This is a genomic window from Clostridium sp. AF32-7AC (assembly GCF_003477925.1).
GTDB classification, from domain to species: domain Bacteria; phylum Bacillota; class Clostridia; order Lachnospirales; family Lachnospiraceae; genus Otoolea; species Otoolea fessa.
The window spans coordinates 835,605-893,005 of record NZ_QUEG01000001.1; the positions used below are offsets into that span (position 1 = coordinate 835,605).

The 57,401-nt window shown below is 44.7% G+C and carries 61 protein-coding genes (2 of these 61 cut by a window edge); 17 read left to right on the top strand and 44 right to left on the bottom strand.

Annotated features, from left to right (window positions below; genetic code table 11):
* From DWZ45_RS03760 to DWZ45_RS03805, 10 genes are all read left to right on the top strand, one after another.
* On the top strand, positions 1-32 hold the final stretch of the coding sequence (locus DWZ45_RS03760) for a YggS family pyridoxal phosphate-dependent enzyme (RefSeq protein WP_106999861.1). It extends 667 nt beyond the left edge of the window; the window shows 32 of its 699 coding nt (coding positions 668-699); its start codon lies beyond the left edge, outside the window; the stop codon is at positions 30-32.
* A gap of 4 nt (positions 33-36) precedes the next feature.
* Complete coding sequence (locus tag DWZ45_RS03765) at positions 37-546, top strand: cell division protein SepF (protein WP_022358650.1); 510 nt, start codon at positions 37-39, stop codon at positions 544-546.
* Between the two features lie 149 nt (positions 547-695).
* The gene (locus DWZ45_RS03770; RefSeq protein WP_227589505.1) at positions 696-1,454 is read left to right on the top strand and encodes a YlmH/Sll1252 family protein; all 759 of its coding nucleotides are present in this window, start codon (positions 696-698) and stop codon (positions 1,452-1,454) included.
* Between the two features lie 21 nt (positions 1,455-1,475).
* A complete protein-coding gene (gene aroB / locus DWZ45_RS03775; RefSeq protein WP_117795370.1) occupies positions 1,476-2,585 on the top strand; it encodes a 3-dehydroquinate synthase in 1,110 nt (369 codons plus the stop codon).
* Between the two features lie 22 nt (positions 2,586-2,607).
* Complete coding sequence (lspA, locus tag DWZ45_RS03780) at positions 2,608-3,132, top strand: signal peptidase II (protein ID WP_106999863.1); 525 nt, start codon at positions 2,608-2,610, stop codon at positions 3,130-3,132.
* On the top strand, positions 3,129-4,052 hold the full coding sequence (locus tag DWZ45_RS03785; protein ID WP_118467668.1) for an RluA family pseudouridine synthase: 924 nt from the start codon (positions 3,129-3,131) through the stop codon (positions 4,050-4,052). Before lspA ends, DWZ45_RS03785 begins: the two co-directional genes overlap by 4 nt.
* Positions 4,053-4,213: 161 nt before the next feature.
* Positions 4,214-4,861 (top strand): cytidylate kinase-like family protein, encoded by a 648-nt coding sequence (locus DWZ45_RS03790; protein WP_022358645.1) that lies wholly within the window; start codon positions 4,214-4,216, stop codon positions 4,859-4,861.
* Between the two features lie 144 nt (positions 4,862-5,005).
* A complete protein-coding gene (locus DWZ45_RS03795; protein ID WP_118467670.1) occupies positions 5,006-6,862 on the top strand; it encodes an NlpC/P60 family protein in 1,857 nt (618 codons plus the stop codon).
* 333 nt (positions 6,863-7,195) lie between these two features.
* On the top strand, positions 7,196-8,035 hold the full coding sequence (locus DWZ45_RS03800; protein ID WP_117795381.1) for a tRNA 2-thiocytidine biosynthesis TtcA family protein: 840 nt from the start codon (positions 7,196-7,198) through the stop codon (positions 8,033-8,035).
* 1 nt (position 8,036) lies between these two features.
* On the top strand, positions 8,037-9,092 hold the full coding sequence (locus tag DWZ45_RS03805) for a tyrosine-type recombinase/integrase (RefSeq protein ID WP_118467672.1): 1,056 nt from the start codon (positions 8,037-8,039) through the stop codon (positions 9,090-9,092).
* Positions 9,093-9,353: 261 nt separating this feature from the next.
* On the opposite strand, the gene DWZ45_RS03810 is transcribed toward DWZ45_RS03805, so the two are convergent.
* The 6 genes from DWZ45_RS03810 to DWZ45_RS14485 form a co-directional block, all read right to left on the bottom strand.
* Entirely contained in the window at positions 9,354-9,716 is a 363-nt protein-coding gene (locus DWZ45_RS03810; RefSeq protein WP_118467674.1) for a helix-turn-helix transcriptional regulator, read from the bottom strand.
* A 277-nt stretch (positions 9,717-9,993) separates the two neighbouring features.
* Positions 9,994-10,284 carry a DUF4491 family protein gene (locus DWZ45_RS03815; RefSeq protein ID WP_333491337.1) on the bottom strand — a complete coding sequence of 97 codons (291 nt, stop codon included), beginning with the start codon at positions 10,282-10,284 and terminating at the stop codon, positions 9,994-9,996.
* Positions 10,285-10,456: 172 nt separating this feature from the next.
* Entirely contained in the window at positions 10,457-10,732 is a 276-nt protein-coding gene (locus DWZ45_RS03820; RefSeq protein ID WP_233430145.1) for an Ada metal-binding domain-containing protein, read from the bottom strand.
* A 548-nt stretch (positions 10,733-11,280) separates the two neighbouring features.
* A complete protein-coding gene (locus DWZ45_RS03830) occupies positions 11,281-11,562 on the bottom strand; it encodes a DUF2500 domain-containing protein (RefSeq protein ID WP_118467676.1) in 282 nt (93 codons plus the stop codon).
* Positions 11,563-11,850: 288 nt separating this feature from the next.
* A complete protein-coding gene (locus DWZ45_RS03840) occupies positions 11,851-12,453 on the bottom strand; it encodes a Type 1 glutamine amidotransferase-like domain-containing protein (protein WP_007888235.1) in 603 nt (200 codons plus the stop codon).
* 270 nt (positions 12,454-12,723) lie between these two features.
* Positions 12,724-12,861, bottom strand: coding sequence for a hypothetical protein (locus DWZ45_RS14485; protein ID WP_181357141.1), 138 nt, complete (start codon positions 12,859-12,861; stop codon positions 12,724-12,726).
* Positions 12,862-12,877: 16 nt separating this feature from the next.
* Between DWZ45_RS14485 and DWZ45_RS03845 the strand changes: the two genes are divergently transcribed.
* Complete coding sequence (locus DWZ45_RS03845; RefSeq protein WP_338126553.1) at positions 12,878-13,054, top strand: helix-turn-helix domain-containing protein; 177 nt, start codon at positions 12,878-12,880, stop codon at positions 13,052-13,054.
* A 361-nt stretch (positions 13,055-13,415) separates the two neighbouring features.
* Here the strand turns inward: DWZ45_RS03845 and DWZ45_RS03850 are convergent, their stop codons facing one another.
* The 6 genes from DWZ45_RS03850 to DWZ45_RS03875 form a co-directional block, all read right to left on the bottom strand.
* Positions 13,416-14,819, bottom strand: a complete 1,404-nt coding sequence (locus DWZ45_RS03850; RefSeq protein ID WP_118467678.1) for a glycosyltransferase — start codon at positions 14,817-14,819, stop codon at positions 13,416-13,418.
* Positions 14,816-15,394 (bottom strand): HEAT repeat domain-containing protein, encoded by a 579-nt coding sequence (locus DWZ45_RS14430; protein ID WP_147353096.1) that lies wholly within the window; start codon positions 15,392-15,394, stop codon positions 14,816-14,818. Before DWZ45_RS14430 ends, DWZ45_RS03850 begins: the two co-directional genes overlap by 4 nt.
* Before the next feature lie 509 nt (positions 15,395-15,903).
* Entirely contained in the window at positions 15,904-18,078 is a 2,175-nt protein-coding gene (locus DWZ45_RS03860; RefSeq protein ID WP_118467682.1) for a hypothetical protein, read from the bottom strand.
* Positions 18,079-18,081: 3 nt separating this feature from the next.
* Complete coding sequence (locus DWZ45_RS03865) at positions 18,082-19,563, bottom strand: CotH kinase family protein (protein ID WP_182426625.1); 1,482 nt, start codon at positions 19,561-19,563, stop codon at positions 18,082-18,084.
* A 1-nt stretch (position 19,564) separates the two neighbouring features.
* Positions 19,565-20,242 carry a DUF4956 domain-containing protein gene (locus tag DWZ45_RS03870; protein WP_118467686.1) on the bottom strand — a complete coding sequence of 226 codons (678 nt, stop codon included), beginning with the start codon at positions 20,240-20,242 and terminating at the stop codon, positions 19,565-19,567.
* An 11-nt stretch (positions 20,243-20,253) separates the two neighbouring features.
* A complete protein-coding gene (locus DWZ45_RS03875; RefSeq protein WP_118467688.1) occupies positions 20,254-20,949 on the bottom strand; it encodes a polyphosphate polymerase domain-containing protein in 696 nt (231 codons plus the stop codon).
* Between the two features lie 577 nt (positions 20,950-21,526).
* Here DWZ45_RS03875 and cobI point away from each other — a divergent pair.
* The 4 genes from cobI to DWZ45_RS03895 are packed head-to-tail and all read left to right on the top strand — an operon-like array spanning position 21,527 to position 24,368.
* Entirely contained in the window at positions 21,527-22,222 is a 696-nt protein-coding gene (gene cobI, locus DWZ45_RS03880; RefSeq protein ID WP_265104113.1) for a precorrin-2 C(20)-methyltransferase, read from the top strand.
* The gene (locus DWZ45_RS03885) at positions 22,215-23,057 is read left to right on the top strand and encodes an ABC transporter ATP-binding protein (protein WP_118467689.1); all 843 of its coding nucleotides are present in this window, start codon (positions 22,215-22,217) and stop codon (positions 23,055-23,057) included. Before cobI ends, DWZ45_RS03885 begins: the two co-directional genes overlap by 8 nt.
* Entirely contained in the window at positions 23,048-23,791 is a 744-nt protein-coding gene (locus tag DWZ45_RS03890; RefSeq protein ID WP_243015183.1) for an ABC transporter permease, read from the top strand. The genes DWZ45_RS03885 and DWZ45_RS03890 overlap by 10 nt, the downstream gene beginning before the upstream one ends.
* Before the next feature lie 25 nt (positions 23,792-23,816).
* A complete protein-coding gene (locus DWZ45_RS03895; RefSeq protein WP_118467691.1) occupies positions 23,817-24,368 on the top strand; it encodes a hypothetical protein in 552 nt (183 codons plus the stop codon).
* A 209-nt stretch (positions 24,369-24,577) separates the two neighbouring features.
* On the opposite strand, the gene DWZ45_RS03900 is transcribed toward DWZ45_RS03895, so the two are convergent.
* Complete coding sequence (locus tag DWZ45_RS03900) at positions 24,578-26,827, bottom strand: alpha-galactosidase (RefSeq protein WP_118467693.1); 2,250 nt, start codon at positions 26,825-26,827, stop codon at positions 24,578-24,580.
* A 183-nt stretch (positions 26,828-27,010) separates the two neighbouring features.
* Positions 27,011-27,313, bottom strand: a complete 303-nt coding sequence (locus DWZ45_RS03905) for a LysM peptidoglycan-binding domain-containing protein (protein WP_022359414.1) — start codon at positions 27,311-27,313, stop codon at positions 27,011-27,013.
* Positions 27,314-28,290: 977 nt separating this feature from the next.
* Here DWZ45_RS03905 and DWZ45_RS03910 point away from each other — a divergent pair.
* Positions 28,291-29,205 (top strand): hypothetical protein, encoded by a 915-nt coding sequence (locus tag DWZ45_RS03910; protein ID WP_118467695.1) that lies wholly within the window; start codon positions 28,291-28,293, stop codon positions 29,203-29,205.
* 182 nt (positions 29,206-29,387) lie between these two features.
* Positions 29,388-30,005 carry a transcriptional repressor LexA gene (gene lexA, locus DWZ45_RS03915; RefSeq protein ID WP_022359416.1) on the top strand — a complete coding sequence of 206 codons (618 nt, stop codon included), beginning with the start codon at positions 29,388-29,390 and terminating at the stop codon, positions 30,003-30,005.
* Between the two features lie 180 nt (positions 30,006-30,185).
* Here the strand turns inward: lexA and fliB are convergent, their stop codons facing one another.
* The 30 genes from fliB to DWZ45_RS04070 form a co-directional block, all read right to left on the bottom strand.
* Entirely contained in the window at positions 30,186-31,340 is a 1,155-nt protein-coding gene (gene fliB / locus DWZ45_RS03920; protein WP_118467697.1) for a flagellin lysine-N-methylase, read from the bottom strand.
* The gene (locus DWZ45_RS03925; RefSeq protein WP_118467698.1) at positions 31,328-32,023 is read right to left on the bottom strand and encodes a TMEM165/GDT1 family protein; all 696 of its coding nucleotides are present in this window, start codon (positions 32,021-32,023) and stop codon (positions 31,328-31,330) included. The genes fliB and DWZ45_RS03925 overlap by 13 nt, the downstream gene beginning before the upstream one ends.
* Before the next feature lie 314 nt (positions 32,024-32,337).
* Positions 32,338-33,612, bottom strand: coding sequence for an amidohydrolase (locus DWZ45_RS03930; RefSeq protein WP_118467700.1), 1,275 nt, complete (start codon positions 33,610-33,612; stop codon positions 32,338-32,340).
* Between the two features lie 3 nt (positions 33,613-33,615).
* The gene (locus DWZ45_RS03935) at positions 33,616-34,575 is read right to left on the bottom strand and encodes an ABC transporter permease (RefSeq protein WP_106999892.1); all 960 of its coding nucleotides are present in this window, start codon (positions 34,573-34,575) and stop codon (positions 33,616-33,618) included.
* Positions 34,575-35,723, bottom strand: a complete 1,149-nt coding sequence (locus DWZ45_RS03940; RefSeq protein ID WP_117795411.1) for an ABC transporter permease — start codon at positions 35,721-35,723, stop codon at positions 34,575-34,577. Before DWZ45_RS03940 ends, DWZ45_RS03935 begins: the two co-directional genes overlap by 1 nt.
* Positions 35,710-37,251, bottom strand: a complete 1,542-nt coding sequence (locus tag DWZ45_RS03945) for an ABC transporter ATP-binding protein (RefSeq protein WP_117795413.1) — start codon at positions 37,249-37,251, stop codon at positions 35,710-35,712. Before DWZ45_RS03945 ends, DWZ45_RS03940 begins: the two co-directional genes overlap by 14 nt.
* A gap of 32 nt (positions 37,252-37,283) precedes the next feature.
* Positions 37,284-38,456 carry a BMP family ABC transporter substrate-binding protein gene (locus DWZ45_RS03950; protein WP_117795415.1) on the bottom strand — a complete coding sequence of 391 codons (1,173 nt, stop codon included), beginning with the start codon at positions 38,454-38,456 and terminating at the stop codon, positions 37,284-37,286.
* A 13-nt stretch (positions 38,457-38,469) separates the two neighbouring features.
* The gene (mtnA, locus tag DWZ45_RS03955) at positions 38,470-39,543 is read right to left on the bottom strand and encodes an S-methyl-5-thioribose-1-phosphate isomerase (RefSeq protein ID WP_227589507.1); all 1,074 of its coding nucleotides are present in this window, start codon (positions 39,541-39,543) and stop codon (positions 38,470-38,472) included.
* Positions 39,544-39,574: 31 nt separating this feature from the next.
* Entirely contained in the window at positions 39,575-40,408 is an 834-nt protein-coding gene (locus DWZ45_RS03960; protein WP_118467702.1) for a purine-nucleoside phosphorylase, read from the bottom strand.
* Position 40,409: 1 nt separating this feature from the next.
* Entirely contained in the window at positions 40,410-41,021 is a 612-nt protein-coding gene (locus tag DWZ45_RS03965) for a class II aldolase/adducin family protein (RefSeq protein WP_118467704.1), read from the bottom strand.
* 4 nt (positions 41,022-41,025) lie between these two features.
* Positions 41,026-41,838 carry a DeoR/GlpR family DNA-binding transcription regulator gene (locus tag DWZ45_RS03970; protein ID WP_106999897.1) on the bottom strand — a complete coding sequence of 271 codons (813 nt, stop codon included), beginning with the start codon at positions 41,836-41,838 and terminating at the stop codon, positions 41,026-41,028.
* A 1-nt stretch (position 41,839) separates the two neighbouring features.
* On the bottom strand, positions 41,840-43,153 hold the full coding sequence (locus tag DWZ45_RS03975; protein ID WP_117795417.1) for a hypothetical protein: 1,314 nt from the start codon (positions 43,151-43,153) through the stop codon (positions 41,840-41,842).
* Between the two features lie 382 nt (positions 43,154-43,535).
* A complete protein-coding gene (locus DWZ45_RS03980; RefSeq protein ID WP_117795419.1) occupies positions 43,536-43,787 on the bottom strand; it encodes a hypothetical protein in 252 nt (83 codons plus the stop codon).
* Positions 43,788-44,318: 531 nt separating this feature from the next.
* Entirely contained in the window at positions 44,319-44,834 is a 516-nt protein-coding gene (locus DWZ45_RS03985) for a hypothetical protein (RefSeq protein WP_106999899.1), read from the bottom strand.
* Positions 44,835-44,881: 47 nt separating this feature from the next.
* Positions 44,882-45,535 carry a hypothetical protein gene (locus DWZ45_RS03990; protein ID WP_118467706.1) on the bottom strand — a complete coding sequence of 218 codons (654 nt, stop codon included), beginning with the start codon at positions 45,533-45,535 and terminating at the stop codon, positions 44,882-44,884.
* A gap of 21 nt (positions 45,536-45,556) precedes the next feature.
* Positions 45,557-45,874, bottom strand: coding sequence for a helix-turn-helix transcriptional regulator (locus DWZ45_RS03995; RefSeq protein ID WP_106999901.1), 318 nt, complete (start codon positions 45,872-45,874; stop codon positions 45,557-45,559).
* A gap of 449 nt (positions 45,875-46,323) precedes the next feature.
* Entirely contained in the window at positions 46,324-46,692 is a 369-nt protein-coding gene (gene rsfS, locus DWZ45_RS04005) for a ribosome silencing factor (RefSeq protein WP_106999903.1), read from the bottom strand.
* Between the two features lie 27 nt (positions 46,693-46,719).
* Positions 46,720-47,301 carry a bis(5'-nucleosyl)-tetraphosphatase (symmetrical) YqeK gene (yqeK, locus tag DWZ45_RS04010; protein ID WP_022359429.1) on the bottom strand — a complete coding sequence of 194 codons (582 nt, stop codon included), beginning with the start codon at positions 47,299-47,301 and terminating at the stop codon, positions 46,720-46,722.
* Positions 47,301-47,927 (bottom strand): nicotinate-nucleotide adenylyltransferase, encoded by a 627-nt coding sequence (nadD, locus tag DWZ45_RS04015; RefSeq protein ID WP_117795776.1) that lies wholly within the window; start codon positions 47,925-47,927, stop codon positions 47,301-47,303. Before nadD ends, yqeK begins: the two co-directional genes overlap by 1 nt.
* Before the next feature lie 50 nt (positions 47,928-47,977).
* Complete coding sequence (yhbY, locus tag DWZ45_RS04020; RefSeq protein ID WP_022359431.1) at positions 47,978-48,274, bottom strand: ribosome assembly RNA-binding protein YhbY; 297 nt, start codon at positions 48,272-48,274, stop codon at positions 47,978-47,980.
* A gap of 215 nt (positions 48,275-48,489) precedes the next feature.
* Complete coding sequence (gene obgE / locus DWZ45_RS04025) at positions 48,490-49,782, bottom strand: GTPase ObgE (RefSeq protein ID WP_118467791.1); 1,293 nt, start codon at positions 49,780-49,782, stop codon at positions 48,490-48,492.
* A 59-nt stretch (positions 49,783-49,841) separates the two neighbouring features.
* On the bottom strand, positions 49,842-50,132 hold the full coding sequence (gene rpmA / locus DWZ45_RS04030) for a 50S ribosomal protein L27 (RefSeq protein WP_022359433.1): 291 nt from the start codon (positions 50,130-50,132) through the stop codon (positions 49,842-49,844).
* Positions 50,133-50,135: 3 nt separating this feature from the next.
* A complete protein-coding gene (locus DWZ45_RS04035; RefSeq protein WP_022359434.1) occupies positions 50,136-50,465 on the bottom strand; it encodes a ribosomal-processing cysteine protease Prp in 330 nt (109 codons plus the stop codon).
* A 5-nt stretch (positions 50,466-50,470) separates the two neighbouring features.
* Positions 50,471-50,779 carry a 50S ribosomal protein L21 gene (gene rplU / locus DWZ45_RS04040; RefSeq protein ID WP_106999905.1) on the bottom strand — a complete coding sequence of 103 codons (309 nt, stop codon included), beginning with the start codon at positions 50,777-50,779 and terminating at the stop codon, positions 50,471-50,473.
* Positions 50,780-51,091: 312 nt separating this feature from the next.
* Complete coding sequence (gene pepT, locus DWZ45_RS04045) at positions 51,092-52,402, bottom strand: peptidase T (RefSeq protein ID WP_118467708.1); 1,311 nt, start codon at positions 52,400-52,402, stop codon at positions 51,092-51,094.
* Positions 52,399-52,944 carry a Holliday junction resolvase RecU gene (locus DWZ45_RS04050; protein WP_022358599.1) on the bottom strand — a complete coding sequence of 182 codons (546 nt, stop codon included), beginning with the start codon at positions 52,942-52,944 and terminating at the stop codon, positions 52,399-52,401. The genes pepT and DWZ45_RS04050 overlap by 4 nt, the downstream gene beginning before the upstream one ends.
* A gap of 48 nt (positions 52,945-52,992) precedes the next feature.
* Positions 52,993-53,991 (bottom strand): RluA family pseudouridine synthase, encoded by a 999-nt coding sequence (locus DWZ45_RS04055; RefSeq protein ID WP_118467709.1) that lies wholly within the window; start codon positions 53,989-53,991, stop codon positions 52,993-52,995.
* Between the two features lie 18 nt (positions 53,992-54,009).
* The gene (locus DWZ45_RS04060) at positions 54,010-54,579 is read right to left on the bottom strand and encodes a hypothetical protein (protein WP_022358597.1); all 570 of its coding nucleotides are present in this window, start codon (positions 54,577-54,579) and stop codon (positions 54,010-54,012) included.
* A 57-nt stretch (positions 54,580-54,636) separates the two neighbouring features.
* Positions 54,637-55,401: an SDR family NAD(P)-dependent oxidoreductase gene (locus tag DWZ45_RS04065; RefSeq protein WP_106999908.1), complete on the bottom strand. Its 765-nt coding sequence runs from the start codon at positions 55,399-55,401 to the stop codon at positions 54,637-54,639.
* A gap of 67 nt (positions 55,402-55,468) precedes the next feature.
* Positions 55,469-57,401, bottom strand: partial view of a YgiQ family radical SAM protein gene (locus tag DWZ45_RS04070; RefSeq protein ID WP_227589510.1) — the 3' portion only. Its footprint extends 110 nt past the window's final position; only the last 1,933 of its 2,043 coding nucleotides appear in the window; the start codon falls outside the window, past its right edge — the gene reads right to left on this strand; its stop codon occupies positions 55,469-55,471.

The following is a 57,401-nucleotide window of genomic DNA, read 5'->3' on the forward strand; positions in this document are numbered from 1 at the left end:
TTGGAACCAGGGCAAAGATAGGAGAGAAATAGGGTTATGAGTATTCTGAACAAATTAATGGATACAATGCGTCTCACAGAGAATGATGACGATTACTTCGATGAGGAAGATTACGAAGAAGAAAAACCGGTGATTAAGAAGCGTTCTTTCGGCAAGAGGGACGAAGAGATGGATGATTACCGCCACGAGGAGGAATCTAAGCCGCGTTTTCTGCCACGTTCCTCTAACAATAAGGTAGTGCAGATGCGCCGCAGCATGGAAGTATCTCTGATCAAACCTACTTCCATGGAGGATACGAGAGAGATTTGCGATTACCTGCTGGCTGGAAAAGCTGTTGTTTTAAATATGGAAGGAATCCACATGGAGGTTGCACAGCGTATCATTGATTTTACCTGTGGCGCGACCTATTCGATGGATGGAAATCTCCAGAAGATTTCCAATTACATTTTTATTGCGACACCGTCATCGGTTGAGCTGTCCGGCGACTTTCCCGAACTCTTAGCAGACGGTTCCATGAATGTTTCCGGGATGAATCTCCACTTCTGATACTGATATACTCCCAGGTTCGCTATATATCTGAACCTGGGAGTATTTATTATACAATCGGAAATTTGTGTGATTTCTGATTGTATACAGGCTCTCTGGGCAGGAGCACACTTTATATAAGCACTTTCGAACAGGAGTAGAAACACGCGATGCTGCAGGAAAAAGAAGAACAGCTTTTAAAAAAGAGAATGATAGAACTGGCCGGACTCTGTTATCAGCGCGATATACAGACAAGTACCGGCTTTTTGTCGTTAAATGAACAGGCGATCTTTCACTCGATCGAGAAGACGCTGCCGCCGGTGCGGACTTGCCTGACGGGCGGCTTTGAGGGCGCAGAGCGCAAACTTCTTTGTTTTCTGGCTTCGTATGACGATGAGGAGTTTGGACTTCCGATCGCCGTGTTGGAGGTCATTCCGGCAAACCTGCGCTACAGTGAGGCGCTGACGCACCGGGATTATCTCGGGGCGCTCATGAACCTGGGGATTGAGCGCAGCTGCATCGGGGATATTCTGATGAAGGAAAATGGCTGCTGCGTCTTCTGTCAGGAAAAGATGGCGGATTATCTCTGCCAGGAACTCACGATGGTGCGCCACACCTCCGTGATCTGCCGCAGGGCGGACGCGACGGAGCCGATCACACCGAAGATGGAGCGCGTGAGTGGAAGCGTTGCATCACCGCGTCTTGACAGTGTGATCGCGATGGTATTTTCATCCTCCCGCACGAAGATACTGCCGCTCATTGAGGGCGAAAAGGTATTTATTGACGGGAAACAGGTGACTTCCCCGGCGGTGCAGCTTAAAGAGGGCGAGATTGTATCTGTGCGCGGCATGGGAAAATTCCGCTTTGCCGGGAGCGGGGGATTGTCGAAAAAGGGACGTCTGTATGTTTATGCGGATAAATATGTGTAAAAAAGAAAGGACTGAAAACAAATGACAGAAGTAAAGAATGAGAAAATGAATCGCGTAACCGTTCACCTGGACGAGAAGCCGATCTATGATATTGTGATGACCGAAGATTTTTCGGCACTTCCGGGTGAAATCGAAAAACTCTCCATTTCAAACCGCCGTCTCTGCATCGTGACGGATTCGAACGTAGAAAAATTATATCTGAATGAGGTAAAAGAACTTCTGGCGCCGTGCTGCAAGACGGTAATTTCGTTCGTATTTCCGGCGGGCGAGGAGCACAAAAACCTCGACACCGTCCGGGATTTATATGAGACCTTGATTTTGAACCATTTTGACCGCAACGATATGCTGGCAGCACTCGGCGGCGGAGTTGTGGGCGATCTCTGCGGATTCGCGGCGGCGACCTATCTGCGCGGCGTTGCCTTCATGCAGATTCCGACGACGCTTCTTTCCCAGGTGGACAGCAGCATTGGCGGCAAGACGGGCGTTGATTTTGACGCGTACAAAAATATGGTTGGCGCGTTTCATATGCCGAAGCTGGTATTTACCAATATCAATACGCTTCAGACGCTTCCGGACAACCAGTTTTCCGCCGGTATGGGCGAGGTTATCAAACATGGTCTGATCAAGGATGCGGCATATTATGAGTGGCTGCTTGAAAATGCGGCAGATATCTGGGCGAGAAAGCCGGAGGCACTCCGCAAGACAGTGACCTGGAGCAATGAGATCAAGCGTGCTGTGGTAGAGAAGGATCCGACCGAAAAAGGCGACCGTATGCTCTTAAACTTTGGTCATACGCTGGGACACGCGATCGAGAAGCTGAAAAACTTTGAACTTCTGCACGGTGAATGCGTGGCACTCGGCGCGCTGGCAGCGATGAAGCTGTCGGAAAACCGCGGCATGATCAAACCGGAGGAAACAAACCGCTTCAAAGAAGCACTGGGAGAATTCCATATCGGTACGCAGGTATCCGGGCTTGAGAAAGATGCGATTGTGGCAGCGTCCAAGAACGACAAGAAGATGGATTCCGGCATCATCAAATTTATTCTTATTCATTCCATCGGCGACGCCTACGTGGATCGTACAGTAACCGAGGACGAGATGAAACAGGCACTCGATCAGGTGCTGGTATAATAGCAGGAAAGGAATCAGGTGCATGAACACGAAATTACGACAGTTCTTTATCTTTTTTATCGGGCTGGGAGTCAGCATCGGACTGGATCAGTTTACAAAACATCTGGCAGTTGTCCATCTGAAAGGGCAGAAGCCATTTGTGCTCATTAAGGGTGTGTTTGAATTTTATTATTCTGAAAACCGCGGCGCTGCTTTTGGAATGCTGCAGGGACGGCAGGGATTCTTCTTCCTGATTGCAGCGGCAGTCATTCTGGCAGTGTTGTGGGCGGTTTACCGGATGCCGGCAGGGAAACGGTATCTGCCGCTGATGTGCAGCTTGTTTCTGCTCGTATCAGGCGCAGTTGGCAATATGATCGACCGTCTGACACAGAAATATGTGGTGGATTTCCTGTATTTTAAGCTGATTGATTTCCCGATTTTTAATGTGGCAGACTGCTATGTGGTGATCGCGACTTTCTCGCTGATTCTTCTGTTTTTCTTCTTCTATTCGGATGAGGAACTGGAATTTCTTTCTTTTAAAGGTGCGAAAAAGGAGTCGGGGCGATGATGCAGGAATATCTGGTTCCAGAAGAGGCGGCTGGAACCCGCATCGATAAATTTCTGGCGGACGCCTGCCCGGATCTGTCCCGTTCCTTTTTGCAGAAACTTCTGAAAGAGAGCAGCGTGACAGCAGATGGAAAAGCGGTTAAAAGTAGTTTCAAGGTAAATGGCGGGGAAACTATCGCCTTTGAAGTTCCAAAACCGCAGGAGGCGGCGATCGAGGCGGAAAATATCCCGTTGGACATTTTGTATGAAGATTCGGATATAATTTTAGTCAATAAGCCGAAGGGGATGGTTGTCCATCCGGCGGCAGGGCATTATACGGGGACTCTGGTCAATGCGCTGATGTACCATTGCAAGGATCAGCTCTCCGGCATCAACGGAGTCATGCGCCCTGGGATCGTCCATCGGATCGATATGAACACGACCGGTGTGCTGGTGGTGTGCAAGAATGATTTCGCCCACAATTCACTTGCAGAACAGCTCAAGGTGCATTCGATTACCCGCGTGTATTATGCCATCGTATTTGGCAATCTGCGCGAGGATGAGGGCACTGTCCATGCACCGATCGGGCGTCATCCGACGGATCGCAAGAAAATGAGCATCCACTCCAAACAGGGGCGCGATGCGATCACGCATTACCGCGTACTGGAACGCTTCGGGGCGTATACATTTATCGAGTGCCGCCTGGAGACGGGACGCACACACCAGATCCGCGTCCATATGGCAAGCATCGGTCATCCGCTTCTGGGCGATGAGGTGTACGGTCCGGCGCGGCAGCCATTTTCACTGGAAGGGCAGACCCTGCATGCGGGAGTCTTAGGCTTTATCCATCCGCGGACTGGGGAGTATGTGGAGTTTTCTGCGCCGCTGCCAGCGTATTTTGAAGAACTGCTGGAGAAGCTGCGGAAAAAAGCTGGAAAGTAAAAGTAACGTGAATAGTAAGATCGTTCTAATTCGTATACACATTCTTTTCAGATAGTTTATTTCTGTGTCGCTAAGAAATACCTTTTATTCCGAAAAAATGATGACTTTTCAGATAGCTTGTGTTATAATAAAGGCAGAACTTGAAAGGAGTTGAGGGAGACATGAAAAAAAATTTAGTAATTACAATCGGTCGCGAATGCGGCAGCTCCGGAAGAGCGATTGGACGAAAACTGGCGGAATCATTGGGAATCAAGTGCTATGATAAAGAGCTTCTTGCACTGGCAGCGAAGAACAGCGGTCTCTGTGAAGAGCTTTTTAAGACGCATGATGAGAAACCAACCAACAGCTTCTTATATTCACTGGTAATGGACACCTATTCGATGGGTTATAATACATCGGCTTATATGGATATGCCGATCAACCACAAGATTTTCCTGGCACAGTTTGACACGATCAAGAAACTGGCAGATGAAGAATCCTGTGTCATTGTAGGACGGTGTGCGGACTATGCGCTGGCAGATTATCCGAACGTAGTGTCTGTTTTCATCTGTGCAGATGAGGAAGTGAAGATTCAGGAATTGATGAAACGTCACAATATTACCCGCGATAAGGCAAAAGATGTGATGATCAAGACCGATAAGCAGCGTTCTGGTTATTATAACTATTATTCCAGCAAACGCTGGGGCAGCTCCAAGAGCTATAACCTCTGCATCAACAGCAGTGTCGTAGGCATCGACGGTGCCGTAGAAATTATTAAGGAATTCGCCAAAAAGAAACAAGAATTTCTTAAGATAAACGAGAACGCATAAAAGTATAATTAAAACCGGTGTGTTTGAATTTCTGGTGAAGAATCAGAAAGGACGCATCGGTTTTTTGCGCCTGGATGTTTTGAAGATGAGATTGCGTTGGGGTATAAAAACAAAATAGTTACTTAAGATTTTGAATGTAGATACATGAAGAAAATGATGATGAAAGAAAGACATTCTTATATAATCCGAACGGCGCTCATGGCGGCATCGGGTATTTTATTGTGCGGGATTGCCGAAGCAGTGCGCCCGGAGGTGGATTTATCAGTCGATGTGCCTGCTGATAAAGTTGTGATTGCAGATGGAATTTTAGACCAGGAGACACAAAATGATACAGACGAATCCTTCTGCGACCGTCTGATGAAGAAAATGGTACACCCGATTCACATGGCATCCCGATTTTTAAATGGTCTGGGAGCAGACTCGGAAGAATATATTCCGTCGGAAACGGAGTATAACCTGATGGCGCTCCGGACGGAAGAGAGCGCTGTTGATCTGTCTGATCCATTGGCGGCATTTGAGTCTCTTCCATGGTATAAACTTGCAAAACGATTCCGGAGTATGGGGACAGAAGATACCTGGGGCGCGAAGATGTACGAAGCGCTTGGAACACGGGATGCACAGTGGATATCGGAGATCTACGGGTGGATCCAGACGACACCGCTTACGGCTTCCCAGAAAATGGGGCTGCCAGCTGCACAGGTACTCGGCAGCTATGATCCCTCCAATCCAGAGCATAACGCGCAGGACCCGGCGAGCTGGGTAGTTCCAACTTGGAAAAATATCCGTTTCCAGATATGTGACGGAGACGGAAAGCCGACGTCCCTCGTATCCAATGCGACCGATATTTTGTCTATGGCAAATGTATATACATATAGCCTGGACTGGAAAAATACAGACCTGTTCAATACCTATATCAATCAGCTCTGGACCAGTTCCCACCAGTACCACGTGAGCATTAGCAATGTGTATTACTGTGAGGGCTGTACAGAACTGCCGGACGAGCCGGCGACAGAGGGAACAGCAGATGACGATGTGGAGAGCGGCAGTGCAGCAGGAGAGGCATCCTCGGAGGCTTTAGATGCCCAGGGCGCAGGAGACAGTCAGACAGCGGCAGAAGAGCCGTTAACGGAGAGCGAGGCGGCATCCACAGCAAATAATTATGTCAAACCGGCACAGGGACCGGGGGCTTCCACACAGGAGCAGGCAGCCGAATCAAAAGCGGTTGCGTCCCCGTCAGAGGCGACGTTCAGTGCGGAGAGCGCTGCGGCAGTTACATTAAATGAAAACGGAAAATATTGCCCGGGACACGTTGATCTGACTATTACCGTTAAGACAACCGGTCTGAAAGAGAAGCATAATCTGTTTGCACTCGATGGAACGGGAAATCAGGCTGTCGGGAACTGGCAGGGTTGGACGGAAGAAAAACAGACAGCCGCCCAGACACTCGCTGCTCAGGATTGGCAGGGAATGTACGGGCTTGCCAGTTCAGAGTTTGCACTCGGGAATCCGCTGACACCGGCAGAAATTGCGTCTTACCTGGATTTACTTCCAGAGGATTTATCACCGGAGCGGCGTGCCGTTATCACATGCGCGCTCAATTCCGTTGGCAAGATTCCATATTATTATGGAGGAAAACCGAGTACAGCAGGACTTTCCGGCAATCATTTTGCCAGCGTGACAAGCCCGGATTACAAGGGACGGATTTTGTCAGGGCTTGACTGTTCTGGATGGGTCAACTGGGTATACTGGACCGCGCTTGGCAATAGAATGGGTGCCGCCAGCACCTACGAGATTGTGCGGACAGGACGGGCGATCAACAGCGCAGAGCTTCAGCCGGGCGACTTGCTTGTCCAGCTTGGCGGTGATTCGCACGTTGTAATGTTTTTAGGCTGGAACGCAGACAGAACCATACTGGGCGTACATGAATCCGGCAGTGCACGCAATGTAACGGTCGGAAAGGTCCATGCGGTCTGGCCGTATTACCGGGCGTTTTTGGATTAAGAAGTGAATAAAGAATAAAATGAATATGAATTAGTCATAAGGGATTTTGAGCTGGATGGATGTTGCCTTTGTTTTTTGCTGGAGTGTTTGCTGGTAAATGGCAAAGGCGGCATCCATCCATTTTGTGTTTAGGTTTGTTTTTATGCTGAAATACGATATTGAATAATTCGTAAAAAGATTTATTTACAAATAAAGGGAAACATGGTATGATAGGAAGATGGACAAAACTATTCGTGAAAGCCTACTTTATCGAATAGTTTGAAATATAAATATGTGTATGCACTTAATCTGTTTGCTAAACTATTCATTCGTTATATTTGAAAGGATGTTCTCATGAAACTTCAACGTCTTCTAAGTTTAACCCGCCAGGCGGTTGATGACTATCGTCTGATTCAATCCGGCGATAAAATAGCTATCGGTATTTCTGGCGGTAAAGACAGCCTGACACTTTTATATGCTTTACAGGGGCTTCGTCGGTTTTACCCGGAACCATTTGAACTTTGTGCTATTACAGTTGATCTGGGCTTTCAGGCACTTTCTCCGGAGGTTTCGAACCGGTTGTCGCCGACGCTTTCATCGGATGCGGCTGCATTTGATTTAAAACCGGTTCAGGAGCTTTGTGATGAATTAAACGTGCCCTACACGGTCGTTCCGACGGAAATCGGCAAGATTCTCTTTGAAACCCGTCAGGAATCCAATCCATGTGCGCTCTGTGCCAAGATGCGAAAAGGCGCTTTAAATGAAGCAGCTCTGAAACTTGGCTGTAATAAAATCGCCTATGCACATCACCGCGACGATCTGATCGAAACCATGCTTTTATCCTTGATTTATGAGGGGCGTTTCTATTCCTTCTCGCCGAAAACCCATTTGGACAAAACGGGATTGACGCTGATCCGCCCGCTGATGTATGTCCAGGAAGCCGATGTGATCGGATTTAAAAACAAATATCATCTTCCAGTCTGTAAAAATCCATGTCCCGTAGATGGAAAAACAAAACGCGAGTATGTGAAACAATTAACAAGGAAACTCAACCATGATTCACCGGGGGTAAAGGATCGCTTTTTCCATGCGATTATTGATGGAAACAATCCCGGATGGCCGGAACGGACCGATCAACACCTGAAAAATTTGATACATTCGGACCTTTCATCATCACCAAAGGAGGAATTGTGATATGGCTGCACTCTCCTACCACGAACAGGAAGACATCGAAAACACAAAACGAATCCGAGGCATTCTGAAAGAGCTGCCACCGTTCTGTACCGATTTCTTCCGCGGCATTGAACCTCGTACATCGGCGCGCACTCGGCTTGCGTATGCCTATGATTTAAAGACATTTTTTGATTTCCTGAAACAAGCAAATCCAGAGCTTAAAACAAAGGAGCTGCGTGATTTTCCGCTTTCCATTCTGGATGAAATCAAGTTGATGGATCTGGAAGAATATATGGAGTATCTGAAATGTTATTCGACCGAAAAACGTGAGGATCTGATGAATACAGAGCGGGGTATCATGCGGAAAGTCTCGACGGTCAAGAGCTTTTACAACTACTTTTACCGGACCGAGCGGATTCAGAATAACCCCGCTTCTCTTCTGCAGCTTCCCAAGATTCATGAAAAAGAAATTATACGCCTCGATGTTGACGAGGTGGCGCGTTTCCTGGATGAGGTTGAGGATGGCGAATGTCTGACCGAAAAACAGAAAGCCTACCATGCAAAGACCAAGCTGCGAGATCTGGCGATGATGACGCTTCTGCTTGGTACGGGGCTTCGTGTATCAGAATGTGTCGGACTGAATATCAACGATGTTGATTTCCGAAACGGTGGTCTTAGGATTCATCGAAAAGGCGGAAAGGAAGTCATCGTATATTTTGGTGCCGAGGTAGAATATGCGCTTCAGGACTATCTCAGCGAGCGTGAACATATTGTCCCAGAGGAAGGCAGCGAAGAAGCACTCTTCCTCTCCATGCAGCGTAAGCGCATTAACGTACGCAGTGTGGAAAAAATGGTCAAAAAATACGCACAGCTCGTCACACCGCTAAAAAAGATCACGCCACATAAGCTCCGCAGCACCTACGGCACTAATCTGTACCGTGAAACCGGCGATATTTACCTCGTCGCGGATGTTTTGGGACACAGTGATGTCAATACGACGAAGAAGCATTATGCGGCGCTGGAGGATGAACGGCGGCGAAGCGCAAGGAATAAGGTGCAGCTGAGAGAAAAAGAGTAAAGGGCAAAAAAGGCAAAAAGTAAAAAAAATTTTTAGGTAAAAAAGGCTAATTTCGTACTTTATTTCCGTGTAAAGTGAAAATAGTATTTTGCTAAAATAAAGTTCAAAATTCATATTTGCCAAGAAAACCGATGACCTCGACTGCTTATAGTTTATGCCATCGGTTTTCCTAGTTCAAGCACTCTCACTCTGCTTCATCTGTGTCTCAATAACTTTGTCTAAGTTGGCTGCTGTAGTTTGTTCACTCATAGCCTTCTGCCTCTAATAATAAACACTGCAAAGGTTTAAAATATCCTGCAACAGATCATACTCCATCTTTGCCTTATCATTCATTTGATAATTTATCAGAGCCTTTTGCGAGTACATCGCATCTACGCTTTGCGTTTTCGTTGAAAATTCCATCAAAGTATCCGGGCCAATGCCCAAACTGGTAAAAATTTTATTCAAATGCTTATCGAATGAGCTTTTACTATCTATCTCGCCATTTAAAATTTTATCTAAAGTAGGTCGAGAAATTTCTGCCTTTTTGCAGAACGATACCTTAGAGAATCCATTGCCACTGATGTAGTCCTTTAATTTTATTCCTGTCAGTTTTCTCATTTCAAAAAGTTCATCAAAACGCACTCTCTATCTCTCCCAGTAACAAATTGTCAATAGTTTTTTAATCACTTTTCTTAAAAAGGAAAAAAATAGAACGTATAGTAAACGCTATGGTGCGTTGACAACGTATAGATTATTTCCATACGCTCTATCTCTCATTTCGTAAACGCTCCATAGCAAGTACCTTGCCAGCCCAAAGTGCTGCAACATGGTTTTGCAAGCAATAATCCGCAACGTTCGCTCCTCTAGTATTCACCTGTAATCTCCATACCGCCATCTTCTCATCTCCCCGCTTTCTTCTTTAGTGCTTATCCACCTTCCGCTTCGGGAACCATCCTTTTTCCACTCTTTTTTCCTGTTCTTTCAGTTCCTTAATGCTCCAAAAGCAACTGACGCCCAAAACACCCAGGGAAACCGACCAAAGTATTTCCTGCATTCTTACGGATAGAATCATACACAAAATGCCCACCAGCAAAAATACCGGCCAACAGCGGCTTCCAAAGTAATACTCCGCATATATAACAATAGGATGGAACAATCCAATCAGAAAAAAGGTAAGCACACCAATCAATATCCCACTAAAATTCATCATAACTCCTTGTCCTTTTCCTTATACAAACAGCACATTATCGCAGACCGGCGCAACTTATCTTCTGCGTGCAACAGTCGCCCTCAACAGCATATCCAATATGCGCAAAGAAGAAGTATTGCAATATAGAACTACAACCTTCCTCTTCCATATTTTTTAAATATCTGACACATTTTTACGGATTGCATTTTTTACACGGATCATAACCTGCAGCAATCAGCGCATCCCTACTCTCTGATGAGGATTTTTTATTGCTCTCCTTCATCTGTTTGACCGATGAACAGGACGGCCGATGAAATTTCTTTGTATTGGTATTGAGGATATAGGATTCCGTGCTGGTCTGCTGAGAAGCTGCCTGCGTAACAGCCTGTGTGGCCTGCTCTGTTTCTGCCGTCTTGTTTGTTCCAGAAGCCGAGCTGTCACCCGTCGCATAATTGATGTTAAAGGTCATTTTACCCATTTTGAGGGATGTAAAGTGACCTTCTCTTAGTCAAATATAATGCCGTTCCTTTCTTCGCAAACCTTTACAGAAAGTACAAGCATCCATGTTTCGTTTTTGATAAAGAATCCGTTGCTTTGGTGAGCACTTATAATCGTGTGCACACACTGGGCATGTCCAACAAACAGGTGTTATGCAATTATCCAAAATCTGATCAGGATCACATAACAAATAGTTATCCAAATGGTTCCACTCATTCATTAAATCCGGATGCAATACGGCAAAGGAATTAACACCCGGAAGAACTTCTTTCATTGAACAATACACACAATCCACGTTTCCCGTTGCCATATCTCGAATAGAACTTATATATTCGCCACCACAATCAGGGCATTTCCAGAGTGCTCGGTAACATGAATTATTTAAATAATGTGACATTGGTTCTTCATTATTAGAAGACCATCGCGACATTAATTCTGGATTCGTTAACTTGAATTGACATAAACTTTTTCTTAAAATCACCTCCTCGTCTACTTTCTTTCACACTATCACCTCCAGAATCACACGCGCTCAAATGACAGATATCTCGTTCCCTGAAACGTGACATAGTAGCTGGTACTTGAAGTAGAATGGTAGCCATGAGTTCCAGACAGGTCCCCCGCATTTGCATGGCCATGATGTGTGATATTTTCACGCTTTGAGACGATGGTTGCACTCACCGACAAACGCGGTGACTGATTGTTTTTATGCCATGTTCCGATTCCTGTCACAAACTGGAAGATGATCATGCCAAAAACCATTATGAAGATAATCGGAAACATAAACTCAAACAGCATAAACATATAGCTCACCTCTTCTTCATCTTTCGTCCAATGATTACTCTGAGCACAAAACATACGACAATCACGAAAAGCGAGGCAGCGATATACAGTAATGCTTCTGTATACCACGGTGCAGAATACGATTCGTATAGTTTCGGAAAGCGCTTATACCCATAGAAATCCATACCCGTTTTAATCACAATTATGTAGAAACTCGCATAGATAATATATTTTAATAAATCGTATAGTCCATCGTCTCCGCGATATTCTGTTTTAACCTTTTAGCATCGGCAAACTGGAATTTTCAAATTAGTCTTTGCAAATAACCTTTGAATCTTCACCATCAATTACAATTCCCTGACGGTTGTTAATTGGGCATAGATTCAAATCCGAAAACTCAGTCATTATTTTCTCGGTAACTTTCTTAAATGGTGCTGTAAGATAATGCGGAAGAACATAGAAATCAATCAAATCAATCCCTGCATCATCTTCTTGTGAGTAGTCCTCCGGCTTTTCATCCATTTGCTCGATATATTGGATGCTTGGAGCGCATATAATTGCGCCTGCCGACTCGCCGATCATCAATTTTCCATTTGCCAATTCCTTTTTCAGCAGTCCATCAGTTCCCGTTTTACGGAGCTGGTCCATAAGAAAGAAAGAATTTCCGCCGGTAAAATATATCACATCTGCTTCTTCAAAAACAGACTGTATCGTTGAATAAGCCTCCGTTGAAATATCAATTTCAGTTACGATTGCTCCCAACTTTTTGAATAATTTTCGAGCCGAGCCGACATAACCGGTGTAGCCTTCACGCAGTGAAGCTGTTGGAATAAATGCGACTTTCTTATTTTCAATTTCTTCCTTTATCAGACTTCCTACACTTGAAAAGTGCGAACATAAAAATAGTTTCATCAATATTCTCCTTTATAAATCCCGACTTGTTACTCACATTATATCATATTTTTTCTTCAGTTACATCCACCAAATTTTAGTACACTGCCATTCGGCTTGCTTCTGTAACCGACATCCGTTTAATCTTCTCCTGCATTGTTTCCTTTGTATCTTCATTGATTTCTATACGGATTTCCCTTATGTTTTGATTAAGAATACCCTCTCAATGTATGAAAGGCCGGTTCAATTATATGTGTCTATTTTAATTCTGGAAACAGTTTCTCCAATTCTTCATGAAATGTCCCATTCCTTAATGGTTTGCCGCAGCGTCTCGATGGTCTGCGTTTTCTGCTCATTGATGTTCCGGTTTACAGCCTGCATTTCTTCCTCGGTTGTAGTAGATTCCTGCCAGCCTCTGTTCACGATCATTTTTCTGGATCTTCTGTTGGTTCTGGAAGTCTCCGGCTGCTTTTCCTATATTTTACTTGAAACAACAACTTATTCCATCAATGAGATTTCTAAGATTGTCGGGTATGATAACCAGCTTTATTTCAGCCGACTCTTCCACAAGCTAAAAGGATATTCACCTAGAGAATACCAAAAGATAAGAAATAAGTTCTGAAAACCATAATATTATAAGAATCCAATTTATCTAAAACCACTCCCCCGCTACATCCGGACAATTAAAAATGTACTTTATTCTGTTTCGAAATAAAGTACATTTTGAAATTTTTGTACTTTATGCTATAATCCTTGTATCTAAGCCATTTATTAACCCCTAACTATAAAGTACAAAATTTTTTTACTTTTCGCAATTTCCTATGAAACAAAAAGAGAGATGCCGTAAAGGTATCTCTCCCAAAAGCATTACTTCTGATGACTGATAATCCATTGCAATATAGTCTCAAATCCTATTTTTCCCGCAGCTAAATCAAGACTTTCTCCCGTCGTTTCGATCAATCTAAATTGACATAGTAATAAAACTATATTCCGTTCATTTTCTTTCTTTCCAGTTTACCCCAGTTCAGTTTGTTCTTCTTGTATCCCACAAATGCAGTCACACGGACAAATGCCAGATAAAAGCGGAGAAAAGTTGTTTCAAAAAAACAAGCAACAATAGCAAGGATCAGTTCTCGAAAAGAAAGCCTCTGGTCAATGGTATAGATTCTTGAAAAATATGCAGTTAATGTAAGTAAAATACCATACAGGGCATAGCAGGCAAGAAATGCCAGCATAAACTTTACATTCAGCATATCCATCATCACAGATAAAACCATTGTAAGTATACCAAAAAGTTCAATAAATGGTGACAATAATTCGTAAAACAGAAAATAAATATAGGATAAAAGTCCTACAGCTCCGTACCGTGGGTTTGCCAGCATTTTACGGTGTCCCCACATACACTGGAACAATCCTCTCTGCCATCTTTTCCGCTGCTTGCCCAATTCACTTAATTTTTCCGGTGTTTGCGACCAGCAGATGGCATCCTGTGCAAAATCAATCTTATATGGCTTACGATTCATGCGGCTGAATTCATGAAGTCTGACTACCAGTTCCATATCCTCGCCCATTGTACTGCTGTCATATCCGCCTACGGCAATCACTGTTTTTTTCTCAAATAATCCAAAAGCTCCGGATATGATCATGTTTGCATTGATTTTATCCAACAGGATACGTGCTGCCAGAAAAGAACGGTCATATTCCAGGGATTGCATTCTTGCTATTATATTTCTAGGCAGCCTATATTTTATCACATGACCTTTTTTTATGACAACACCATTGGCTGGACGGACACTTCCACCAACGGCTATTACATTTTCGTCCTCCAGAACCGGACGAACGATTTTCTCCAGTGAATCATGCTGTAAAATAGAGTCCGCATCCATACAGATAAACCAAGGATACCTGGCTGCATTGATTCCGGCATTTAGGCTGTCTGCTTTTCCGCCGTTCTTCTTACGGATCAAAGTAATGGGTACTTTCTGGTTCGGGCATTCATAAACATCTTCCTCGGGCTGACATTGGATTAGATGACGGATCGGGCGCGCCACTCGCTCCATATGAAATGCATCAATCAGGATCTGAGATGTTTTGTCTTTAGAACCATCATCTATCACTATAATTTCATATAGTTTATAATCCAGGTTGAGAAGTGAAGTAACTGTGTCCTTCACCGTGATCTCCTCATTATAAGCCGGAACAAGAATGGAAACCGGTATGTAATAGCTTTGCCACAGTTTATTGTGCAGCTGTTCAAGGTGGTATGATTTGTACAGTTCAATTGCTCCTGCTACAACCGACAAAAACAAAAAGCTGGAATATCCAATCAGATATATAATAAAAAACAGATTGACACATTCCAGAAAAAAACGAAATGCATCGGTCATAAACCCGCCCTCCTTTGTGCTTTTGCTGCATCTAACTGGTACTCTAACATTTCTTTTGCATAGCGGTCATTTCCCTGTAAAATATCAGCTAATGCGTCCCTATCTGTATTCAGAACTGCAAGGCTTTTTGCAGCATTATGACGGACATACCAGTTTTTACTGGAAATCTCTTTTTTCAAAATTTCCAGTGTCTGCGGTCCGGGATACATAGCAAGAGCGGAAATACAGGCATTCTGCAATTCCCAGACCCCTTCCTTTTCTTCTTTGGCGTGATGAAGCAAAAAAGAAACACTTCGTTCATCCTGATATCTGCCAAAATAGCGGACACATGCGATCTGAATTTCCCTATCCTGGCTTGTTTCCAACATAGACAGCATTTCATCCTTCCAGTTTGACGATGCATATCGAATATAATCCAACAGGTTTACCTGCATCCTTGGATGAAATTCACTCAATTTTTTCCAAAGGAGTGGTATCAGTTCTTCTTTTTTATCGAAGGAAAGAAGTCCATCTACAAGTATTTTTTTATGCGGAAGCAGCTGCTCATTTGCATTCAGGAATTCCAATGCCTGCATAACTGCGTGTATATCTTCTGAACTGTATAACGCCCGCAAAGCATTCTCTCTGCAATAGAGACTTTTATTTCTAAGCAGGTCAAAAAGAAATGGGAAAACAATTTCCTTAGCCTGGAATTTCGTCATATGAAATATGGCAAATACATAAGCCAAGCAGGCCTTTTCCATATCCGATTTTCTTTTATAAACCGGTATCAGTTCTTCCATCAGCCGACTTACAGATGCTATTCCCTGCTGGAATTGTTCCGGCATACGGTTTTCAACTTTATATAATGCTTCACTGAACGTCAGAAGTCTACTGGTTGACTGAAGCTCTTTAACCAGCCTTTTTTCCTGCTTTTTATTTTCCGTTATATTATCTAAAAACAGCTGTCTGTATTCTTCGCAATATCGTTGTTCCCTCCTTTTCAGAACACAGGAACGATATCTTGAAATTATCTCTGTGAAGCAGTTAAACAGAATAATCCCCACACAGACAATAAAATAAAAAACAATCACAAATTGTGCTATCATTCGTGTTCCTTTCCTGTCCAGTATGTCTTCAGAACCTGGTATGCTTCTTTTAATCTTTCATGGTAAGATACTGTATTTTCCCATCCTTTCAGTTTAAGCCGTCCCATCTCGATAGTATTTCCTTCTCTGCCAAGACCTATAAACATCTCTTTGATCCCCACTGCTTCAATGCCATAATTTCCATCATAATAATCATCATGAATCTGCATTCGGGACGGATCAGAAAAATTCAGCAGCTGCCATGGGATTCTAATTTCCACATCATCTCCGTTACAGATAAAATCTGCTCTGGAATCATAATCAGATGCAGATGGATTTCCATTACCATAATGCAGCTTTCCACTTTCAAAGGTTCTTAACGGTGTGGCAGCATCCTGATACTGACCAATAACATCCCGTAATACCATGCAGATATTTTCGAATACAGCGCTATCCCGAGCCGGTGGATCAATATAAGAATCTTCTCCTGTAATATCTTCCTCATAATTGGCATGAATGGGATTATACCGATCCTGAACCAACAGACGAGTATTATCTTTTCCATTTAAGATCAGTACAAAATCTGTAGGTCTTTCAAATTTTGCTGTACAATTTTCCATACGGGTACTGCCTGTTTTAGGGGTCGTATCAACCGGAACATACAGCGTGTCATTTTCCAGATCAAAGCCCTTTTTATGGAGATATAAATAAACATCGGAGGCATCATACTTCACACTGATGAAAGAGCCGTCTTCATATTGGATCACCATATCTTTATCCGTCCATTCGGAAGTATCCCCGTCCACGTAACAAACACTTTCTTTTTCCCCACAGTCAAATGCCAGCAAGCCAAAATGCTGGTCATTTGTCTGAGCATCTTCCCAGTAAATATTACGGCTTAAATCTACAGCATACATGGTATTCCAGGTATGCTTGAACCATTCATCCTGCCAGGAGTAGACACAGCCTCCGGAAAGTCCGGCAGCCATAATGTCTTCATAACAATCTACCAGAATCTTTCCCTGTTCTTTTTCAGAATAGTATCCAAGTCCTCTGCTGGTTACCTGATTCTCCTGAATCTCACCTCGTCCTGTGGCTGCACCAAATTCAACAGCCAAAACCGGCATTGTATGATGTTCGTTTAAAAGTCTTAAATATGCCCGATAAGTATTCCTTTTTCCGTCAGGAGTGATACAGTCACTAAAGTCAATCTTTTTATCAGACAAGCTGTTCCACGTTGTGTATTCCATACAGGAAAGGTAATCCTGATCATATGGAGATGCACTGTAGCTGGCAAACTGACCGGATATAAATTTATCAGTTGCAGTTATATGTTCTGCGTCGATCCGGGCACATTTTCGGAAATATTCTGCAATCTCTTTAGGATAATCAAAAGGATCTGTTGCATTTCCACTGGAAAAGGAGATCAGACGCTGCTCATCATATCTTGTTGATTCATAGTACAGCATCTTGTCACCTGTTTCTGCAAGCAGGGATTCAAAGGCAGAGGCATCTTTTGAAGCAGTAAGATAAGTTCCTTTATACGGTTCCATATCCGGATATTTCTCATCTGTATATGCAACGGTTGTATCTTCCCATCCATTTCCGATAATATATCCCAGCACCCATTTCGAGACATCGTGTAAATAAAGTCCTGTACTTGTATCTGCATCATTATTGATGATAAGTCGTTTTCCATGGATCACATCTACAGTGACCAGGCAATTATCCAGAAGCTTTCCTGCAAAGGAGTCGGCATATGCATCCACTCGGGAGTTCTGTATATAATCATTTACCCAGATTCCCTGAAGTAAATATAACGGCTCCTCATGTTGGGAATTGTATTCATAGAACGCTTTATAAAAAGACGGATTCTGGACAGAATAGACTCTCAGCGTATTTGCTCCTGCTTCCTGGATCAGCTGAAACCAGTGCAGATAGGTTTCTTTGGTGATCGCATAATCTGTAGACCATTCACCTGGAATACCGCTTCCCATGTCAATTCCTCTGACTTCAAATGGTTTCCACTTATCTTTGTCCTTTATAAGTATCTCTTTATTCTCAGTTTGGACAAATGTGTTTACATGATTGTCCCGGCCTGAGTCTACATAAAATCCGCCATAAAACACAGCTATAAATCCAATAAATACAAGCAGAATGATGGCAGATATACTGATAATAAATCGTTTCATATTTTAATCATTAACCTCATTATACTGCTTTACACGGGAGGATGCTGAATACTGACGCAGAGTCTCAATGTTTTCATCCAGCCATTTTCCTCTGTTTCGCAAGTAACCTTTTAACTGTCCTTCAGCGGCAGATCTGCTGTCAAGATTTCTCGATACCGGAACCAGAAGTCCCTTTGCCTGCTGTTCCACACTTCCCCATCGTGCATCGTTTCTTGCAAGAGCTGGTGCGATAAAATCAAGGGTTTCATCGATATAACGATAAAGTGATTCTTCACTTAACAGACCTTTTCGCAAGGAATGATATCGCTGGATGATCCGTTCAGTAAAATCCTCATCTTTGATAAGCATTTCAAACCATAATCGGTTGTTCAGGAAAAATCCTGTATAAGGAAGTTCCTCCTCGAAATAGTTATTGCAGGCATTATTAAAATCCCATACACACATACGATACAGATTGTCGGTTCCCTTATAAATATAAGTGGAATAGTTTCCGGCATCTGCATTACTGGAAAGCTCATTGATTATAAAGTAATCTACAAAGCTGTCTACATCTATCATAGAAGTGTAGCCATGTTTTTCCCTGTCATAATCATATGAATACAGAGTTTTTTCAAAATTTGAAAAATCCTGTCGGATTTCTTCTGTCAGTCTGGCATCCCTGTTCCTGTTTCCGGGATATTCTATCTGCAGCAGGAAGGGGGTTTTGTAGGTATACGTTGTAAAGCTGTTTAAAGCTTCTTCGCCCGCATGCTGATGATCCAGGCGAAGCAGGTATCCGGAAAATGTGCTGCGCTTGGCATTTACACGAAGTCCCAGCCTGGCTCCATCTTTTCCGCCGGTTATCATTTCAGTCATTACATATAGACCTTCATATTCACCATTAAGAATTACTTCGCAGAATCTTACATTTGGCGCATAAGACATCATTTCTCCGGCAAGATTGTAAAACATATAATTTCGTATGGCTGTTTTATCGAGCCAGGGACCGTATAATACCCATTCATGGTGCGCATCCATTCCCATAATGGAAAGCGGATTGTTTTCCCCTTTTTTATCTACAAGTCTGATGGCATAGCTTGGCTTATCAAACTTTCTTGAGGAATTACCTCTCATTCGTATACGGATTTCAGAAGATACATCTGCCGTTTCATTTGCATGATGGTACTCTTTGCTGTCATTCCCAATTATATCCATCTGAGCAGCAATTGTAGTTTCCCCATCCGTAGCGCGTGTATAAATGCGGTTGTTTCCATCATCCTTAATGGGTCTTCCCGGGATTTCTATCCCATCTGTATCAATTTTGACAATCGGAAGATATGTACACAGACCGCCATCCGCAGGATCCGTACATGGTTCCTGGGGAATTTCCTGTTCATGCTGATGAATTCTCTCTGTTTTTCGGTAGTCCTTATAAGACAATGGCGCAAAAACGGCAATCAGGATAACCGCAAAGCAGCATATAAATCCTATTATTTTATATTTCATATCAGTTATAAATCTCATCGCTTTGAGCTACAATATTAACACTTTCGATTTGTCCAAGGTTATAGAAATCATCTGTTAAAGCCGGATACTGTTTCTGAACTTTCTCCAGTATTTTTCTGGATAATTCATAAATGTACTCAGCATTTTCCTCTGTCGTATTTTTTACCCGAAGAACGACACCAGTCCCAAAATAACGAAAGACCTGAGATTCTATATTTTCACAGCGGCTTCTTTTTGCACGGATGATCAAAAGCATACGGTTATCACTGCGAATCGCTCCCATGATAAGAAAAATAAGAAAAATAGCAGAACTGCCTACTGCAGCAACCAGATAATCTCCAACTCCACAGCATATTCCCACAATAATCGTCCAGAAAATATATACAGTATCTCTGGAATCTTTTATTGCAGTTCGAAAACGCACAATAGATAATGCACCGACCATACCAAGCGACAATGCAATATTGTTTCCTATGACAGTCATAACTGTTCCTGTCATAACCGTCAGAACGATCAGTGTTACTCCAAATTTTTTGCTGTAAATCGTTCCCTTATGTGAAATCACATATGAAATAAAAATAAACAGACCAATGACAGCACTTACCAGAATATGCATTATAATTTGCTGCCAGGTCATATCCCCCTGTTGGGCAAGCAGGTTATAAATCGTCTCTTTCATTTCCTTTCCTCCTAAAACCTGTAGTTACAGCCAATTTGTCTTGCCATACAATATTTGCTCACGGAAAGCTCGCTTTTCTGAACGGGCAGAAGCATATGCTTGATATAGCTTAACAAAAAGCCATTGTATTTTACTTCCAGCACTACAGCAAAAGGCGACATTACACTGTTTAACACCAGATTTCTATCAAACACATTAAAATTCACTTCATTAGCCCGTATTCTGGAATCAAAGGTTATTCGAATAGAGTTTTCTGGCGCGATAAATGCAAATCTGTCATATTCTACAACTGTTTTAGGACGGTATGCCCACATTTCCATAATTGAATAACATTCCTGTCCAAACTCACTGCCACTGTTTAAAAGTACGGAATAATCACCCTCAATGAGAGCCTGCGCTTCCTTTCTGGATAATCTTAATGATCGCTTTCGCTGATATGGTCCCTGCTTCTGCTTCATTTCAAACAGTGCAAAATCCGCATCAGGACTATATACCCGCAAACGAAACTTTCTTCTTAACTCCAGACCATCTTCTTTTTCCTGAAAATCCCGATTTGACAAAGAATCAAAGTACAAAGAACGTACCTGGTAACCATCTGGTCCATTATGTAAATCGGTATGAACCACATTTGACAGATAATTCCGGAGTTTTAAAGCTTCTGCCTGATTCAGCAGAAATTTCTTTTCTTCCCGCAGTACATCGCGCACAGTATTATTTCCTCCTGCTTTTGCTTTTTAGTAAATCCAACTCTATAGTATACATCCAAAAAATTTTTCTGTCTAGAATACAACTTCATACTATACAATGACCTCTCAGTTACTATTCAGGGGTTAGCTGGACTTGAGGAAACCGATGGTGTAGACTGATAACAGTCAAAGCCATCGGGTAAGCTCATCTGTATTTGTTTTCCATTTTGGGGAACATATCCAAAATACATTCCACTGACATTAACCCTTTTTGCGGATAACTGCTTTTGGAATTCTTGTAACCCACTTTATTCCACTATTTATGAAATTTCCAAAATGGAGCGATTTGAAAATGTACTTTATTCTGTTTCGAAATAAAGTACATTCTGAAATAAAGTGCATTTTGAAATTTTTGTACTTTATGCTATAATCCTTGTATCTAAGCCATTTATTAACCACTAACTATAAAGTACAAAATTTTTTACTTTTGAAAAAGGCTAATTTCGTACTTTATTAAAAAAGCAAAAAAGGCATCGTACAAAAATTTTAAAAGTTGAACACTTGAATTTCTCACAGTTTTCACAGAAAGGAAATGTTTATGATAAAAGGAACCTTATATGGTGTAGGAGTAGGTCCGGGCGATCCGCGGCTCATGACGTATCTGGCAGTTGACACGATTCAGAAGTGCCCGGTGATTGCGGTACCGGCGGATGGAAAGGAAAATGCAGTTTCCTATAAAATTGCCAGTGGGATCGTGGAAAATCTGGATGAAAAGGAATGCTTAAACCTCACTACTCCGATGACAAAAGATAAAGCTGTTTTAAATGCAGCATACCAGGCTGCCTCGAATCAGATTATAGAGCAGCTGGAACAGGGGAAGGATGTTGCCTGCCTCACGCTCGGAGATCCGACGATTTACAGTACCTATATTTATATCCATCGGATTGTAAAAGCACATGGTTATGCAACTGAAATCATTAATGGCATTCCGTCCTTCTGCGCGGTCAGCGCCAAGCTTCAGGACAGTCTTGTTGACCGCTCAGAACAGCTTCATATTATTCCGTCCACTTATGATATTGAGGCGGCGCTGGAACTTCCAGGTACCAAGGTTCTGATGAAAGCAGCTTCCAAGATGCCGCTTGTCAAGGCGACCCTGAAAGAAAAGCATATGACAGGTACCATGATCGAAAATTGTGGTATGCCAGAGGAGCATATTTATCATAAAATTGATGAAATTCCAGATCGGGCAAGTTATTATTCGATTATTGTCGTGAAGGAAGGGAACCATGATTGAATTAAAGCATCTGACAAAAAAATACGATCATTTTCTGGCGGTCGAGGATCTGAACCTGAAAATTGAGACAGGCGAGTTCTTTGGGCTTTTGGGACCGAATGGTGCCGGAAAAACGACCACCATCGGAATGCTCTCCACTCTCCTGCTTCCGACTTCGGGTGAAATCTGGATCAACGGAGAGCTGCTGACCCGTCAGAAAAATCAGCTGAAACAAAAACTCAGTGTCGTTACGCAGGAATACTCGATGCGTCAGGATATGACGATGAACGAGATTATGGAATATCAGGGACGTCTTTATTATATGCCGCTCAGAAAGATTCGGGAGCGGTCAGAGGAATTGTTGGAATTCTGCGGGTTGATCGATTATCGGAAGAGAACCGTCCGAAAGCTTTCCGGAGGCATGAAGCGGAAGCTGATGGTCTGCCGGGCACTTTTAACGGAACCGGAAATCCTTCTTCTGGATGAACCGACTGCAGGGATGGATGCATTTGCCCGCCGTCAGATGTGGAATCTTCTGAAAAAGCTGAATCAGCAAAAGCTTACCATTCTTCTGACAACGCATTATATGGAGGAAGCAGAAACGCTTTGTGACCGTGTCGGCTTTATGTGCGGTGGACGTCTGGAGGAAACAGATGCTCCGGGGCATATGATAGAGACGCTGGGGCGGTATGCGGTCGATGAGACTTCACCAGATGGGCTGAAATCACACTATTTTCATGGAAAGGAGGAGGCAATTCAGTATTTGTCCGCGTCAGAACAGGAAACAGCGCTTCGCAGTACGACATTGGAAGATGTATTTCTGGAGACAATCGGGCAGCAGCTGGAATGCCGGTAAAAATGGGTATTCTTACTGTGTTATGGGAAAAATGGGTAGAATTCCGGCGGGATTTTTATAAAATCACGCTGGCTGCCATGATTGCCCCTCTTTTATATATTCTGGTGTTTGGTCTTGGAATCCAGACTATGTCGCACGGACAATCGTATCTGAACTTTCTGATTCCGGGAGTGGTTGCCCTGACGACCATGAACGGCAGTTTCAATGCTATCGCCCAGAATTTAAACGTCCAGAGATTGTACGAAAAAGCATTTGACCAGGTCATCATCTCTCCTACCCCGCTGTGGCAGTTCATCGCGGGACAGATCATCGGCGGAAGTCTACGGGGATTATATGCGGGAGCCGTGATTATTCTTCTGATTTTGCCGATCGGAACGGGGCTCTGTTTTAACGGCTGGTCGTTTCTTCTAATGTTTTTAAACGGATCTGTGTTTTCCGCAATTGGAGTTGTGGTATCTTTTTATGCCAAAAACCATGCCGATGTGCCGCGCTTTTCGAATTACGTGATTATGCCGATGGCATATCTGTGCAATACATTCTTTTCAGCCCGGAGTATGCCGGATGGTCTGCGCCAGGTGATTGAATATCTGCCGTTATCGCAGACCAGTGCGGCGCTTCGCAGCATCGCCAATCATGAGGCATTTTCTTATACAACGATTGGGATCCTGCTTCTGTATCTGGCGTGTTTTTCGATTGCTGCGTCCTGGTTTCTGTATAAGAAAAAGAATTTATAAACACAGGGTAAGGAGTTTTCTGTCTATGAAAAAAATAGGTTTCATTCTTTTGGGAATCATTTGTATCTTATTTAGCAGCCGGTGGACGTTGACAGCGCAGGCAGGTGCTGGAACGCTGCTTTCCCTGAAGGATGGTGAATATGCCATCGAGGTAACAATGACCGGAGGAAGCGGAAAGGCTTCGATCCAGAGTCCTGCTCTTCTGACGGTGACAGATGGAACGGCATACATATCCATCACATGGAGCAGTTCCAATTATGATTACATGGTGGTAGATAATAGAAAATACGAGAATGAAAGTGCCAAGGACGCAAATTCTCATTTTACGATCCCTGTTTTGGATCTGACAAAAGAACTTACAGTCAGGGCGGATACACTGGCGATGGGAACGCCTCATGAAATCGAATATACCCTTCAATTCAATACTACGTCGATTGCGTCTAAGAGCACACTTCCGCAGGAAGGGGCGAAACGTGTGCTGATGATGGCAGCCGTTATTATTATCGGTGGCGGGATTCTGAATCATATCGTAAATGAACGCCGGAAGCGGGATTATACGGGGAAACGCCGGATTTAAATTAAAAGGGATTCGTAACTGTTCAGTACCTTCACAGTCACGCGCAAAAATCCATTAAAAATTGCCTACGGCAATGGGATTTTTGCCTGCTGACCCATGTTTTCGTACGGTCAGCGCAGTAAATGCGCAGACCTACTGAACAGTTACAGGGATTCTTCTTTGAAAACCAGCTTCGGGAGAATCCCTTTTTAATGCTTTTATCTTATTTATTATTCAGCCTGCTTTTGTACATAAAACAGGCGAGAATCAAAGTCGCAGCTCTCTCTTCTACCATCCATATACTGTCCGGAAGAGGCGTCACTGGTAATCAGTCCTAAATTCATCAGTTCGTCACCATAGTGGGTGCTTACGGCACTTTCATGTCCTTCTGTATATTCCGTGACATTGTAAAGATCGGATTCTTCCAGTCCCTGTAAATACAGCCGCGTAAACGGACCATTGGCGACATTCAGTGTCCGGTACCAGCCGACCAGGGCTTCTGTGCGGTCTTCACTGACCGCCATCCATGCAGTGATATTGTTTTCAAACGGACTGGAAAGTCTGTAAAAAGTACCATACTGAATCAGGGACCGGTGCTGTTTCATAAAGGCGGTCTGAATTTTTAATTCAGATAGATCATCTTCTCCGAGCTGTGCCAGATCCAGTTCATAGCCGAAAGTTCCGAAGAACGCGGTATTGGCACGTGTCCAAAGCGGTGTCTGACGATGAAGCTGATGGTTCGGAGAAGCAGATACATGGGATCCCATCGAGCTGATCGGGTAACCATAGGAAGTGCCGTATTGAATCCGCAGGCGTTCAATCGCATCTGTATCATCACTGATCCATCCCTGCGGTGCATAATACAGCATACCTGCATCAAAACGCGCTCCGCCGCTGGCGCACGATTCGAACAGAATGTCCGGAAAGCGTGTTGTCAGCCGCTCATACATCTGATAAACACCCAGAATGTAGCGGTGAAATACTTCTCCCTGCTGTCTGGCGGAAACTCCTCTGCTCCATACATCACTGAGACTTCGGTTCATATCCCACTTAATATAGGAAATGGAGGCGCCTTCCAGAATCGATACAATCTTTTCATAGATGTAATCAAGGATCTCCTGCCTGGAAAAATCCAATACATACTGGTAACGTCCGTGACAAGGCGTTCGCCCTGGAACCTGGAGGATCCAATCAGGATGCGTGCGGAATAAATCGGAATCGGCATTTACCATCTCCGGTTCGATCCAGAGACCAAACTTCATACCGAGCGCTTCTATCTTCTGTGCCAGTCTGGAAAGACCGTTTGGCAAACGGTCACGGTTTGCCTCCCAGTCGCCCAGTCCGGCTTTTGAGCTGCTTCTGGCACCAAACCAGCCGTCATCTAAAACAAACAGCTCTATGCCGCATTTCTGCGCTCTGGAAGCCAGCTGTAGAAGTTTTTCTTCGGTAAAATTGAAGTAAGTTGCCTCCCAGTTATTGATCAAGATTGGGCGCTCGCGATCACGCCAGTACCCCCTTGCCAGTCGGCGCCGATACAGCCGGTGAAAAGTCTGGCTCATGTCGTTAAGTCCCTGAGAGGAGTAAACAAGCACTGCCTCCGGAGTCTGGAAGGTTTCACCAGGGTTCAGCTCCCAGCTAAAGCCAAACGGATTAATTCCTATCATAAGACGGGTGGTTCCATGTGACTCCACTTCTGCCTGAGCCAGAAAATTACCGCTGTAAATCAAGCTGCAGCCAATGGCTTCTCCCTGAAATTCGTCAGCCGAAGGGCGTTTTAAAATAATGAACGGATTCTGCTCATGGGAAGAATGTCCCCGGGTGCTGTCAATCGCCTGAATGCCATACTCAAGCCTGCGTGTGTGGAGTGCGCGCTCTCTCGCCCATGCCCCAGAAAACTGCATCCACTCATAATCGTGGTCAGGAAGATCCAGGCAAAGACTCATCGCGGTCTGAACCTGTACAGAAATGTCTCCCTGATTGGAAATAGAAGCACTTCGGGCAATGACACCGCCCTCGACAAATATTGTATATAAAAGATGCAGCTCCAGATTAGTATGGGTATCTTTTAACGTAATAATAAGAGTTTCAGCTTCCCCGTCCTGTTCAGTATAAGTAGCGGGAAGTCCTGGCAGTTTTGGCTTTCCGGATGTAACCTGATATCCAGTAAATTGAAAATCTGAATAGGTACTTCCATCATTCTGGAGAATCTCTACTGCCGGATGACGGTAATCACCGCTTCCGTAAGTACCGTACTCCAGCTTAATATGTCCAAGTGAAAAGGTGCGATCGTTTTCATAGAGATAAGATGCCATGTCTCTGGGAGCTAATTCAAGAAGGTATGAGAAATCTTCCTTGTCACGAATCTTTTTCCCATAATACAGCTGTCCCATATGTCCGTTTGGAAGAACCATCATGATATAGCTGATGGTCTGGTTATATAAATGAAATATCTTCGATGATTCGTGATATACAATACTCATATCCTTATTTCCTCCTGTTCTTCTGTCGCTTGTCATTTAATCAGATATAGACTGCTTGCTAAACTTTATTCTACCAGAAAATAGATTAAATGAACAGACTACGGACAGGAATATGGAAAATTCTATAAATTTGATTCTGTCTCTGTTATCGGTTGTGTGTACGTGTATGTGAACGGTAACGATTTATTTATAATAACGAATGGTCAGGTAATGCCCTGCGTCAATATGGTCATCCGAAAGACTGTTCATCTGGCGCAGCTCCCGTACATACTCTTCAACTGACTCCTCCGAATCTGCACAATATGTCTGAGCAATGCTCCAGAGCGTATCTCCATCTTTCAGATGAATACTGGTATAGTACTTTTCCGGTCTAGTATCTGCTTCTTCCTCAGCCATCACATACATCAGACTCCGTCCAAAAAAGCCCGAAAGCAGCATGATGAAAACAACAGCTAAAACCATAACACCTTTTTTCAACGTATACATTTGCAATCTTCTCCTCTCGTGTTTTGTTGGAATCGTCTTTTTGTATTCAAATCCGTTCTTAAAGAATGAGAAGAGATTTGAATATTATAAAAATGTTAGGAACATTTGTTCTGTATGGCTACATTATACGATACGAACAAATGTTTGTCAATGGTTTTGAAAGAAAAAACAAACATTTGTTCTCAACTTGTTACTGTTCACGCATACGTGCCCAGTAACGAAATTTGCCGTGGCTTCGCATTTAAATACGGCAAATTTCTATTGCCACCACCTTTTCTTACGGTACTTTCGGTTTCAAAAGTGCCGTAAGAAAAGGTGGCTTTGCTCGTAAGCAGCAGACACCTGCTTCCTATAAAAATCTAAATACTTTAGGTATATAGATTTTTATAGGAAATCATACATATTGCACAAAACTGCGCTGCTATTTCTGGAAAATATGGCTATAAAAGTCAACAAAACTATTCGCGAAAGCATCCTTTCACGAATAGTTGATAGTTTCATTCCTATTTTTACTATTAAAATCATAATCTATGTATAACAATAATTATGTATAACATATATATAACATATCACAGAATCAGATTGACGCCCTTGTGGTTTCATGATAATCTATATACATAAAATAAAGTATGACGCAATTTGAAATTTCAGTTTAAATCGAACGTTATAAGACTTGGCGCATGATCTTTGCAAAGCACTTCTTTGAAATCAGTTTGATAAGCAGAGTATTATCTCGCGTAACTGTCTACATGAGTATGAACAGTTACCACTTCGCAGCAAGAATGTCAGGGTATTAAACAAACAGGTAACTGTTCAGTACCTTCACAGTCACACGCAAAAATCCATTAAAAATTACCTACGGCAATGGGATTTTTGCCTGCTGACCCATGTTTTCGTACGGTCAGCGCAGTAAATGCGCAGACCTACTGAATAGTTGCATAAACAGTTACAAAAAAATAGATTGGAGAATATAGAATATGGGAGAAATTAAACAGGCAAACTTTCGAATCGATTCCGATACAGCGGATGCTTTCCGTGCATTTTGCGAACAAAAAGGAATGAACCAGGCCCAGGGCTTTGATCATGTGATGCAGGTGTTTGAGTTAAATCAAGCCAAATCCTCAATCCCGGGGAGAAGTGTCGAGATTGAGGAGTTTGAAACCATGGTTAAGTCCATCACCTCCGCATATCTGTATAGCTTGGAATTGAACCAGAATGCAGAAGCCAGAGCACGGGAGGAGTTCTCTTCTGAACTCCAGAGAAAAGAACTGCGCCTCACAGAGTTACAGAAAAAAGTAGAACAACTTCAAGCAGAAAAGAAAAAAATGGATGCGGAGTCCGCTTTGCTGACCAAGCAGGAACAGACACTCACCGAACAGCTAGAATCGCTCAGAAAAGGTGCTGCTGACCAGGAACAGATCAACCAGATGCTGAAGGAGAAACTAGAAGAGGCACAAAATCAGCTGAAGGAAAATGAACGATCAAAAGAATCAGAAGAAATGCTTAAGAATGAGCTTCTGCAATGCAAACAGGAGCTTCATGATACGGTACTTGCTCTCTCTCACTCTCAGAAAGAACAGGAGGTAAAGTCAGAGTCCTATCAGCATGCATCCGATCGGATTCTGGCACTTGAAACTGAAAATAAAGAGCTACAGCAAAAACTCACAGAACTTACCCAGGAATTATCAAAACAAAAAACGGATGCTGATATGGGTCTTCAGCAATGCAAAGCCCAGGCGGAGCTTACGATGGAGCGCGCACTATTCAAAAAAGAACGGGAAACGCAGGAACTCCTTCGTCAGGCAGACAAAGAAAATGCCCGTCTGGAAGTGCTGCTTGAGCAGGCAAGAGAACAGTTAAAAAAAGAAAACATTGATAAAGACGAACAATAGTTTGCATTTTGCCCGAACATATGTTACTATATATAATATAATAAGGGCTTACTATAGGCCAAACCTTTCAGTGATTCAGCTGCTGGTCCCATCAGGTGGGCGTTCGACTTATATCCTGCCAGAATCACTGTATATCCGATATTAAAAACATTTTATATACTTCATCGACAGGAGGAATCTATATGGCACAGGGACGTATTACAGATAAACAGAAAGAGATCTTGGAATTTATTAAAGCATGCATTTTAAAGAAAGGTTATCCGCCGACGGTACGTGAAATTTGTGAAAAGGTACAGCTTAAGTCTACCTCTTCTGTCCACTCTCATCTGGAACAGCTTGAGAAGAACGGATATATTCACCGGGATCCGACGAAACCGAGAGCCATCGAGATCGTTGATGACACCTTTAACCTGTCCCGCCGCGAACTGGTAAATGTACCCCTTATCGGTACTGTGGCAGCCGGTGCGCCGATTCTGGCTGATGAGAATGTGGAGAACTATTTCCCGATTCCGGCAGAACTGCTTCCGAACAGCGAAACTTTTATGCTGAAGGTCCGCGGCAATAGTATGATCGATGTGGGCATCTATGACGGAGATCGTGTTATCGTGGAACAGACCAGTGTCGCAGAGAATGGCGAGATCGTGGTTGCACTCATCGATGATTCAGCTACCGTTAAGCGTTTTTTCAAGGAGAACGGTCACTATCGTCTCCAGCCGGAGAATGCAACCATGGATCCGATTATTGTGGATAAAGTACAGATTCTTGGGAAAGTAATCGGCCTGTTGCGCCTTATGCGGTAACACATTGGTTTGCTGTCGCTTACCTTTCATGTATTATCTGAAAATGGCAGAAGCATTATGTGACAAAATTTAACTCAAAAGCTCTATTCGTTGACGTCCGGAGATACGGTACGCTCAATTTTATAGAATAGAGCTTTTTTGTTCGTATGATTCATTTTTGCAATATGCTTCTTTCGGTGATTAAACCGGTGCATACCGCTCAAAAAGCCAGTCTTCCAGTGCATTTAAGTTATCATCGGAATGTTCTACTTCCCGGGCATATCTCCAGGAGATTTCTTCCACATCCTTCATGGAAAGTTTCTTTCCATTTTCCAGCCATCGGACCATCAGAAATTCCTGTATCCAGCGGACAGAGAACAATGCCAGTTCCATCTTGGAACAGACCATATCGTCGTAGACAGCCCCGCAAAAATAGGTATAGACAAAAAACATTAAAAGCTGCTCGCCCAGATTTTCCCATTCTTCTTTGTGACTTCCTAAGCTTCCATATGCCTTATGAAATTCTTCGCAAATTTTATGATAGGTTTCCTCACTTCCCTGATACAGCCACTTTTCAGCACCATCCAGCACATCATCCCATTCCGGACGCAGGCGTTCCAGACCGCGTAGTACTTGCAATTCTTCTATCTGGCGTGCCCACCGATGGAGAGATGCTGCATCAATGCCTTTTTCAGCAAGACTTTCTGATACAAATTCCTGGAGTTTTTTTCTCTGATGAAGAGCTTCACAGCTTCGCAGAAGTTCATCAATTTCATATTCCTTCTGCTCTTCCACCCGGATCTGATATTGTTCTGTCAGCTGTTCGGATGCCGACATTCGGAGTGTCAGAGGAAGGGATCGATCCTGTAAAATCGAAAACAGAACATCTCTTGTATCTTCCAACTGGGAAAACATCATAAAATCGAATTCTTCAAAATCGTCCTCCAAATCGTCCTCTTCTTCCAGAAAACGGACCGGTTCTTTACAGGAAAGAATGATTCTAGCCGCCTCCGGACAGGACAGGGAAAGAGATAATTCCCGAAGTCCCTCGTATTCTTCCGTATGTCTCGGGTACATTCGACAGGTATCACAAAGAGAATCTGGTCCCAGTGCTTTATAAAGATCGCAGAGATTTTCTTCATTTAAAAATGCACAGCGCCGATTGTTCTGGTAAAAACATTCTTCATCCCAGTCAATAGAATTGCGTAATCGCGTTCCGAACTCGCTCTTTTCATTTCCATATCGCTCCAGAGAGGTTTCATCAATCATGATCTGCCATCCGGCACAGCAGCTATCCGGACAATCTCCTGCTGTACAGACAAATTTATCATAATAATGTGGTTTTAAATATCGCATTTATTTTCCTTCTTTCTTTTTATATAGATCCAGGCACATAAGGCAGTAAAAATAACAGCCGCAGCAATCCATACCGGCCATACCGGAATCGGACAGACTCTTGCGTTCATCATGTTCAGTCCCTGATGAAGTGTGAAAGCACCAAATATGGAAAAAATAACAAATGCCAGTGTATTCAGCAGCCCATCGGGAGTTTTGCTCTTTAAAAGATATCCAACCAGCATTCCGAGAATATCCGCTGCAAAAAGTCCCAGAGAGCACCCAATCCATACAACAAAGGCTGATTTCATGCCTTCATTGGCTCCGAACGTGATGGCTGTAAGCTGAGTCTTATCTCCCAGTTCTGCCACAAAAAATGTACAAAAAACAGCTAAGGGTGCAAACTGAATCTTTGATTTACCGCCCTCATCCTCTTCTTCTTCATCATCACCGGCAAGAGTCGATGCGGCGAAATACAGAAATGCAAGTGCTGCAATCATCTTAATAAGCCAGTCAGGAATAAATTCACTGACAAGTCCGCCCGCCAGAACCGCAAGACCATTCAGAACAAGAATCGCCGCCGCAGTTCCTAGTATAATATCTCTCAACTTATATTTTGAAGTGAGAGCAATCAGCATAAGCTGGGTTTTATCGCCCATCTCTGCGATAAATTCTGTAAAAAACACTTTAAAAAACAGCATCATTTTTCATTTCCTCCTAGATGTAATGCATGTTCCCTCACCGCTCACTGTCGATTATGATGTCCTCCCTTTTTTGCATCAATGCACAAAAGAAAAACTCATGTATATCAACTGACAGCTATGCATGATACAAAAACTGTCGTCCATCGATATACATGAGTCTCATTATTTAAGATTTGCCAGATTATACAGTTGCTATAATCAGAATGTTGACAAACCACACTTTCGCGCTAACTACTCCCTCATGGAATATTGAATTTACTTGATAAATAGTATCAAATAAAGAATGTGTTGTCAACGGAATTTAACGCTTTTACCTACGATTGTCTCATTCGGGTTATGATCTCATTTGCCTTTTTGTAAACTTCCTTTGGCTCCACCCCAATGAAGAATTTCTGGTTTTCATAGAGGATCTTGCCGTTGATCATGGTCATCTTCACATTCTGTTTGCTTCCGCTGTATACCAGGTTTTTCATCGGGTTGTTGATAGGTTGCATATTCGGCTGGTTCAGATCGATCATAATCAGATCCGCCTTTTTGCTTTCTGCAAGGCAGTCGCAGTCTGTCAGTCCCATTGCTTTTGCACCGCCGGTTACTGCCATTTTCAGAACTTCTTCTGCTGGTACTGCAGATGCATCCCGATCATGAAGTTTTCCCAGTCCCGTCACTAAAAACATTTCCCGGAACATATCCAGGCAGTTGTTGCTGGCTGGTCCATCTGTGCCGATGGCCATATTGACTCCGTGTTTCAAAAATGCCGTAGTGTTGGCGATGCCGCTTGCAAGTTTTGTGTTGGATCCAGGATTGGTTACCGCTGTCAGTCCTTTCCTGCGGAAGAGTTCTATTTCCTCATCGGTAAACCAAATGCAATGATATCCACCGCCCCCATGTTCAAATAAGCCCAAGGAATCCAGATAAGCTGCAGGTGTAGTTCCATGGCGCTGTACACACTCTGCCACTTCCCGTTCTGTTTCTGACATATGAGCAAATACAGGAGCCTTGTAGCGCTGTGACAGCTCGGCAATCTTTTTTAAGAGTTCTTCGGAACAAGTGTATTCTGCATGAAATCCCAGACAATACCTGATCAGCTCATCATATTGGTTGTAGGTATTAAAATCTGCCTCCACTTCCTCCAATGAAGAGGAAAAATCATTGATTCCGCTGACGAGTACACTCCGGAATCCACATTCTACCGATGCTTTAGCCATCATTTCTGTATTCAGATACATATCAAAGCAGGAGGTAATACCGCTGGTCAGGTATTCCATGATTCCCAGTTTGGAGAGCCAGTAGATATCATCCGGCTGTAATTTTGCTTCCATCGGGAAGATCTGCTTTGTCAGCCAGTCCTGCAGCGGCATATCATCCGCATAGGATCGAAGAAACGTCATGGCTGTGTGCGTATGTGCATTTTTAAAGCCCGGCATGATGAGATTTTTTTCTGCATCGATCTCACGGTTCCACACATTGCCGCATTCCTTATGAGGACCTACATATGTAATAGTGTTCCCTTCGACCCATACCTCTCCGTGGATGATATCCATATTTCCATTCATCGGAAGAATCTGGGCATTATAAAAACGAATATTCATGTTCTACCTCTTTCCTTTGTCGTAAATCTCTCCAAGTGCACGAGGAGCACGATTGTATTTTGAGAAGAAAATCAAAAGCAGCATTGTAACGATATAAGGCAGCGTCATGGCAAGATCCGAGTAACTGCTGGGCATCTGCATCTTCTGGACAAGATAATAGCCTCCGGATCGGGCAAAACCAAACAGCAGGCAGGATCCAAGTGTAGGAAGGATCTTCCAGTTTCCGAATATCATGGCTGCAATCGCCAGATATCCGTATCCCACATAGATGTTGGAAGAAAAGTTCGCTGAAATGGAATAAGCAAAGCTGATTCCAGCCAGACCGGACAGAGCACCGGATACAAGGACTGCAATCAGACGGATCCGGGTAACATTCTCTCCTGCTGCGTCTACTGCGTGAGGATTATCTCCACAGGCACGAAGATTCATGCCATAACGCGTTTTATACAGCACATACCAGGCAACAACTGCGATCAGAAGGATCAGGATCTCAAATGGATAGACATCTTTAAATGCGGCTCCAATTACTGGGATGCCGGAGAGCAGCGGAATTGTAAACCGTGCAGACACACCCAGAACAAATTTTTCCGAAGCTGCACCGAACACAAGGCGGTTTAAAAGTTTTGTAAAAAATGCAGTCAGTGACATAGCCAGGATATTGATCACGACTCCGCCAATGATCTGATTTGCCTTCAGACGGATACATAACAGTCCATATAAGAGCGAATACAGCATTCCACCTGCCATGGCACATACAATTGCGAGATAATAAGGAACCTGGGAATTGCTTCCAAAATAGCCTGCAGCCAGAACGGCCACAAAGGCGCCTATAAATGCCCCCATTCCCTGCAATCCCTCCAAAGCCAGATTCGTCACGCCGCTCTTTTCGCTGTAGATCCCTCCGATTGCCATTACGAACAGCGGGATCGCAAAGGATAAACCATCAATCAGGATTCGTTCCATCAGCTGATCCCCCTTTCTGTCTCTTCATTTAACTCTTGTTTCATTCGATTCACTTTGTAACGGATATATACACCGCAGGCGGAAAACAGCAGGATCAATCCGGTGATAACGGATGCGATCTCTGATTCCAGACCGGATGCTGAATTCATGTAGGTACTGCCCTTGCTGATCACTGTGATCAGAAGAGATGAAAATATGATGCCGATGGGATGGTTTCCTGCAAGAAGTGCCACTGCGATGGCATCAAAACCGGTGCTTGGAAGGACGCGGGGCTGAATCGAACCAAAATACCCCAGGTAGTACGTCACTCCTGCCAGGCCTCCTAATGCACCGGAGAACATCATCGCCATGATCATGCTTTTGCCAACATTGACACCTGCATACATGGCCGCTTTTCTTCCAAGTCCCACGCATTTGAGTTCATAGCCAAATACGGTGCGATCTAACACGAACTTCACCAGGACTGCAGTCAGAACTGCAAGAAGGATTCCTAAGGGAATATCCATTTTCAAGTTTCCGACGGGTGTGTCCATCAGAGTCAGGCGGGATGCTTTCGAGACGGCCTGGGACTGCCTGGAAACCGGATTGATATAGTACGTGTTGATGAAAAAGCTGATCACATACTGGGCCGTATAGTTTATCATGATCGAAGATACGACTTCATTGATATTAAATTTGTATTTTAACCAGCCAATAAGTGCACCGATGAGTGCACCAACGACTGCTCCGACAATCAGTACGCATGGCTTAGCCACCGCTGCCGGAAGGGAACTATATCCGATCACCAGAGTTGTGATAAAACCAGAGGTAAGCATCTGACCGGAGACACCGATATTAAAGAGTCCGGCACACATACCGACTGCTACTGCCAGAGACGCAAAAAGCATCGGAGTCCAGGCATTCATATAACTGGTGAAGTCGGTCAGCATATTCTTATATCCGGCATAACTCGGTTTCGGGAGGAATCCAGCCCCCTGAAGAAGGTTACCATAGGCCGACAGAGGATTCTTGCCAAGCGAAAGAATGATCACAGCTCCAGCCAGAAGGCTTAAGAAAATGGCCGACATGGGAATGGTGATACCCTGGTATTTTTCATTTCCCAGGAGTCTGACAAGCATCTTTTTCAATCTGTGTTTAATTTTCAGCATTTTGGTGCACCCCCATCATAAATTCTCCCACTTCATTTGATGTAAGCGTTTTTGCAGCTGCTATTTTCTGGATTTCTCCATTATATATTACTCCGATGGTATCTGCACAATTCATGATCTCATCCAGCTCTAACGAAATCAGCAGGATTGCCTTTCCTGCATCTCTCTGTCGGATAATCTGCTTATGGATATTTTCGATGGCTCCGATATCCAGACCTCTGGTTGGCTGCACAAAGATCATCAGAGGAGACTGAAGTTCAATCTCTCTTCCGATGATGGCCTTCTGCTGATTACCGCCGCTCATGGAGCGGACAATGGTCTTGTTTCCCTGACTGCTCCGGATGTCATACCGGTCAATCAGTTCATTTCCGTACTGGGAAAATTCTGCTTTATCCAGTACACCTTTATGGGAAAATGGTTCTCGGAAGTAGTTTTTCAATCCCAGATTTTCCTCCAGGGTAAAATCCATGACCAGGCCGCAGCTCTGCCGATCCTCCGGAATATAAGAGATTCCTTCCAGGGTTCGTTTGCGGATGGAGTAATTGGTGATATCGACTCCATTCAGAAGAATACTACCTGAAGCTGCCTTCTCAACTCCTGCAATCGCATCTGCAATCTCAATTTGACCATTGCCGGATACTCCGGCAATGGCAAATACTTCTCCGCCGTGGACAGAAAAGGATACATTTTTTACTACTTCAAAATGATCCTGATTTTTTACAGTGAGATTCTTTACCTCTAACACAGTCTCCCGGTAATGAGGCTCTGATTTCTCTACTTCAAAAGAAACTTCCCGTCCAACCATCAAATTGGCCATCTGCTTTGTAGAGGTCGTGGCGACATCTAGAACATCGATGAGCTTTCCTCTGTTTAAAATCGCACATCTATCTGCAATTTTTTTGATTTCCTCCAGCTTATGGGTGATCAGGATGATGGTTTTTCCATCATCTCTGAGGTTGCGGATGATCGTCAGCAGGGATTCAATCTCCTGAGGCGTCAGCACTGCTGTCGGCTCATCAAAGATCAGAATTTCAGCTTCCCGGTACAGCATTTTCAGGATCTCGACACGCTGCTGTGTCGATACACTTGTATTTTCGATCACATCGATCGGATTGACTTCCAGACCGTACTTCTTAGAAAGCGCCTCGATCTCCTGATCTGCTTTTTTTAAATCAACATAGGGAAGGATTCCAAACAGTTTGTCTTTCTTCTTTAAACCCAGAATAATGTTTTCTGTAATCGTGTAATTCTGTACCAGCTTAAAATGCTGATGGACCATACCAATATTGAGTTTTGTTGCGTAGCTTGGAGAATGAATCTGTTCTTTCTTACCCCGGATGAAGATCTCACCTTCATCCGGTTCATACATACCAAATATCATGCTCATCAAAGTTGATTTTCCGGCACCGTTTTCGCCAAGCAGTGCGAAGATCTCACCTTTTTTAATTTGAAGCGTCACATCATCGTTTGCCACGATACCTGGGAAACGTTTTGTGATGTGCTTCATTTCAATGATATATTCCGACATTTAAGCCTCCTCATTTTCTGGTACAGAACGTATTATTTCAATCCTGGGAAATCTTCCGGCTCAATTCCGTTAAAGTTTGCTGCCGGAACGATAGTTCCATCTTTTACAAGTTCATATGCTTCGTCCATCTTCTTCACGGTATCCTCAGACATGCTTTGACGTCCTTCCTCTGTTACATAACCAACAGAATCAGAATCTGCACCTAACAGAGCGTTTGCTCCCTGGAAACCTCCGTCTGCGATAGCATTTAATTGTTTCTCTACGTTCATGCTCATAACTTTCAGTACAGAAGTCAGAATAATGTTATCAGAACCGTTAGCACCATCATCATACTGGTCTACGTCACAGCCTACTACTTTTACATTGCCAGCTTCTTTAGCAGCAGTAAATACACCGTTTCCAGAACCGCCTGCAGCTACGAACAGAATATCACAGCCCTCATCGATGAGAGCTTTTCCAACAACTTTACCGGTTGCTTCATCTGCAAAGCTTCCAACATAGTTTCCACCTACATTTTTATTGGTAACGTCAACGCCTGCGTAAGATGGGATCTCTACGATCTCAACACCGGTATCATATTTCTCATTTGCGTAATTGACACCACTCTCAAAACCGTACTGATAGTTTACATTGCTTGGGTATGCAATACCGGTTACTACAGCTACCTTTTTGCTTTCAGACTCCAGTGCAGCTGCCATTCCCGCGAAGAAACCTCCTTCCTGCTCCTTGAAAGTCATTGCATAAATATTATCACATTCGATGTCATTACCCTCAGAATCGGTCGGATTCGTATCTACAAGGATAAAATCTACATCTGGGTTATCGGTTGCGATGGTTCCGATTCCGGAGAATTGGAAGCCCGGGCATACGATCACATTGTAGTCTGCAACGATATCAGCAACTGCCTGAATAACTGCAGCCGGATCACCGGTTTCCTCGCGAACCGGAGTTACGGTTGCTCCCGGATGAGACTCGATAAATTTCAGGATACCGTTGTAGTTATCCTGGTTAAAGGAGCCGTCATCTACACCGGATGGGCTGGTCACGATGGCGATCTTTAAATCTCCATCAGCGTTCTCAGCAGAAGCTGCTGCTGTTTCAGCCGTATTTTCCTTTGTCTCGGCTGTATTATTGTTTCCACCGCATCCTGTCATTAACGCTGCGGATACTGCTACACCTGCTACAATACCAAATAATTTTTTCATCAATCTTTTCCTCCTATTTTTTGTTTTTGCCAAACATATTTGCAAGACTCTCCGTATACGGTGGTCTACAGATTCCTTTTTCCGTTACAATTCCGGCGATCAGCGTGTGATCGGTTACATCAAATGCCGGATTATAACATTTGACACCCTCCGGTGCCATCGGTTTTTCATAAAATTTGCTTTTGATCTCTTCCGGACTTCGAAGTTCGATCTGGATATCATCGCCAGTTGCACAGTCAAGATCGATGGTTGAACTCGGTCCTAATACATAGAACGGAATTCCGTAATGTTTTGCAAGGATTGCAACACCACTGGTTCCAATCTTATTGGCCGCATCACCGTTGGCAGCGATACGATCACAGCCTACGAAGCAGGCCTGGATCCAGCCGTTTTTCATTACAATGCTGGCCATGTTATCACAAATCAATGTTACATCGATTCCTGCCTGATCTAACTCATATGAGGTAAGTCTTGCTCCCTGAAGAAGCGGCCTTGTCTCATCTGCAAATACATGGAAATTCATGCCCTGCTCTTTTCCAAGGAAGAGAGGTCCTAAGGCAGTTCCATAGCGGGAGGTGGCTAAGGGTCCGGCATTGCAATGTGTCAGAATTCCGTCTCCGTCCTTAATAAGGCTTAAACCATATTCAGAAATCGCTCTGCACATCTGGCAGTCCTCTTCCTGAATATCCATGCACTCTTTCTTCAGATATCCAAGAATCTCTGGTACAGAAGCATCGCTGTGGCTTGTCACTACCTGCTCCATGCGGTTTAATGCCCAGCTCAGGTTCACTGCCGTTGGACGGGAAGAGTTCAGATAATCCTTATACTCTCTGAATTTCTTTAAAAACTCATCGTAATCCCCGGTTTCAATCGTTCCGGCCAGAACATACATTCCAAATGCCGCACAAATTCCGATTGCCGGTGCTCCCCGGACTTTCAATTCAAAAATGGCATCATACAGATCCTTCGCCGTTCCAAGGGTCAGGTATTCGGTAACCGTTGGAAGCTTAGTCTGATCAATGATGGTCACAGCTTTGCCGTCTTCATGCAAGTACACATTTTTGATTGCTTCTGACTGATTGTCCACTTTATCATCTCCTTTGTTTTTTATTCATCACTCAGATCATTTTACCGATTCGAACTATGGATTCCGTAATCAGCTGTTTAAATAACGGTGCAACACGGTCAGCTGTTTCCTTCACTTCCTCCGCACTCAAAGGCTGATCAGTCATTCCGCATCCCAGATTGGAAATGCAGGAAATACCGCAGACCTTCATGCCCATATGATTGGCAGCTATGGCCTCGCATGCGGTGCTCATTCCTACTGCATCTCCTCCAAGTATCCGGCACATTTTTACTTCATGGGGAGTTTCAAAATTCGGACCGGACAGCTGGATATAGGTTCCCTCCTGAAGCGGAATCTGAAGGTCTGCAGCAGCACCCCGGATGATCCCACAAAGGTCCTTACGGTAAATCTCAGACATATCGCTGAAACGCTCTCCCAGCATCTCCTCATTGGGTCCGATGAGAGGAGACGGTACAAAATTACTGATCTGGTCGGTGATCATCATAAAATCACCGGCTTTGTAATCATAATTCACACTGCCGGAAGCATTGGTCAGAAACAAGGCCCGGGCCCCCATCATCTTCATGAGACGGGTGGGAAGAACTACATCCTCCATGGAATATCCTTCATAGTAGTGGACACGTCCCTGCATGATTACGACCGGGACATCTCCTACGTATCCAAAGACAAATCTGCCCTTATGTCCGCTGACTGTGGACACAGGAAAACCCTCAATATCATGATAATCCAAAACAGCTTCTACCCGAATGGTATCTGCATAATCACCGAGTCCGGATCCCAGCACCAGTGCCACCTCCGGCTTAAAATTAATTTTGTCTTTAAAGCACTGATAGCATTTTAATAATCGTTCATACGCCTTTGTCATATCAGACCTCCTCGTATTCTTTGATCACAACCGGATGTCCTGAACAGAGTGCAAGATGATAGATCTTTGCAGCATCCTCCACATAAACACTGTTTGTATATGCTTCCGGTAATGTTCCGCCGATAGCCACGACACCGTGATTGGCCATCAGACAGGCATTTTTCCGTTCCAGGATTGGAACTGCATTCAGACCAACCTCTGCACTTCCCTGCTGTGCATAAGGACTTACCTCCAGTTTCCCTTTTAAGAAAGGAATCATTTCAATCAGTACAACTGGAATTTCCTGATGGTTTACCGCAAAACTGCTTGCATAAGGAGAATGTGTATGCACCACCGCATTAGCATGGGACAGGTGACGGTAAATCTCAGCATGCATTTTCCACTCGGAAGATGGCTTGTGTCTTCCTTCGACCAGATTGCCATCCAGATCAATCACTACGATATCCTCTTCCGCCATCAAACTGTAATCATAGGAGCTGGGAGTAATTACGATCCACTGCTTCTCACGAAAGTAAGCACTGATATTGCCGCTTGTTCCGGCCATCAACTTTTCATCATGGGCCTTTTTCGCTGTCATCAGCACATTTTGTTTCAGTTCCTTCAAATCTGTCATAATCTTATCGCTCATCTCCTTTGGTTTTTGATTTTCTTTCCGCTTTCCCTTCCAGGACAGGGATCTGATGTGCCTGGAACCATTCCCATAGGTCCGGATTGGTTTTTCGGATGGAATGATCCACAACCACCTGACTGAGCTGCTCCAACTCTCCGATCACATACACCTCGTTGCGTCCGATCTTCGTATTGTCCACCACCAGGATCTTATGTTTCGCCTGCTTTAATACCTGACGACGGATATCTGCTTCTTCACGGGTGGAATCTGTAATACCTGCCTCCAGACTGCAGCCGGCACTGCTGACAAATGCATAATTGATAAAGCAGGTTTTCATCTGTTCCAGTACGGTCTGTCCTTCAAACGCTTCCCGATCGCGATTCAGCTCACCGCCAAATAAAATAAGACGAATCTGCGGATTCGCATCAATCTCCTTTGCCACTGCCAGAGAATTGGTCATGACGGTCAGCTTGCCGGGAAAATCCGCTAATTGCTTCGCAATATGAAGAGCCGTGGTACTGCAATCCAGAAAAATGGAACTCTTTTCGTGGATCCATTGCATGCAGAGAGATGCAAGAAGCTTTTTCTCTTCCTGCATCACCTTGCTGCGAACCGAGATGGGAGTTTCATTGCCAAAACCTTCGTTTAAGTAGGCACCTCCGTGAACACGGTTTAATTTCTCCTGTTTTTCCAGTTTTTCCAGATCCTTTCGAACCGTTTCTTCCGTAACTCCCATTTCACGGCTCAGATCCGTCACCATGACTACTTTATTCTTCTCCAGCATGGACAAGATGTATTCTGCACGTTCGATTGCATGCATATTACTGATAGTCCTCACCTTCCAGGTAATTATAGAAAGCGGTATTGCAGAAGCGTTCAACCGGTACAACTTCCAGGCCGTCGGAGATTTCCGTCAGTTTTTCAACAACCTCATCTTTATCTTCCGGTAAGGTAAATGGATGAATGGAATACGTATCGTTCGTGATTACGCAATCATAGATCTGATGATAATCAGTCTCCGGCATATCTGTTCTGGTTGAAGAATAAAGCGGCTGCCACCAGGATGCATAGATCAGGCCCTTTGCTTCTTCATTTCCTTCATTTTTCTTTGCGTACGTCTTGATTACTTCGTCAAAACGATTCATATCCTCAAGATTGTCGAACTCAAGCTCAAGGTCATATTCTACTGCATATACCAGTGCAAGATCTTCATATTCTTTTACTTCGTAGGTTGGAGTAGCCTCCGGGATCGGACCCCACTCCGGCAGATACTGGTAAATACTAATCTTCGGCTCAAGCTGAACCTTTGCTGTGATATTCTCGCTGTTCAGGAGCCCCATCAGCTGATGTACATGTTTGATATCAGAATGACCGTACTGTAAGGTCAGTTCCGGTAAAAAGCGGGCACTGTATGCAGCAGATTTTAATCCATATCCGGTGGTTACCTTGTTCTGTACAGCTTCTTTTCCGATCTCTGCCAGTTTGCTGTCATCAAATAAGATAAAGGAATTCCATGCCTGGTCCAGTTTCGCGTAAATGTCTGGATCATTTGACATGCCAAGGTAGTTTCTTGCGTCTCCATTTGCATTGGCAATTGCCATCAGAAGACTGATTTCATCCTCAGCTGTAAAGGCATCTTCTGCAACGACTTTTTTCGCAGTTTCGGAAGTGATGAGGCTGGTATCCAGAGCAGCAGCAACGTATCTGGCATATTCATTCGTCTCATCCATCTTTACCCCATATTGTTCAAGACGATCTTTAATCTTATCTTCCGGATAGCTAAGAGCAAGCTCTTCATAATCAGCAGCAGCCACAGCAGCTTTCACAGCAGAAAACCAGGTCATGTCCCCCTCGACAGCCGGTGCCTCATCTCCTGCTACCTTTTTCAGGTCAGCGGAAAAAGCAGCACTGTCCGGATCTTCTTTGATCTGTACATCGAAAAACTCTGCCAGGTATTCTGCCTCATGGGCATCAGCCTCTTTGGTTTCTTCCTGAGCTGCTTCTGTCTCCTGAGCAGCAGAAGTCTCAGCCGGTTTGGTCTCTGCGCCGGTCGGTGCTGCATCCTTTGCACCACAGCCCCCTACCATCGCGGTTGCGGCCATAGCAGCCATCATTACTGCAAGTTTTTTTCTCATCTCTTCTTCTCCTCTTATATGTATTTATTAGTTTTGCTACTAACTAGCAGCTGATTTATTTACATACATTATAAGCACCTTTTATAGGAAAAGCAAGTACTAATCTTTCTTTTTCTTTGTTTTTCTGTTTTTTGTTTTGTTTTTTTCACCATAGGATGAGGTTTTCTATGTCACAAAAAGATCCCCCGAAAAATCGAAGGGATCTTTCTAGGAGAGCTGAATTGGAATCCGAGCTTCCAGTTTGCAAGTTTAAGTTCTGATTTAGCTAATCACTTGCAAAAGTAAATTCTGGCAAATCAAAATATCATGATTTTTATGGACGTTAGTTTTGCAAAGTTCTTCAAAACTGGAATTTACTATTAGAAACAAGTTGTTTTATGCTTCATATGCTGATATACCCTTGAATAATGTACTGTTTCACTTCAAATACGTGACCGCAGCAACAACACTTAAGCTTTCGCATAACAACAATTCCCGGCTCGCCCAGAAGTAACTCCAAGGATGATTTTCCCTCACTGGCTGCCACATACGCGTCCATCTTCGCCTGTTCCTCATCCGTCAGCTGAATATGCCACCAATTATGTTCCTCATGGCACTTGGGACACGGCTGGTTGATTTTGTAAAGTCTTCCCATAGTCTGATCTCCTTTCGATTTTTTCTGCCCAACTATATCATCATCGAATTCGAATTTCCAATTAGCGGTTTCTGCGGATAACGTTTTGAGTCAAATTTTCGCTCAGACGTTCCTGCCTGAAATCATAAAGCGCTTTATCATAATTCCGGTTTTGGAATTCTTGTGACCCAATCCATTCCGTGTTTATAACCCACTTCAGTACACTATTTTTGAAATTTCCAAAATGGAGCGATTTTAAAAAGTAAGTTTTGAGTTAGGTTTTGAACTCTTTCAGACCGAAATCCTTCTTACCATGAAAAATGGCTACGGAATTGCTTCCGCAGCCGTTGTGCCTGAAAACCGTACCTTGGCACCGTGATCCCTCACAGGTTTTTTACAGGGTGATTTGAAAATCTGCATGATATGCTTTTCCAAAGCCGTCTCCATGAACCGAAACACATAACCCGATAACAAATAACCGATAAGCGATGACAATGAACCGTAACCACTCGTAATTTTTTGTTAGAAGTATGCCCTGTACGGAAATTCTACTTAGATATCCACCTCAAACAGCACCGTCTGATTATAACGATCCAGTGCAATCTGCATTTCCATGATCGTATTGGAGATGCGGTCATATTCCTGCCGGATCAGTTCCGGATCGTAGTTGATATACTTATACTCCGGTGCCGAACCAGAAGAACCGAAGGAGTTGCCATAGACTCGCGTTTTTGGAAGTCTCTTGCGCATATCGTCAAGCACCGTCTTTCTCTTGTTGAGCTGCGCCATCCGGATTAGGATGCCGTCAATGCTCATTTCCTGAGCGCCGACCTGCACTTTTGCGGTGGCATTGGTCAGATTCAATGTGTGCTTGATAGTAAGGATCTTCCTGTCAATCTCATCAATCGTATTCGCAACAGTCATGTAATCATATTCCGGAACGACTGGTTCCTCGTTGACCGCAGCCACGTAAGTACTGGATGTCGATTCCTTGTTTACCCAGAATGCCTTGTCTTCTTCTAGGCTTCTCAGCATCTTATTTGCATAAGCCGATGTAATTTTCTGCATGATTTTCGCCTCCCACAATGTTCTTATCAATATAAATAAAAATGATCTCAGTCCCACAGCTCCCAGAGATATCTGGTAAAAAGCTTCATTCCTTCTTTCATACACCGATCTCGGTATGCTGCCAGTTCCTTCTCCGCTGCAAACCATTGGTCCAATATTTCCTTGTATTCCGGCACATCGGACATGGTATGCACACAGTAATAACCTTTATCTTTTTCCTGCTCTTTTTCTTCTTCGGTTTTCAGCTTTTCACCAAACATCCCGTATTTCCGGGTGAAAGCCTCTCTTGCCTGATCATATGCTTCTTCATATGGATTTTTCCGGTGACAGGTTTCCTCGTTTGCCTCCCGAAATAGAAATTCCATATGTTCTAGGATCCGGTTCCATTTCCGCACATTCTCTTCTTCGGTTCCTGTGAAAGATCCCGGATATCCATGACCGTTGATACGTAGATCGTTGAGCATATTGGGGATGATAACAAGAAACCACTGGTCAATCGCCCAGGCATCACGGTAGCAGTATCCGTAACGCAATCTCTGACAGATGCAGATGATATCTTCTTTCCAACGTTTTATCCATCCCAAGGGGAAAACGTGAATCGGTCCGTAAGTAAGAAAAACAGGATATTCCGGTTTGCGCATCTTACTTTTCCGTTTCTTTCGCAGAATATCATTTAACATAAATTTATGTTCCGATTCCATGTTTCACCGTCCTCTCCTCTATCATTTGTTTCTGATCCGATTGTAAATCATACGGCAACGGATGTCATTCAACCATCGGTTTAAAATTCCCCATAAACGAGGAATATCCCCGTCAATGACGAGGATATCTTCAATCGTAGTATGCAATAATCTACTTAAAATAATGAAGTTGTCGATGCTGGGTAACGATTTACCGGACAGCCATTTGTAAATGGCCTGCGGATTTTCAAACCCGAAAGCTCCCTGGATTTCCCGAATCGTATACCCTTGTTCCAAAAGCAGTCTTCTTATGCGTTCCCCTGTCTCTTCCGGCTGGATTGACAAATACATTGGTTCCATACTTTGCACCTCCATGATTCAGGACCGTGTTTCTTGATAACGTAAATATTCTACCACGGAAAGGACAGACCCACCAGTACCAATCATACTATAGCAGTAGGGAATGTAGGGTTTTTCCTACCACTATTATATGATCTTTTAAAAAAATATCAATATATATACTTATTGCTTTGATACAACACTTCTCAATAAACAAATTGCGTTCGTTGCAATTAGCGTATTCCAACCTTGTAACTCGTTTTATTTCACTATTTTTGAAATTTACAAAATGGAGCGCTTTTAAAAAGTAAGTTTTGAGTTGAAAGGAAAACACTTTATCAGCCTTGTTCGCGATAGATGGGAAAACACAGATTTCAAGTTTTTCTCTCTTATTCGCGATAAAAGGGAAAAACCATTTGCAGGTTTTTCCCTTTCTGTTCGTGATATAAAAGGAATGAAACAAAAATCTATTACAATTCCTCCACATTCTCAACTACTTTTCCGTCTCTCCAGATGCGCTCCAGATCATAAAACAGTCTGTCATCGCGGGAGAAAATGTGTACGATCAGATCGCCGTAATCCATCAGGATCCATCCGGCAGTCTGATAGCCCTCGATCTGACGGCACTCATGACCGGCTTTGCCGAGTTCTTCCTCTACATTATCTGCCATTGCCTTTACCTGGCTGGCGTTGCTTCCGTCTGCGATGACAAAGTAATCAGCCAGTACAGATACTCCATGAATATCAATGACGCGAATATCTTCGCCTTTTTTATCTTCCAGCGCCTTTACGGCAAGTTTGGTCAGCTCTTTTGCTTCCACGGGGATTATCCTCCTCATTATTTTATTTAAATCCTGTTAATGTGTCTATTGATGAACATGACGTTCATGATAGTATTCCCAGGTCTGTTCGGTTGTATCATCCTCTGCCGTGCCCGTTTCCTTTAAATAATTGCGGGTGCTGTCCAGAATCTGATACAGCGCTTCGTCCAGATCTTCAAATGCAAGACGGCGGAGCTTCGGCAGATTTGGCGCCTTATCACGGCGCGGTTCGATGTAATCGGCTACGTACAGGATCTTGTCTAACAGGGACATCGCCGGTTTTCCGGTCGTATGGCAGGCGATTGCAGATAAGACCTCTGGATCGGTAATACCATACTTGTGTTCTGCCATCCATGCGCCTAATTTTGCATGAATCACAGCCGGAGCCCGCAGTTCACCTTCAGTCAGTTCAATGCCATGCTCCTGGCATTTGCAGATGATAGTCGCATCATCATAGCGCTTTGCACAGTCGTGGAGAAGTCCAGCCATCTCCGCCTGATCCAGATTGGCACTGTAACGCATTGCCAGAGCCATACATGTGTATGAAACACCCAGCGTATGTTCATAGCGCATCGGGTTCAATTTCTTTTTCAAATGCTTCCGTATCTCTGTAATTCTTTCGTCCATTACACATTTACCTCCTGATACAAGCCGTGCTGTTCGATATATTGACAGACTTCCTTCGGCACCAGGGAACGAACGTCTGCTGCGTGTCCTGCCCGGAAAGCCGCGCGGATCTCCGCCGAAGCGACATCCATTTCACGGCAGTGAAGACGCAGAATATGCGCCTGATATTTCTGGTTTAAATAGGAAATCTGCTCATCCAGCGAACGATCCGCCTCCTCATGCTCTCTTGCTGCCGCCAAAAATGTGACGGCTGGAAGAACATATTCGGGATGATACCATTTTTCAATGTCCATAATTGAGTCTGCGCCCGCGATAAAGAAAAATTCAACATCCGGATATTCTTCTTTCAATAAGCGAAGCGTGTCTGCTGTGTAGGTATTTCCGCCGGTTCTGCGAAGTTCAAAATCAGACAGCTTAAAATAAGGATACGGCGCGATCGCAGCTGCAGTCATTGCCAAACGGTCCTTTGCCGCTGTGATCGTATGATCCTTTTTATGCGGCGGGATCCTGGAGGGCATATACCAGATGCAGTCAAGATCATATTCTTCATACGCCTGTCTTCCCAACATGATATGTCCATTATGGATCGGGTCAAATGTTCCCCCCATAATACCGATCTTTTTCATCGTCATCCGTATCCTTTCTGTCAGAGATTCATTCGCAGAATGCAGCTCCTTTATTTTGGCAGAACGATCTTACGTTTCTTCTCGTCCTTTGCCTCTTTATAAAGAACAATTTTCTTGCCGATTACCTGTACTACCTGTGCGTGGGTACGCTCAGCCAGAACGGCTGCCAGCTCATTGCCGTCATCGACGCAGTTCTTCAGAATATTCAGTTTAATTAACTCGCGGGCCTCCAGCGCCTCTGCCACAGCAGCGGTCAGTTCTGGCGTCAGGCTGGATTTGCCGATCTGGAAGATCGGATCCATGGTCATCGCGAGACCTTTTAAATAAGCTCTCTGTTTGCTTGTCATAAAATCTATCTCCTGTTAAAATTCAAACTCAGATCCAGTGTGGATTTCTGAGTTTGAAATATTGTAAATGTGTAACTATTCAGTAGATCTGCGCATTTACTGCGCTGACCGTACGAAAACATGGGCCAGCAGGCAAAAATCCCATTGCCGTAGGCAATTTTTAATGGATTTTTGCTCGTGACTGTGAAGGTACTGAACAGTTACGTAAATGTCAATTATTTATAGTAATCAAATTCAAGACCATACATACGAACTGTATCGCCCTCTTCGATGCCAGCTTCTTCCAGCTCAGCCAGAATACCGCTGTCCTTTAAGAATTTCTGGAAGAACTGGAAGCCCTTCTCAGAATCAAGGTTTGTGTAACCGAGCATCTTCTCGATCTTCGGTCCTTCTACCACATAAATACCATCTTCATTGCGTTCCACGGTATACGGAAGATTCTCGCCCTGATACTGGTATTCAAATTCTTTTTCGAAAATAACTGGCTTGCGGTCAACCGTTTTCAGCAGATCATTTACATGGTAAAGGAGCTCTTTTACACCCTGCCCGGTAACTGCAGAAATGGCAAATACCTGGATGCCTTCCGGCTCAAATTCGCGTTTTAAGCGCTCTACCGGGTCTTCCCAGTCCTCTTCGCCAGTATTGTAAATCGAATCTACCTTGTTGGCAGCAATCACCTGCGGACGCTCTAAAAGCGACGGATTATATGCTTTTAACTCCGCATTGATGGTGCGGATATCCTCAACCGGATCACGCCCCTCGACGGATGCCGCATCCACAACATGCACGAGAACCTTGGTTCTCTCGATATGGCGCAGGAAATCATGTCCCAGACCGATTCCTTGGGAAGCACCCTCGATGAGTCCCGGAATATCTGCCATGACAAAGCCTTGTCCATCCTGTAGATCAACCACACCAAGATGCGGGTTCAGCGTCGTGAAATGGTAATTGGCGATCTTCGGACGCGCATTGGAAACGCGTGAAAGCAAGGTCGATTTACCGACGTTCGGGAAACCAACCAGACCAACATCGGCAATTACCTTTAATTCCAGCTGTACCCAGAGTTCCTGTGCCGGCTGTCCCGGCTGTGCATACTTCGGAACCTGCATCGTCGAGGTCGCAAAGTGCATATTTCCAAGACCGCCCTTGCCGCCTTTTAAAATCACTTCTCGGCGGTTCTCGCCGGACATATCCGCGACTACCTTACCGGATTCAAAATCCTTGATAACGGTTCCTTCCGGAACCTTGACAATCAGATCCTCGCCGTCTGCTCCGTGACAGCGGCGCTTTCCGCCCTGCTCTCCGTCGCCAGCCACATATTTGCGGACATGACGGAAATCGGTCAGGGTATTCAGTCCGTCGTCCACTTCAAAAATGACATCGCCGCCGCGACCGCCATCGCCGCCGTCCGGACCGCCAGCAGCTACGAAAAGTTCCCGGCGGAAGCTGACATGACCGTCGCCGCCTTTTCCGGATCTGATATAAATTTTTGCACTGTCGGCAAACATAAATACCTCCTTCTGATCTGAAAAAAGCTCCATACAATCCGTATGGAGCTTCTTTATAATTATTCGTTAATTGTTCTCGGGTAAACAGAAACCTGCTTTTTGTCTCTGCCCTTTCTTTCAAACTTTACGACGCCGTCAACCATAGCGAATAATGTATCATCTCCACCGCGTCCTACGTTCACACCTGGATGAATCTTGGTTCCGCGCTGTCTGTAAAGAATGTTGCCAGCTAATACGAACTGTCCGTCTGCTCTCTTCGCACCAAGTCTCTTGGACTCAGAATCACGACCGTTCTTTGTGGAACCAACACCTTTTTTATGAGCGAATAACTGAAGGTTCATTTTAAACATGCGTTACACCTCCCTGAATCGAATTTTAATGTATTTATCTCCATAACTCTCCGCGATATCGGTAAGTCCAAGTATCAGCGAATCCATCAGGAGTTTTGATTCCGCACTTACAGTACCGGTAAAATGAAAAATAAACTGACCTGTCTTTTCATCCACACTGCCCTTAAAACCGTCATCGGTAAATTTCTCCACCGAATTAGCCATATTGACAGTCAGAACGGATACAGCTGCACAGACAATATCTTTGCCGTACTCATCATATCCAGCATGTCCCTTTACTTCCACTCCCGTGGTACATCCCTTGGAATCGGAGTATACGTCTACTTGAATCATTTCAATTAAGCGTTGATCTTTTCGATCTTAACTTCTGTAAAGAGCTGTCTGTGACCATTTTTCTTATGGTAGCCAGTTTTTCTCTTATACTTGTAAACGATAACTTTTTTGCCTTTGCCTTCTTTAACAACTGTTGCGGATACAGTAGCACCCTCTACAGTCGGGCATCCGATCTTCATCTCACCGTTGTTAACAGCCAGAACCTGATCGAAAGTAACAGCTTCACCTGCAGCAGCACCGAGTCTCTCAACTTTGATTACATCGCCCTCGGCAACCTTATACTGCTTACCACCTGTTGCAATAATCGCGTACATCTGATGGCACCTCCTATTATCATTACTCGCCAGCTATGGCGGCTTGCGCACTTTTAGCCTCGCTGTGCGGCACACTTAGATATTCTATCATCGGAATATGGATCTGTCAACGGTTTTTTCTTGAATTTGGGAGAAAATTTCAAACCAGTGTTACGGATAAAGCTGCTTTTTCCAAGTCCTCATAAGTACCGCCAAATTGTTCAACCCTTTTGCCTCTGTAAAATAAGCAGAAAAAAAGCTGGAAGTCCTGATCAACTTCATTTTTCAGTATTTACCAGAAAGAATGGTGAGGATCTCCTTTTACTATTTATTTCACTCAGCCAGAGCTGCAAACTGCTTTCCAATCTCCACCAGTATCTCCGCCGTCTTCTGAAGCGAATCCACCGGAATAAATTCATATTTTCCATGATAGTTATATCCGCCGGTGCAGAGATTCGGGCACAGGAGCCCCATGTAGGAGAGGCGGGCGCCGTCGGTGCCGCCGCGGATCGGAACGACCTCCGGCTCGATGCCGCAGGCTGTCATCGCCTCTTTGGCGGTATCGATCAGGCACATGCACGGCTCAATTTTTTCTTTCATGTTGTAGTAGCTGTCCGTTACTTCGGCGATCACGGTGCCCTTACCGTATTTGCGGTTCAGGAAATCGGCGGCTTCGGCGAAAAATTTCTTTTTCTGTTCAAATTTTTCATGGTCGTGATCGCGGATGATATAATTTAACTGCGCCTCTTCTACATTTCCGCTCATTTCATCCAGGTGATAGAATCCCTCATAACCTTCTGTGTACATCGGATTTTCAAAGACCGGCAGCAGGCTCTGAAATTCCATGCCGATGAGAATGGCATTTTTCATCTTGAGCTTCGCATCTCCCGGATGGATGCTGGCTCCCTGAATCCGGACTTTGCCGGAAGCGGCGTTGAAATTTTCATATTCGATCTCGCCGATCGGACCGCCGTCTACCGTATAAGCAACCGCTGCACCGAAGTCTTTCACATCGAAACGATCCGCGCCGCGTCCGATCTCCTCGTCCGGCGTAAATCCAATGCAGATCTCGCCGTGCGGGATCTCCGGGTGGCTCAGGAAATATTCTGCCATCGTCATGATCTCCGCCACGCCTGCCTTATCGTCGGCGCCCAGAAGCGTGGTTCCGTCGGTTACGATCAGATCCTGACCTTTTAAGTCGGCTAAAAACGGAAATTCTGAAACTTTCATGACAATTTGTTTTTCTGCATTTAATACGATATCTTTGCCGTCATATGCCTGGACGATGCGCGGCTTTACGTTTGTTCCGGTTAAGGACGGCGCGGTGTCCATGTGGGAAATGAAGCCAAGTGCCGGGATGGTGTTTTTTTGTCCAACGCCGGATGCACCGTGAGCAGACGCAGTGCTGAAAGAAGCTTCCGCTTCTTGCGGTGCAGAGGTACTGCCTGTATTATCCGGAATGCGTGCAAACAGGTATCCGTACTCGCTCATCCGCACATCGGATGCACCCATTTCTTCCAGCTCGCGTTTCAGCTCATTGGCTAACAGAAGCTGTTTTTCCGTGCTCGGGCAGGTGTCATATGCCTCGTCTGACTGCGTATCATATGATACATATTTCAAAAAACGTTCTACAGCTGTTGTCATGAAAAATCATCCTCTCTTTCTCCTAAATCCCGGCTCAGCGGTTCCAGATAATGGACTAATATATCCCGGTGGCTTTTGATGCGCCACGTTTTATCCATTTCCTCATATGTAAAACTCTTCCGTCCGCCCTGCTGCATCCGCTCCCAGTATGCGTCCAGATGGAAAAATGGCAGGTAGTAAAGTTCATCCCTCTGTGAAAAATATATAATTAAGAAAGCAATCCCGCCCTGCTCTTCAAATTCCCGCATAAATGCGACCTGATGCGGATGGACGTTCTGCAGTGGAAATGTATCTGCCGCGCATTCTTTCGCATCAAAGCAGACCGGGACGCCCTGAATCGCGCCGATGTAATCGACGGTACTCTTCTGGTCGAAATACGCCAGCGTGATATGGCGGCTGGTTTTATCGATCGAGACGGGCGTGATCGGCGTCGGGATTTTCTGGATCAATGCCAGCTTTTTCTCACGGTAAAGATCGTTTGTGTGGTTTATCATATCCTCCAGGGTTGAACCACGAAGTCCCCGGCTGTTCCAAGTCCCCATGTTGTTGCTCCTCCACTTATTTTTTTGATTTTTCGCACAATTTAAAATTTACAGGCGATGATTGGCTGGGCGTTTTGGAGCTGATTTCATCATCTCTTCCATCCGCTTCATCTCCGCTGGCATAGGCGCGGTAAATTCTTTGCCCGCCAGATATGAAAGCGGCTCGGAGATCGTTTCCGGCATTACCAGCCGCCACGCATGAAGCATCTGTGAACGGACGCCGAAGCGTTTCTTCACTTCCTCATTGACCCGGGGATCGCCGTACTTTGGATCCCCGGCGATCGGGTGTCCGATGGAAGCCAGGTGGGCGCGGATCTGGTGGGATCGTCCGGTGATCAGATGAACCTCCAGAAGGGTATATCCATTTCCAGACGCCAGTGGTCTGTATGCAGTCCGGATCAGCAGACTTCCAGGGGTCTCCTCTTTTCGGATCGACACCTGATTCGTCTTTTCATTTTTCGTCAGCCATCCCTCGATCCGGGCTTCGCCTTTTACGATTCCCCGCACGACGCAGACATAATATTTTCCCAGACTCCGGTCCTTGATGACCTCGGACATGATCTGCAGTCCCGGCAGGGAACGTCCAGCTGCCACGATGCCGCTTGTGTTGCGGTCGAGGCGGTTGCAGACGGACGGACGGAAGCACGCCAGGTCCTCTTTCTTTAATTTGCCGGAATCCAGCAGATAGTCGATCAGGTATTCAACCAACGATTCATCCGTCTCTTTCGCTTTCTGGGACAGCATTCCAGATGGCTTATTGATCAGTAAAATATGTTCGTCCTCGTAGACGATATCGAGCTTTTTCTTTTGAACCTTCTGAATCTTCACTTCCGAAAATTTCTCGATCGTCTCCTCTGCCAGAAACAGCTTGATCTCATCGCCCTCGGTCAGATGTTCGGAACCGTCGCATTTTTTTCCATTCAGGGTAATGTTTTTCTTCCGCATCATTTTATAAATGAAGCTTTTTCCCGCCAGATTCAGATATTTTGCCAGCAGCTTGTCCAGGCGCTGCCCCGCCTCATTTTTAGATACTGTCAGCATCCGCATGGCTGCCGCCTCCCTTTTTTACATCGATAATCCTTTTATTACGCGCACACCGTACTCTACAGTTCCATCGTCCTCATACTCTGACGCCGGTTTCAGGCTGTGAATCCGCTTGTCAAAGGTGCTGCGTGAGGTCACGATTTTTAGGTTCGGATCCAGTTTGTTAGCCTTTAACAGTTCATTTAAACCTGCCTCCGCGCGCTTTACATTCAGCTTTGGATTAATGCAGTACACATAGATGCCGGTCGGGTGAACGACGGTCACATCGGACGGAATCACATCTTCCGGTGTCGTCAGAACCAGATCATAGAGAACTTCAAATTTTTCCTCATACGGCATATATGCCTCATGAAACGCCTGCTCCGGTGTATGGTATTTGAAAATGGCAATCAGCGGGGAAGCGAGATTCGCCGCCGGAAGTACCGTGACGATCGCCATGACCGTCAGAATTTTTTTGACGGAATCATTGTCTGTAAAAGACCGCCCAACCAGCTGTGCGATGATAAATAACGCCAGAAGTGCGATGATAAAAAGCTGTTTCCGCTTGAAATGATTGCGGTAGCCATAATCGCCTTTTTTTATCTTTTTCACGGTGTAAAAATCCTTTCTATCATGTTTTTATTGAATGATACTAGCTTTTTGTCTGATTTAATGGTTTAACGCCTGCATCGCGCGCAGAATCCATTCATGCGGCACTACCTTGCAGAGCACAAAGAATGCCTTCATCCATACGCCGTAAACCGACACGCTTTTTCCCGCCATACAGTCGCGGATGGCAAGTTTTACAACTTTGTGCGGATCTGCCATCACCAGACGCTTATAAAGAGGAATCTCCCCGGTTGTCTCGGCAATGTCGAAAAACTCGGTTTTGACCGGTCCGGGGCAGACCGCCGTCACACCGATTCTACGCGGGCGGAGTTCTTCCCGCAGGGCGCGGCTGTAGCTTAAGACAAATGCCTTGGTTGCCGCATAGATGGCAAATCCCGGCTGCGGCAGAAAGGAGGCTGCTGACGCGAACTGGAGAATCCGGCTGTTTTCGCTCATATAGGGAAGCACCATATGCGTGACCGCGCACAGCGCCTTGCAGTTGAGCTCTACCATTCCCGTTTCATCGTCAAGCGGCAGGTTCCCGACCGTTCCGATTTTACCAAAGCCGGAAGCGTTTACCAAAAGCTTTACGTTGGGCTTGCGCGCCGCCAGCTCGTTTTCCAGCGTCTCCCGCTGGGATGCATCCGTCAGATCGATGGCGAAACACCGCGCCGGGATCGGTAGCGTCCGTTCCAGCTCCTGCATCCGGTCCATCCGGCGGGCAATCAGCCAGACTTCCTGAAGTCCCGAAAAGCGATCCGCCAGCTGTCTGGCTGCCTCGCGCCCCATGCCGGAAGAGGCACCTGTAATTATCGCAATTTTCATGAGAAATTCCTCCCGTCTCAAGTATGTACGCTCGGAGTCGTTCCTGCATTCCGAGCGTACATACGTTTTATTTCTTCTTGTGCACGTTCCGGATGGCTTTTTTCTTTCCGCTGCCACCGCTCTTTCCAACACCAGCGCTGCCAAATCCCCCCGCATTTCGTCCATTTCCATTTATGCCGGTCTGTTTGTGCCCGGCCATACTGCCCACAGCCGGTCGTTTGGTGTCTTTTGCACGATTGGCAGCAGCCGGTTTTGCCGTCTGGCTGCCATGATGCGCCCCTTTATATCCGCCAGCCGCGAAATCGCGTCCTTTGATCTGCCGCGGACGGATCAGGCATTTCTTATCAAAACCGATCAGATCCGTTCTGCCTGCCAGACGGAGTGCTTCCAGCACCAGATCATAGTTTTTCGGATTGCGGTACTGGATCAACGCACGTTGCATCGCTTTCTCATGCGGGTTGGTCGGCACGTACACTTTTTCCATCGTGCGCGGATCATATCCCGTGTAATACATACACGTAGACAGTGTGGATGGCGTCGGATAGAAATCCTGCACCTGCTCCGGCATGTAGCCGAGGTCGCGCAGATATTCTGCCAGCTCGATCGCCTCCTTGAGCGTGGAACCCGGATGGGAGGACATCAGGTACGGAACGAGGTACTGCTTCATTCCCAGCGAGTCATTCATCGCTGCATATTCCTTCATGAACTGGCGGTAAACCTTATTCTCCGGTTTTCCCATCCGTTTTAATACATTATCCGATATATGTTCTGGCGCTACCTTGAGCTGTCCGCTGACATGGTACTGACAAAGCTCCCGCAAGAATGCCCGGTTTTTCTCCGCCAGCAGATAATCGAAACGGATACCCGAACGGATGAAAACTTTTTTTACCTTCGGAATCGCCCGCAGCTTCTTTAACAGGGAAATATAGTCGCTGTGATCGGCATTCATGTTTTTGCACGGCTGCGGGAACAGGCACTGTTTGTGCGGACAGGCACCGTAGGTCATCTGTTTTTCGCATGCCGGGTGCCGGAAGTTTGCGGTCGGACCGCCGACATCGTGGATGTACCCCTTGAAATCTGGGTCCTGGGTCAAAAGTTCTGCTTCCTGAATAATTGATTCATGGCTGCGGGTCTGCACGATGCGTCCCTGATGGAAGGTCAGCGCACAGAAGCTGCATCCGCCGAAGCATCCGCGGTTGCTGATCAGGCTGAATTTTACTTCCGTGATCGCTGGAATACCACCCGCTGCATCGTAACACGGATGCCAGGTTCTCATGTATGGAAGTGCGTAGACATCGTCCATCTCTTCCTGGGTCAGTGGTTTCGCCGCCGGATTCTGGACCACATAGAGGCGGTCGCTGTACGGCTCAACGAGGCGTTTTCCCGAAAATGGATCGGTGTTGCTGTACTGGGTGTAAAAGCTCTCCGCATACGTCTTTTTATCGGAGGAAACCTCGCGGTAAGACGGCAGACGGATTTCGTCATAAACAGAATCCAGGTTTTCCGCCTTATAAACAGTTCCCTCGATGAAGGTGATATCCTTTGCCTCGATGCCGCTGGCCAGTGCATCTGCGATCTCCACGATCGAGCGCTCGCCCATTCCGTAGGAAATCAGATCTGCCTGGGAATCCAGCAGAATGGACCGTTTCATTTTTCCGGACCAGTAATCATAATGTGCCAGACGCCGCAGGCTGGCTTCGATACCGCCGAGGATGATCGGCTTTTTCGACCAGGTGCGGATCAGGTTGGAATAGACGATCGTCGCATAATCCGGACGTTTTCCCATCTCGCCGCCCGGTGTGTAGGAATCCTTTGCGCGGCGCTTTTTCGAAACCGAATAATGGTTTACCATCGAGTCCATATTTCCGGCGCTCACAAGCCATCCGAGACGCGGTTCGCCCAGAATCTGAATGGATTCCTGATTCTTCCAGTCCGGCTGGGCGATGATGCCTACTTTATAGCCGTGCGCTTCAAGCATACGACTGATGATCGCGTGGCCG

Bases quoted from the DNA above. Each gene is read 5' to 3' on its own strand.
- nadD (WP_117795776.1), bottom strand. From the start codon at position 47,927: ATGAAAAAGATCGGTATTATGGGGGGAACATTTGACCCGATCCATAAT.
- DWZ45_RS03960 (WP_118467702.1), bottom strand. From the start codon at position 40,408: ATGACAAAGGCGTATGAACGATTATTAAAATGCTATCAGTGCTTTAAA.
- DWZ45_RS03870 (WP_118467686.1), bottom strand. From the start codon at position 20,242: ATGAAAGAGACGATTTATAACCTGCTTGCCCAACAGGGGGATATGACC.
- cobI (WP_265104113.1), top strand. From the start codon at position 21,527: ATGATAAAAGGAACCTTATATGGTGTAGGAGTAGGTCCGGGCGATCCG.
- obgE (WP_118467791.1), bottom strand. From the start codon at position 49,782: ATGTTTGCCGACAGTGCAAAAATTTATATCAGATCCGGAAAAGGCGGC.
- DWZ45_RS03850 (WP_118467678.1), bottom strand. From the start codon at position 14,819: ATGACCGATGCATTTCGTTTTTTTCTGGAATGTGTCAATCTGTTTTTT.
- DWZ45_RS03945 (WP_117795413.1), bottom strand. From the start codon at position 37,251: ATGTCGGAATATATCATTGAAATGAAGCACATCACAAAACGTTTCCCA.
- DWZ45_RS03995 (WP_106999901.1), bottom strand. From the start codon at position 45,874: ATGGAACCAATGTATTTGTCAATCCAGCCGGAAGAGACAGGGGAACGC.
- DWZ45_RS03925 (WP_118467698.1), bottom strand. From the start codon at position 32,023: ATGATGCTGTTTTTTAAAGTGTTTTTTACAGAATTTATCGCAGAGATG.
- DWZ45_RS03895 (WP_118467691.1), top strand. From the start codon at position 23,817: ATGAAAAAAATAGGTTTCATTCTTTTGGGAATCATTTGTATCTTATTT.
- DWZ45_RS04055 (WP_118467709.1), bottom strand. From the start codon at position 53,991: ATGCGGATGCTGACAGTATCTAAAAATGAGGCGGGGCAGCGCCTGGAC.
- DWZ45_RS03900 (WP_118467693.1), bottom strand. From the start codon at position 26,827: ATGAGTATTGTATATCACGAATCATCGAAGATATTTCATTTATATAAC.
- DWZ45_RS04035 (WP_022359434.1), bottom strand. From the start codon at position 50,465: ATGATTCAAGTAGACGTATACTCCGATTCCAAGGGATGTACCACGGGA.
- DWZ45_RS03890 (WP_243015183.1), top strand. From the start codon at position 23,048: ATGCCGGTAAAAATGGGTATTCTTACTGTGTTATGGGAAAAATGGGTA.
- DWZ45_RS03935 (WP_106999892.1), bottom strand. From the start codon at position 34,575: ATGGAACGAATCCTGATTGATGGTTTATCCTTTGCGATCCCGCTGTTC.
- fliB (WP_118467697.1), bottom strand. From the start codon at position 31,340: ATGCGATATTTAAAACCACATTATTATGATAAATTTGTCTGTACAGCA.
- aroB (WP_117795370.1), top strand. From the start codon at position 1,476: ATGACAGAAGTAAAGAATGAGAAAATGAATCGCGTAACCGTTCACCTG.
- DWZ45_RS03975 (WP_117795417.1), bottom strand. From the start codon at position 43,153: ATGAGAAAAAAACTTGCAGTAATGATGGCTGCTATGGCCGCAACCGCG.
- DWZ45_RS03990 (WP_118467706.1), bottom strand. From the start codon at position 45,535: ATGGAATCGGAACATAAATTTATGTTAAATGATATTCTGCGAAAGAAA.
- DWZ45_RS03795 (WP_118467670.1), top strand. From the start codon at position 5,006: ATGAAGAAAATGATGATGAAAGAAAGACATTCTTATATAATCCGAACG.
- DWZ45_RS03800 (WP_117795381.1), top strand. From the start codon at position 7,196: ATGAAACTTCAACGTCTTCTAAGTTTAACCCGCCAGGCGGTTGATGAC.
- DWZ45_RS03980 (WP_117795419.1), bottom strand. From the start codon at position 43,787: ATGGGAAGACTTTACAAAATCAACCAGCCGTGTCCCAAGTGCCATGAG.
- pepT (WP_118467708.1), bottom strand. From the start codon at position 52,402: ATGACAACAGCTGTAGAACGTTTTTTGAAATATGTATCATATGATACG.
- DWZ45_RS03970 (WP_106999897.1), bottom strand. From the start codon at position 41,838: ATGCATGCAATCGAACGTGCAGAATACATCTTGTCCATGCTGGAGAAG.
- DWZ45_RS03950 (WP_117795415.1), bottom strand. From the start codon at position 38,456: ATGAAAAAATTATTTGGTATTGTAGCAGGTGTAGCAGTATCCGCAGCG.
- DWZ45_RS04065 (WP_106999908.1), bottom strand. From the start codon at position 55,401: ATGAAAATTGCGATAATTACAGGTGCCTCTTCCGGCATGGGGCGCGAG.
- DWZ45_RS03785 (WP_118467668.1), top strand. From the start codon at position 3,129: ATGATGCAGGAATATCTGGTTCCAGAAGAGGCGGCTGGAACCCGCATC.
- DWZ45_RS03765 (WP_022358650.1), top strand. From the start codon at position 37: ATGAGTATTCTGAACAAATTAATGGATACAATGCGTCTCACAGAGAAT.
- DWZ45_RS03840 (WP_007888235.1), bottom strand. From the start codon at position 12,453: ATGAAACTATTTTTATGTTCGCACTTTTCAAGTGTAGGAAGTCTGATA.
- DWZ45_RS03860 (WP_118467682.1), bottom strand. From the start codon at position 18,078: ATGAAACGATTTATTATCAGTATATCTGCCATCATTCTGCTTGTATTT.
- DWZ45_RS03790 (WP_022358645.1), top strand. From the start codon at position 4,214: ATGAAAAAAAATTTAGTAATTACAATCGGTCGCGAATGCGGCAGCTCC.
- DWZ45_RS03905 (WP_022359414.1), bottom strand. From the start codon at position 27,313: ATGTATACGTTGAAAAAAGGTGTTATGGTTTTAGCTGTTGTTTTCATC.
- yhbY (WP_022359431.1), bottom strand. From the start codon at position 48,274: ATGACAAGCAAACAGAGAGCTTATTTAAAAGGTCTCGCGATGACCATG.
- DWZ45_RS03815 (WP_333491337.1), bottom strand. From the start codon at position 10,284: ATGATGAATTTTAGTGGGATATTGATTGGTGTGCTTACCTTTTTTCTG.
- DWZ45_RS03805 (WP_118467672.1), top strand. From the start codon at position 8,037: ATGGCTGCACTCTCCTACCACGAACAGGAAGACATCGAAAACACAAAA.
- DWZ45_RS03885 (WP_118467689.1), top strand. From the start codon at position 22,215: ATGATTGAATTAAAGCATCTGACAAAAAAATACGATCATTTTCTGGCG.
- rplU (WP_106999905.1), bottom strand. From the start codon at position 50,779: ATGTACGCGATTATTGCAACAGGTGGTAAGCAGTATAAGGTTGCCGAG.
- DWZ45_RS04050 (WP_022358599.1), bottom strand. From the start codon at position 52,944: ATGGGGACTTGGAACAGCCGGGGACTTCGTGGTTCAACCCTGGAGGAT.
- DWZ45_RS14430 (WP_147353096.1), bottom strand. From the start codon at position 15,394: ATGCAGGCATTGGAATTCCTGAATGCAAATGAGCAGCTGCTTCCGCAT.
- DWZ45_RS03965 (WP_118467704.1), bottom strand. From the start codon at position 41,021: ATGACAGATTTGAAGGAACTGAAACAAAATGTGCTGATGACAGCGAAA.
- DWZ45_RS03930 (WP_118467700.1), bottom strand. From the start codon at position 33,612: ATGAATATTCGTTTTTATAATGCCCAGATTCTTCCGATGAATGGAAAT.
- DWZ45_RS03940 (WP_117795411.1), bottom strand. From the start codon at position 35,723: ATGCTGAAAATTAAACACAGATTGAAAAAGATGCTTGTCAGACTCCTG.
- DWZ45_RS03985 (WP_106999899.1), bottom strand. From the start codon at position 44,834: ATGCAGAAAATTACATCGGCTTATGCAAATAAGATGCTGAGAAGCCTA.
- lexA (WP_022359416.1), top strand. From the start codon at position 29,388: ATGGCACAGGGACGTATTACAGATAAACAGAAAGAGATCTTGGAATTT.
- DWZ45_RS03865 (WP_182426625.1), bottom strand. From the start codon at position 19,563: ATGAAATATAAAATAATAGGATTTATATGCTGCTTTGCGGTTATCCTG.
- DWZ45_RS03820 (WP_233430145.1), bottom strand. From the start codon at position 10,732: ATGACCTTTAACATCAATTATGCGACGGGTGACAGCTCGGCTTCTGGA.
- rpmA (WP_022359433.1), bottom strand. From the start codon at position 50,132: ATGTTTAAAATGAACCTTCAGTTATTCGCTCATAAAAAAGGTGTTGGT.
- yqeK (WP_022359429.1), bottom strand. From the start codon at position 47,301: ATGGACGAAAGAATTACAGAGATACGGAAGCATTTGAAAAAGAAATTG.
- DWZ45_RS03910 (WP_118467695.1), top strand. From the start codon at position 28,291: ATGGGAGAAATTAAACAGGCAAACTTTCGAATCGATTCCGATACAGCG.
- lspA (WP_106999863.1), top strand. From the start codon at position 2,608: ATGAACACGAAATTACGACAGTTCTTTATCTTTTTTATCGGGCTGGGA.
- DWZ45_RS03830 (WP_118467676.1), bottom strand. From the start codon at position 11,562: ATGTTTATGCTGTTTGAGTTTATGTTTCCGATTATCTTCATAATGGTT.
- DWZ45_RS14485 (WP_181357141.1), bottom strand. From the start codon at position 12,861: ATGATCGTGAACAGAGGCTGGCAGGAATCTACTACAACCGAGGAAGAA.
- DWZ45_RS03770 (WP_227589505.1), top strand. From the start codon at position 696: ATGCTGCAGGAAAAAGAAGAACAGCTTTTAAAAAAGAGAATGATAGAA.
- rsfS (WP_106999903.1), bottom strand. From the start codon at position 46,692: ATGAGGAGGATAATCCCCGTGGAAGCAAAAGAGCTGACCAAACTTGCC.